Raw genomic sequence first — 57,671 nt, 5'->3', positions numbered from 1 at the left:
GTATTCTGATTTTCAATCTTTTTTAAGTTTGGTTATATTAAGACCATCAAATAGAGGAGGTCTTGATTATGAATCAAAAAATATTTACCAATGTTGTATTAGTTAGCGCAAGTCAAAAGGAAGTTAGGGGAATTTTATTAAATCCTCAATTTTTATCCAAATGGGTTCCTGAAATTACTACTGTTACCACTCAAGAAAATCAAAAATTCATTATTAATAGAGCAAGTGAGGCATTTAATCAACATGAATTAATAACAATAGTTCAAGAAGCCAATAGCATTAACTATCAAAGTACTGAAGGCAAAGTAGAATATCAAATTATTTTTACAGTGAATGAAGAAAATGAACATTGTACTATTCAAGAAGATGTATACTTATCACCAGAAACAAATGTTCATTTACCATTAAAATTACTCGCACCAATTGCTAAACATGCTTTTAATACAAATCTGAATAATCTAGCTTTGCTGATTGAACAAACTGCTAGTCTTGCTCAGTAATAAAGCAACAATTAAATAGTCTTTAGCTAATCTTAGCTATCTGAAAGCAACACAAAAGGCATGTTCTCGATACTTAATCAGAGACATGCCTTTTGTTTCGCTTTCAGTTTGATGCTTTTTGTTGATAACTATTATCGTCTATGGCAAAAATGAATTTACAGCTAAATAATGTGTAAACAGCTGTCTTTCAGTCAAAAAGGTTCTTTTTAACGAGTATACCCTCTACAAAAAGTTGTCTCAAGTTCATACTACATCCAAAAAAATATCTATTTCAGAATTGGTGTAACTATTTCTTAATTACAAGAGTCGCTAATACTCTCGGTTTGATTACCTGAATATGAATTCTATCGAAACTTTGTACAAAATGCTAATAAAATTAATATAAGAAGAATCTTCCTTTTGATTTTTAGTTACTTGGGTGGTAATTATCTACATCAAATTGAAAGTTCTTTTTCATTTTTAAAATGGAAGATTAAAGATCCAACTGCTCTTTAGTAAATCAAAAAATAATTAGATTTCTAAAATTTAAGATAAGGAATCATATTTTAAGAAAAACTAAAAAAATTAAAACCCATAATTTATTTTTTACGGTATATTTAAATTTATCATTAGTAAAAAATAATAAAATTTACTAATGTTCACCAATAAGAGGGGGGTTCTACATGTTAGAAAGGGTTAAAAGTATTTCAAAGACCATTTGGATTTCTATTGCTATAGCAATTATATTAATAATAGGTATCATCTATTATGTTAATAATAAAAAAACAAATATATTAACTGATGATAATATTAATATACAATTCAATGGATGGAATGGTGAAGGAACAGCTACATATGATTCAGAAACAGTTTCAAGACAGATGATCAAAATAATGGCTCAAAAAGCTAAATTGGGAGACTATTTAACTTCAGAGGTAACAAGCGGAGATATAAGTACCAATAGTGAACAGTTTGCATCATTGTCCGATGAAGACAAAGACAAACTAACTAAAGTTAATAGATGGATTTCTGAAACAACTATAAAAATAAATAAAGAATCTGACTTAAAAAATGGGGATAAGGTTACAATATCTCTAACAACAAATGATGATAAAACAAATCCAATAAAGGCTGATTCTAAAAGCTATACAGTTAAAGGTCTAAAGAAAGTTAAGTCCGTATCGACAAAATCAATTCTTTCCCAGTTAAAAGCAAGTTTTGTTGGATTTAACGGCACAGGACAAATAATACTGTCTAGTAAATCGAAACAACTTAATAATGAATCATTTATTGTTAAGAAAAATGGTAGTCTTTCTAATGGGGATACAGTTAAAGTTGTTGCTTCAAATAGTCTATTCCAAAAAAATGGAACTAAATATACCGGTAGCCGCAGCGTCACGTTTAAAGTAGCTGGATTGACAGATATTACAAAAATGACTAATATTGATGCAGTTCAAAAATTAACTGACTCCTTAGTTAATGACCAATATACATCTAACGATTATGAAACCTACACTAATACATTTGTAAACTTATATGCAATCCCATCTTTATCAAGTGATGATACAGATGTAGATAGTAGTTCGTACAACGGAACTTCAAGTATAAGTAAGTCTGTCGAAGTCAACGATAAAACAGCTAAACGAATTTTTAATCAAAAGTTATCAATTGTTGCATTATATAAAGTTCAAGATTCTTCTGATGATGACCCAGAATATGTTACCGTAACAATTAATAATTTAAAATATAAAGATACTACGATAGATGTCGATAATATTAACACTGATGACAACAGCTCAGTCAGCACTATTAGCAATTCTCTGTATACAGAACAACATAATTTAAAAGCGGACGGTGTTTTGTTAAAATAAATTTAATTAATATTAGTCATTATTTTATATGGAACTAAGCTAAAAATTATATTTTATATCTAACTAGTAGCACCTATTTAATTGTAAGAATAAGTCTGGGATAAAAATTCCAGACTTTTTTCCTGCTTTCATTTTATTCTAGTAAAAAAATTTATTGAAAGTATAGCGATATGAAGGATACAATAGTATAAAGCGAATCTTAGTTAAATGGTATTCTTGGCGTCTGCTATTTGAAAGACATACGAATATCTTAAAGGTGTCACATTTGACAAAATGTTATTTTATTTATTTCAGGGAGGAAACCCATGATAGCAATTTTAAAAAAGGAACTACTGTCTCAATTTAGATCAAAGCGCTCAATTGTTCTTCTTATTTTAATCATACTTTTATCACTTATCGCAGGTAAATATTCTTTATCTCTAAGTATTTCTCAAGGAAATTCCAGTTCTGGAAGTTCTCCTTTATTTACTGTTATTTTTTCAATCTATATAATATTAATGCCTCTTATATCGGCAATAATGTTTGGTGGTATTGTTGCAAGAGAAGTTAAAGATCAATCGTTGAGATACTTGATTCCAATTATAAGTCGCAGAAAAATTCTATTTTCTAAGTATCTAGCTATGAATATCTACTTTATAGTGTTATTTTTTATATCAACATCTTTTATTTTGTTATTACGGCAATCATATATTTTTCCACTTAAATTATTTGCTATTAGCATATTTATTATTCTTTATTTAAATGCTATCACTTTATGCTGTTCTATTAATCTTTCTAGTGAAAGATCCGTATTTCTATCAGGAGTTGTGCTATTTATATTTTTCCCAGGAATTACATTATGGAATCTGATTAAACCTAATATCATAAACAAGACATTGAACTTTGTACTTCCATCAACTTATTTAGATGGTAAAGCTTCTCTTCTTATAATAATAGTCTTAACTATATTCATTATATGGTTATCATTTTATAACTTTTCAAAAAGGGAGATATAATAATATGCTGATTGCAAGGAATATTAAAAAAAGTTTTGGCAAAAAAAGAGTTTTAGATGATATTGACATTACGCTCGAAAACGGCAAAATAACAACAATAATTGGCGAAAATGGTGCCGGAAAATCAACAATAATCGGTATAATTAGCGGATTTTTCTTCCAAGATACAGGTACAGTTCAGAAATCAACTGTTTCGGTAATGCCAGATGCTGATTCCTTATTTGAAGATATGACCGGGAAACAATTTCTCAAATATATTTTAGAAATTAAAAAAGTTGATTATAAAAAAGCGGTCACTATGGCTGAAACATTTGGAATAAAAAAAGCTCTGAATAAGAAGATGTGTGAATATTCATTTGGTATGAAAAAAAGATCAGCTTTATTCAAGCTTATATAGGTGACTATGATACATATATTTTCGATGAACCAACCTCTGGTGTAGATGTTCCTTCTGCTAAAAAAATGATGGATTTATTACTTGATCTTATAAAGCAAGGCAAAGCTGTACTTTTAACATCGCATAATATTGATGAACTACAAAATATAAGCGACTATGTTTATATACTAAAAAAAGGTCAAATATTTGAGGAAGGAACAATATCAGAGGTTATTAATAGAAATCAAACTACTGACAGCTATATATTAGAAACTGATTATATTGATCAGGTATCCAGTATATTAATAGAGCTGTCTATAACATATCGCATCTTAAACAAGAATAATCTAATCGAAGTGTTAGCAGATTTAAATGTAATGAACAAACTGGTGTTAATTTTACTAGAACGAAATATCTTAATAAAGGGTTTTACACGGAAGTTAAATAGTTTGCGCGACATAGCTTTTGAGGAATAATATGAAAGTATATATATTTTGAAAAGTTGAAGATTCACTTGCTTCTTTTTAATATTAACATCATCACATTAACCATATATCAAAATCAAGTATCCGATTTTAAGAATCTACATCTTCTAAAATTATAGCAATATCATTATATCTCTCTATCTATAATGATTATAAGATATTTAGGGCTAGTTTTTCTTTACTTCATCTATTATGGAATGTATAATTTACTAAGGTAATATATATATTCCAATAGTAGGTGTTATTTTTATGCTTAAAAATAAAGTTAAGTTAATTAGAACTGAATTAGGTATGTCTCAAAAAGATCTCGCTTTTTTAGTAGGAGTAACCCGTCAAACACTTAGTCTAATTGAAAAAGGAGAGTATAATCCAACAATTAGTCTTTGTTTAAGAATCTGTTATCGGCTTGATAAGACTTTAAATGAGGTCTTTTGGTTAAAAGAGGAGGAGTTTGAAAATGAAAAAAATTGAAGATGAACGGCTTAAGATAGAATTACTTAAAGATTTTAAATTCGCATTTATAATAGAGAATACTTTTATTATTATAGTTTTGACTTATTCTTTTTTTAAAAACAGTTGGGATACCTTGAGTTTTCAAAATCCCTTATTAGTCAGCTTTATGATTGGCTCCATTTCGTTGTCAATACTAGCTCAAAAAGCAACAGCTGCAATTGAAGATAAACCTAAAATTTCTAAAAGTAAATTATTATTTTATTTTATGCTAGAGATTTTGGTTTTCAGTTTTTTATTTATATTGATAATACCTAAATATACCTGGCTTTCTTTTATTTGCGGTGGAATTATTGCAGCAATCGTCTCTGGTATTCAAATTTATAACAATCACTATAGATTCTGATAAAGTACCTTTTATTGTAATCTTACTAGTAGGTTTAATGACAGTTCAAATCAAATATTATTTTTTTACATATTGAACGTAAATATCCTACATTCCTATGATGATATATTTGGATGGTTTTATTATGCATGTTCTTCCTTTTAAAGCCAAGAGAGAACCACTAATGTATCTGTACTAGCATTTTTTTCGAGAGCTTTAAAATTGAAGGTGGATATTTTACTATAGGTTTAACAAGTGACTTTATTTTTGTAGATTCTTAAACATTAACTTGCCAGGTTTGTTAATGCCATTGATGGTCAATAGAATCGGTAAATTGCCAGTCATTTTGAAACCATATTTTTGATACAGATAAATGGCTCTTTGATTATCAGCAAGTACCGCTAGATAGATTCCATCAATTTGCCATTTATCTACAGCATGATTTATGCAAGCTTCAAGTAGTTTTCTACCAATATGCTGATTCCAATATTCTTTATCCACGGAAATAGCCAATTCTGCGTGATTTTTATATCTTTTTCTTAGTTTCCTAGAAATTTGTGCTAAGCCTAGTATTTGTGTGGATTTCTCATCTATAGCTATAAATGAAACACTTGCTTCTAAATTATCAGTAAGCTGTTGGATTTTTTCTAAATTAAATTTAGATTTAATCTCTTCAGGTTCTAAACCTAGATTATTGGTCTGTACCGATACTTTGTTAATATATGCTAGTAATCTTTCAGAATACTTTTTCTCAAACAATGATATTTTTAACATTTAAATCACCTCGTTGTTTAGAATTATAATCCTAAATAGATAAAACTACACATATACTTCAAAGAAATTGATGCTAGAATCACTAAAAAAATATTAATAAATATGAAAACTAGTTTTTGATTTACTTAATTAATGTCGTTAAATACGCATTATATCAACAATGACAGGATAACTGTCTTGTTAATTTTACCAACATGTATTATCTTTTAGGAGGGATATGTATGATTGCATCAAATCTATCGAAACTATTAAAGAAAAGAAGACAAGCAAGCGGACTGACTCAAACTGAAGTTGCTAAAAAGTTACATGTTTCTCGGCAAGCTATTTCAAATTGGGAAACTGGTCGTCATCTACCAGATTTAATCTTGATAGATCAATTAGCAAATATTTACGGCATCTCTATTGATGAACTAATTAATGACAATCCCCCCAAAAATATTGAAAATCCTGTCAAACGGACATATCCATTATTGATATTAGCAATATTAATCACTAGTAGGTTAACAATTGCTTCAAGTTCAAGAAGCTTATTGATTATGGATGGGTTAATTTTATTAAGCATTGGTTTATTTAATTTGACAAAGCTTAAAAAACTTAAGTTACAAGTAGCTCTGCAGCTAATTAGTCTTATGACTTTTCTTATTTGTACATTCAAGAGTAATATTTTAAGCAGTTTTAGTTTTCAAACCACAACTTTTATAGTTTGCATCATCTTATCATGTCAGTTATGTAGTACATATCACTATTTCAAAAAAAGGAGTAATTAAAAGCTCATGAAATTAAAAATATGGTGGCTAAGTAACCTTGTTTGGGTAATCATCTTTAGCATATTAAGTGTTATACTTTTTCTTAGAAAAGTTGATGGCTCTGGAACAATTCAAACTCCAACAACTAAATTAGCGTCTTTTATTGTCTTAGCCGTTTTCTTCATTTTTATTATTTTAATGCAGGTTATCTTCTTGCTATTTATTAAGCGCAAAAAATAATAGTCAAGTTTTGCTTACTTTAATTGTTCATCATCTTTGTAAAAGATAAGCTGAATGCAACCGAAAAATTTTCGTTATATTATCATAGAAAGTTTCGAAAAATTGCATTTATCATCAAGAACAGAAAACATGAAATATATTGCTAGGAGTGATTAATATGTCCGAATGGTATGAAGATCGAATTGGTTCTGCTATTGATGGGAGTAACCCAATGGTCATGGCAGAACTGGAAGGGGGCTATGCTGTTTTTGGTGATGTTCAGTTTTTACCAGGTTATTGTGTACTATTGCCAAAAAGAAATGTTGCATCTTTAAACGATTTGAATATAACTGAAAGAACTTATTTTTTACGTGACATGAGTATTTTAGGTGATGCAGTTCTTTACGCCTGCAAAGCCAAAAGAATTAATTATGATATACTAGGTAATACTGATAATTTTCTTCACGCACATGTTTTTCCAAGATATTTAACAGAAGACCCGCAAAGATTAAAAAAGCCTGTTTGGCTATATAGTCCAGATTATTGGTCTAATTCTAAATATAGCTATGATCCTCAAAAACATGATCAATTAAGGGGAAAGATAACTAGTTATTTGAACAATAATGTATAAAATAATTAAATTACTAGTCTAGTATAAATGGAGGTTACTTATGGAACAATGCCTTTTCTGCCTAATAAATAATAATACAATACCTAGTAAGAAAATTTATGAAGATAGTTATTCATGTGTGTTTTTAGATAAAGCTGAAGATGTTAATTATCACATGCTAGCAATACCTAAAAAACATATTAGTAATATTTTAGACTGTGATGGTGAAACATTAATCCACTTAACCAACGCTGTTCAAACAGTTTCTAGACACTGCATTAAATGCGGATTTTCTGGTATTAATATCCTAAATGCTAATGGTAAAGATGCTGGTCAATCTATTGCTCATTTTCACATTCACTTAATTCCAAGAAAAAAGGGCGATAATATTAATGCATGGCCTAACTTTGACGAATGCTCAGTTTCTCTGGAAGATGCGTATGCTTTGTTAAAAATAAACTAGTTATAGCTAGAAATAATTAGTGAACTTTTCTGAAAGACTGACTTGTTTGGTTAGTGTCTCCCACAATTTTTGATCTACTTTTTAGAATGGATTATATAGAGGTGATTGTTTTTTGTGATTCTTAATCAACTTAACAACTAATATAATTACTGAACCCAAGCATAACGTGTAAAGCATTCTTAATGGTGGTTTCTAAGATTTTAACACTATAGGACCATTGTCTTAACTTTTCTATAAAACTATATTTCATATATCTTTTAATTAATTATTGCTCCAAAATCATAGAACAATTTCATATTTTGATTACGTACCTAATAATTAACTAAGATTCTCTATTGTTTCAAAATCTTTCTAATAGTATATTAATAGTAATTAATTACTATATTTATTGGAGATGGACAAATTGATCACCTACACTAATGATAAAAAGATAACAGCCCAAGAATTAGCTGTATTATTTGAAGCTTCTGGAATTCATAGACCAATTAAAAATCTACCGCGTTTGCAAAAAATGTTAGATAACTCAGATATTTTATGGACTGCTTGGGAAGACGACACATTGGTAGGTATTGCACGAGCTTTGACAGACTTTAGTTATGCATGTTACCTATCTGATTTAGCAATTACTAAAGATCATCAAAGACAAGGAATTGGTCATAAATTAATTGAAATGCTTTATTCACAGATTGGTCCAGATGTATCTTTGGTTCTTTTAGCGGCTCCGTCAGCTTTAGAATATTATCCTAAGGTAAACTTCGAAAGTATTAACAATGCTTTTTTACGCAGAAGAAGACCGTTCTAATTTGCAAATTCATGATTGATAACTAACGCTAAATCTTGCAACCTTGATCCTATAGGTTGCTTTTTTATTGCTCAAATTTGAAGAATATTATTCAATATATACTGCTAACTTTTATATTTTTGGCAAATTAATTTTAAAAAATAACTTGAAATAGTTACTAACAGTGAATGATGTCATTTCTTCGTGGACATTAACGTGTTACTCATGTCTCAAAAATAGAGAAGCTTGAATCGATAATCAACTAAACAAACGACATACAGAATAATTTGAAGCGCACTCCAACTAGAAACTATAGATTAACCATTAAAAAAGTTTTAAAATATGAATTAATGACATTAAATAATGAGGTAAAGTTAATATGAAAATCTTTGGAAGCAAAAATAAGGGTGTGAATTATCATGTTCGTATGGGTGCTTATGCGGTAATTTTTAAAAATCAATATCGAAATGAAATAGGTTTAATTAGAGCACAGGGACAGCAATATTTTCTTCCTGGAGGTGGTATTGAACAGGGGGAAACAGCTGAAGCAACTTTAATCAGAGAAATGTTAGAAGAAACTGGTTATTCTATAAAAAATTATTATCCTTTGTGTCATGCTCAAAGATACTTTATATCTACATTACCGGTTAAACGCCCAATGTTAAGTGATGGTTATTTCTTTACCTCACAACTTGATCAAAAAATTCAAAAACCAACAGAAAAGGATAATTACTTTGAATGGGTTAATATCAAGGATTGCGAGAAATTGTTATTTCATATTCATCAATATTATGCCGTTCAACAAGCTTTGAAAGAAACTACTACTACACATGAATTGAAATAATGATTTTCTTACTATTGCTAATGTTTTGAAGGAGAAAATTATATGGAAATTATTAATATAGCAAAACCACATCAGCGAAATAGAGTAATCAAACTTTTCTCTGAACTGTGGGGTAGCACTAAAATGGTAACATCATCTGGTTGCTATGATATAAAAAATCTAAATGGTTTTGTAGCTGTTCAGTCACATAAAATATTAGGCATAGTAACTTACGTATCTAGAAAAAATGAAATTGAAATTATTTCTCTTGACAGTTTGATAGAAAATCAAGGCATCGGTAGCAAACTTCTTATTCAAATAGAACAAATATGTATTCAACAATCAAAAAAACGGCTTAAAATCATTACCACTAACGACAATATACATGCTTTAAATTTCTATAAAAAAAGAGGGTATACAGTATTAAATGTATTAGAAAATGCTGTCGAAAAAGCACGTTTGATTAAACCAGAAATACCAAAAGTTGCAAAGAATGGTATACAAATTAAAGATGAAATAATTCTTCAAAAAATAATGTTAAATTCAAACACAGACAAAATAGTTAAGTCCATTATTGCGAACAATTCTGACCTGATGAATATTCTAAACATCATAAAAAATCAAAATCTTATTCAAGGCGCGCTAGCCGCAGGGAGTATTAGAAATACAGTTTGGCAAAAGTTTCATCATCAACCGTTTAAACTCGAATCAGATATTGATGTTGTTTTTTTTGATGCAAGTGTTCCTGAAAGTGCAAATCAGGAGATTCAACTTAATTTAAAAAAACTGGCGCCTCAATATAAATGGCAAGTAAAAAATGAAGCTTATATGCATAACTACGATTTTAGCAATCAAGAACCTTTCAATTCTGTTGCGGACGCAATAGCTCATTTCGTTGAAACTCCAACATGTATTGGTGCTTTTCTCGATGATAAAAATAGCTTACAACTTATTGAACCTTTTGGAACATATGACTTGGTAAATTTAATTGTTCAACCAATTCCATTTTTTAAACAAAATCCTGAGCATCTAAATATTTACAAAGAACGACTAGAAAGTAAAAACTGGCAGAAGAAATGGTCAAAACTGAATATACTTATTAACTAGATAAATACAAATCTAATATGTTGACCCATTTCTTTACGTTACGGTGCTCAGAAATCAGTTTATACTTTGCACGATAACAAGAAGCCAGCCTCATAAAAAATATGTATGCTTCTTTTTTGTAAGATTTTGGGAATAGCTAAAATAATGGTAATAAGTGTTATTAGAACCTATAGATTATGGCATAAAACACACTTTGCTTTCTCTATGCAGATAGATCCTACAATATCCACTTATAATCGGACTTCCTATATTTCATTTTGTTCTTCCAACTATTTATTCACTTCGATTGTACTTCGTAATCATTTAAAGTGAATCCTGTGGTTGTCTGTCATCTCAACTTAGCACCATCTGAGAATAAGTCGAATAGTCGATCCCATACTTCTTGACTACTTCCCATGGTGTTTTCAAGTCTATTTTATTTATTTCACAATGTTTGCTTTAAATTCATCAATGTAGTATTTTGGCATAGTCTCAACTTTTCTTTTTTACAGTGTATATCTCTTGTAAAAGGTTATCCAAATTTATATCTACTGTCCATAGTTAATAGTGAAACTTATAATCCTTTCTTTAATCTTTTTGCTTTACTAATTACATATAACAGTTTATTTAGTTTATTTTTTATTATATAATGCCAATATAAAGATTTTAATAATTTAGATTATATTTATTTATAATAATTTAATATTATAATTTAAATAGGGAGAGATTATAATGCAACATTTTGAAAAAGGTGCTGTAGCAAATAATAAGAAAGTTATTATTTTGTGTACAGTAGGGGTATTTTTAATAGGAGGAACAACTTTCGGGATTTTAAAATATCAAAATAGTCAAGTTAAAGCTTCAAAAGTAAGCGCTACAGTTAAAAAAGTTAATAAAAATTATAATGACTTAGTTTCTGAGAAAAATTACAATAAGAAACTAAAAGAGCTTACTAATTTAGAAAAAGAATATAAGCAATATTTAGCCTCTAACAATAAAGACTCAAAAATTACTACAGAATATCAAAATGATATAGCTAAAGGTAAATCATATTTTCAAGAAAAAGCAAATTCATCAATTAAAAACAATACATCTAAAAAATTAAGTGATGAAACTAATGACACCTTAACATTAAAGATTAAGAATTTAAATTCCACTCTATCTAAAATTTTTAATCAAAAAGGTGTAGTTTATACATCAAGGGAAGTTAAATCATATAAAACAAAGATTAGCAAATTAACTGATAAATATAGTAAGAAAGCTAACGAATTAGCGGAAAAGGAAAGTTCAGAATCAAGTTCAATTGCTGCATCGTCTTCATCTGCTGCTTCATCTTTGGCTGCATCTTCTAGTGCGCAAGCGGCATCAACAGCAGCTTCGTCAACGAGTTCAAGTACAACTTATGCTAAATCAACAACAACAAGTGCAAATACAGGTACACGAACATCAACGACAAATAATACAGCTAGAGCTACAACAGGAACTACAACTGGTAGTAAAACATCGACAGGAACAACTTCTAGTTATCATTCAAGTACAACAAGCTCAAAAAGCACAGGAACTAACACAAATAGTGGAACAAGTAATGGAGGACAAACTTTAAATTGGGATAATGGTGATAAATCATACGATACTGGCAATCATGTAGAAAATTATGCAAGCGATGGGTCTGATCTAGGAGGTTTTGATATTAACTGATATTAAATTTGGTAATTTAAATTGAAAGGAAAAATAATGATATGTGAGATATGCGATAATAAGTATAGAGGTTCATATAGGGATAAAATAAGAATTTGCGGTAATTGCAGAGAAAATATTCATCAGAATGAGGTTCCAAATTTAGTTTTAAATATACATGATTTATTAAATTTTAATGGTATATCAGAAAATGATAGATATGAAAATAAATTAGGTGAGACCGAATATCTTGAAATAAAATATTAAAAATTATCTTTTCATTATTTCCTCCAACTATTCGCAATTACTATTAAACTCATAAATTTCTAGATGCTTTGAAAATTTATGAGTTTTGTTTTTTTATTAAATGACATGACTAAAAATTGATGAGATATTAATTTTTAAAATCATTGCTAGCTTATTTATTCCTTATGTACTTGTCCCTTAAAATAGACTATATTTTGTACAAGTTGAAGAAATTTAATTTTGGACATCAATTCGTTAGCAAAAATCAAGTCAATATCTGAAAAAAGTTGACTAATTAAACGAAAAATACAAAGTTTAGAGTTAAAATTAATTCGAAATTAAGATAAAAGTTACAAAAGAAGAAAATTTCTTTTTAAAGTTACTTTAGCAAATTAACTATATCAAATTGGTATTTTTTCATAAAATATAAAACTCAAAAATCCGATTGTATCCTTCTTATAAGGAAAACAATCGGATTTTTTAATTTTGGTACAAACAATTGAGAAACATAGACTACCTATTTATTTTCCGTTAATTTAGTTAACATTATTCTATTCAACAATTTTAAACTATCTAAAATAGTCTCTTGTTGATCATCAGTTATATTATTCAAAGCTTGTTTTATAGTCTTGATTCTAGCTGCTTTAATTTTATTAGAAAGTATTTCACCAGTAAAACTCAATTTAATGAAATGACTTCTGCTATCTGCAGTATTTACTGTTGTATCAATAAGCTTAGCACTCTCTAAACGTTGTATTTGTCGACTGATTGTAGAATGCGGTCTGCCCGAAAACTTACTTAGTTTTTGAACTGTAGTTGGTTGCAGCTTTGAAATAGCAACAAATAAAGGAAACAACTTAAAATCCAAATTTATATTATTACTTTCAAGTAAAAATTTATCATTTTCAGGTCGGTTAAAAAAAACGACTAACTTTAGTGCTTCAACATATAATTCTTGTATTTTTTTATTTTCCATATTTTTATTATAAACAAAAAACGTGCAAAATGCACATAATATGTTATACTAATTTAAGTGCATTTTGCACATAAATGAAAGAGGTGCTTATTATGAAAGCAGCAATTGTTAAAAACAAAGGAATCTTACCTGTAGTTGAAAAAATTGATGCACCAATACACTCTACCGAAGATGAATTAATTCTAACAGTTAAAGCTAGTGCGTTAACTAAAGTTAGTAAGTCGTCTTCTTTAGGGAATCATTACTCTAGTCATGACTCATTTCCTAAGGTTGCTGGAATGGAGGGTGTTGGAGAAGATACTAACGGCAATCGATTTTACTTTATTGGCTCTCAAGGATCATATGGCGCTTTAGCAGAACAAACACTCGTTAACAAAAAACGGACAGTAAAAATTCCAGAAAAGTTAGATACGATAACAGCTGCAGCTATTGCTAATCCTGGTATGAGCTCATATACTGCTTTAGTTTATCGTGCAAAAATCACATCAAATGATGTTGTTTTAATTAATGGAGCAACAGGAACTGCTGGCATGTTAGCTGTAAAAATGGCTTATGCTTTAGGAGCAAAAAAAGTTATTGCTATTGGCAGAAATAAAGATGTCTTGAAACACTCTGGTGCGGATGAATACCTATCTTCATCTGATTACGGTGATAACGAGCAAGCTCAATATTTGGTTGATTTAGGGAAAATTATTACTGATGTCACGATTGTTTTAGACTATTTATGGGGAGATACTGCTCAACAAATTATGCAAGCAATTTATCAATTTAGTAACCACCAATTTGAAACTCGTTACATTCAGATTGGTACACTCGCTTCACAAGAAATAACCATACCTGGCGCATTACTGAGATCTACTAAATTGACTTTAATGGGATCTGGGTTGGGGTCAGTAGGTTCAAAGGAGTTGCTCTCATCAGCTGAGAGGGTATTTGAACTAGCTGTAACTAATAGCTGGCATATCCCTACTATTACTTTTAAGTTAGAAGATATCAAAAAGGCTTGGGAAGTACCTAGTCATCCACGCCCAGTTATAATTATTTAATATGATGAAGATGTTGATTATTAAGAAAAGCCAGTTTAAGCATTAGTTGTAAAGCATCTAATCCACAATGGATACTAGACAATCTCTTTCATCAGGATTTGTGGTTTCTAAGGTTTTAATACCATAGGCACCACCGCCTTAGCTACTGATTTCATCATACAGGAATTTACTAAAAATGATTTCACGACTTTATAACAGAATTGTTTCTGTTGAAACTCATGTATTTAGTACTGCTGGTTAGTATTACAGAGGATTTTTTTTACTAGCTTCTAACAAAACTCGAATATATCTTAATATTTTTTTCTTGATTTCAACTTGTTTATCAATAGGAGTATTAACCATAATTTCAATTTGTCCACCCAAAATAAATGAAAGAAAAACAGGGATATCATCAATTTGGTATCCTTCTTTTTTACCCAATGGTTCTACTATCTTTGTTAACGAAGGAACCATTTTATTAAGAATATTCTGCATAATTGTTCTATAAACTACTTCATTACCTTTTTTATGCAAGTAACCGAAAAAATCTTTATTTTTGTCAGTATTTAGCAAATCAAAAGTATTTATAATCATATCTTCTAGTGTGAAATCAGATTTTGAAAAAAGTTCTAGATACTGTGTAACCACATCATCAATAAAAATTTCTAACGCGTATTCATACAACTCTTGTTTATTTTTAAAATATTTGTAAATTAAACCGTGGGCTACTTTTGCGGCATCTGCTATATCCTGTATAGAAGTGTTTTCATATCCATTTACATAAAATTCATGCATAGCATGAGTAGCTAGTTCTTGTTTCCTTACGTCAGGTTTTTTTCGAATTCTAATTGTAGTTTCCTCCTTAATCTATATAAATTATATTATAGCCGCAATTGACTTTTAGTCAATAAAGTGTTAATTTTGCTTTTAGTGACTTGTAGTCATTAAAAAGGAGGATAATAATGGTAAAAAGAATTGCTGGCATCATCGGGTTAACTCTAGCTATGTTTATGGGGGTTTTAGATAGTACTATCGTTAATATGGCTCTACCTAAAATTCAGAATCATTTTAGCACAACACTCACAAGTGTTAGTTGGATATCAACGATTTACGTTTTAGCTTTATCAATTTTTATGATTACTTCAGCTAAATTAGCAGATCAATATGGACGTAAAAAAATAATGCTCCTAGGTCTATTAATTTTTACATCTTTTTCTATGTCTTGTATTTGGGCACCAACTTTACTTTGGCTAATTGTTTTTCGCTTTTTTCAAGGCTTAGGTGGAGCGATGATTACACCATTGGTTATGCCAATTGGAATTGAACTAGTTGGTAAAGAAAAAATGCCCCTCATAGCAAGCGTAGTAGGGGCAGTAACTGGATTAGCAGCTGCAGGTGGTCCACCATTAGGCGGTTTGATTATTCAATATTTACATTGAAAATGGATTTTTGCAATTAACCTACCAATTGGTTTAATAACAATATTCTTAATTATATTCTGTATTAATGAATCTTATGATAATACTATTTCTAAAAAGATAGATTTTATTGGTGTATTACTATTATCAGGTGGGATATTTGGGATTGTCTTTGGACTTTTAAAAGGACAAAGCTACGGTTGGCAATCGACAAAAATCATTGCATCTTTATGTACTGGTATAATACTGCTAATCCTTTTTACAATTGTTGAACTACAAGTTAAAGAACCTTTGATAGAATTAACACTATTTAAAGAGAAAACCTTTAGCGCTTCAACTTTTATCTGTTTTATTAGCGGGATGGTCCTTGTATGCCCAATTATAATTTTTAATTACTATTTACAAGAAGTATTAAATTATAAACCATTGCACGCAACGTCAATCATTGCTGTTTTGTCTCTTACGGTATTCTTTATGATGCCCTTAGGAACATATATTGCTCAAAGAACCAACTATATTTTTATAAATTTAGTAGGCTTATTGCTTGTTACCGCAAGTTTATTGGAAATGACCTTGATTACTAATAAAACTTCTGATGGCATTTTAATCACTTTTATGATTCTTAATGGAACTGGCTTTGGTTTCATGAGCCAAACGATTGTTTCCTCAATAAGATTTTTACCTGCTGAAAAAAGTGGTATCGGATCAGGTATCATCAATTCAAGTAGGCAACTAGGTACTTGTCTTGGTATCGCGTTACTAGTTGCACTTTTAAATGTGGGTGTTAATTCTGCTAAACTACAAACAAAAAATTATGGTGAAAATATTGTTAATAAAGCCCGAGTTTCTAAAGATGTAAAAGTAAAATTTAACTCACTCTTAAAAACAGCTTATTCAGCAGATAGTAATCAGAAAAAGTTAACTACACAAAAGAATGCTCTATTATCCGCTATGCAGAGAACTGATAACTTAGTAATTCCGACTAAGAAAAACTTGTATTATCGTAATTATCTTTCTTTAAATAAAATTGAACATCATTTAATTCAGACTCAAAATAATGAACTTTTACCTTTTATTGAGAAAAACAAAATTGAAATCCAATTAACCGCACAAGCATCTGTTGTTAGTACTCTTAAGGATAAAATTCATGCTAGACAAATTATTCAAGTTACTAAAGCTTTTAGATTTGTTTACCTAATGGGAGCTTTAATATCATTTTTAACATTACCTATCTCGTTTTTTACGGATCGAAAAATAAAACAGCTTTAATGACGACAACAATCTTTCAGGTGTCTAAATTTTCTAGCTATTTTTATGTATAAGCTTGCATGTTTAGATTTTAGCAACTGGATATAGCAATAACGACTATACTTTAATAGTTAAATTTTCAGATTTAAAAGTTATTCTAGTCATGACTAAGCGATGCAGACTACCTCTCTAAGATACTCGTTAATCAATGAACTATATCAACATTGCTGATAATCTAGTTAAGCAGCAATTACTTAGTAACTTTAAAAGATGCTTTTTGATAGTTTTTATGCTACCGTATATTTGTGAATGGAGCATTTTGTTGATAGTCTTACTTAATAAAAAATCACCACTGACAGTATAGAAATATAACGAGGAGGTAGAGCTATGGAAAAAGAAATTAAACTTGATGTCTCAAATGGATCATTATCAGGTACTCTTATAGTGCCAGATAATATAGAAAAACCTACAATAGTTTTAATTGTTGCAGGGTCAGGGCCAACAGATCGCGATGGTAATAACCGTCTCTCTGGGGAAACTAATAATTTGAAGCAATTAGCTGAACAATTAGCCGCTCATAATGTTGCTAGTTTACGTTTTGATAAGCGCGGAGTCGGTAAAAGTCAGTCTGCCACAATTCCAGAAAATCAACTTAGATTACAAACCTTTGTAACTGATGTTCTTTCTTGGGTAAGATATTTAAGTGAATCTGATAAATTTAGTAAAATTTTTATTCTCGGGCATAGTGAAGGGGGGCTAATTTCAATCGAAGCTTGCCAAAAGCTTAAAGCTGCTGGTTTAATCTTATTAGCTACTCCTGGTCGTAACTTAGCAAACATTTTGCAAGATCAGTTAACTCAACAACTGTCAGGTCAAGAAGAATGGTTACAAAGAAGCATACAGATATTGGATTCTCTGAAGAATGGAAATTTAGTTCCACAAGTTCCTGTTGAATTAGAAACACTGTTTCGCCCTAGTATCCAACCATACTTACAATCAATTCTAAAAATTGATCCAGTTATAGAATTGACTAAATTAAAATTACCAATTTTACTAATCCAAGGTACTGAAGATTTACAAGTTTCTGTATCTGATGCTGAATTGCTAAAGCAGGCTGTTCCAACAGCTAAACTAGCAATCATCCCCAAAATGAATCACGTTTTAAAAATTGTTCCCGAATCAGATACCAAAGCCAATTTAGCAAGTTATCAGCAACCTGATAAACCATTATCATCTGAATTGGTACAAAAGATACTAAATTTTTTAAATACTGAGGATTATTAAGAACTATAAATTTATTTGCAACTCTATTCCAAAGAGTTGTTTTTTATTACTCAGAATTTGAAAGAGGGCTACTAAATTTACCATCAAAAATAGTTAAGAATTGCTACAAGTGTCATTTACACTCGTTAGTAGTGAAATAAGCACTTAAATTGGTAACAATGAGATTAACACTATCAACATCCTTGGTACAATGATTGATTTAGTTTTATTCATAAACAACAAGGGGAATATTGGTTTTTTTGGAATATAATAGAGAAAGTATAAAATATTTATCAATATCTATCTTTAAAAGATAGTCATGGGGAGAATATTTAATATGATATATATAATTTCATACATAGCTAGCTGGATTTTAGGTTTTCTTATGTTCATGTTTTTTCCTGAAAAAGGCATAATAACTTGTCTTTTACAGGCTCATTTAATTTTTGGTGTTGGCTTTTTTGGACTGTTCAACTTTACAGGCCATTTTATTTTTAGTAAAAGAGTTGCTAAAAGTATTGGGTGGGTGTCAAATGGATTTCAAAAAGAAATTGGGCTAATATCTTTAGGAATTGGAATAAGTAGTATTTATAGTGGATTAGTTGCTAATGGAAAAAAAGCAATGCCATTAGTTATAGTTCTTGCATTTTTTTTAATTGGAGCTGGAATAAATCATATAAAGGAAATAATAACAGCTAAAAACATTAATGTTGGAAATGTTTTTATTATACTTCCCGATTTCTTAATTCCTATTACATTATTAATATTGCTATCCCTTAAATAATAATCTTGTATTGTCTATAATATGGCAATACAATTATAATATTATTAAAGCAATAAGTTCTGTATAGAAAGTTGCTACATTCATATATTCATAAAATACCCCTACTAAGAAGGTACTTTGTGTAGAATTTTCGTTATTCAATTCAACATTAGTTTTAATCGAATAGAAAGTGAAGGCAGATGAGCAAAGAAATGGAAAACGATTTAAAATTATTATGGGAAAAAGAAGCACAATTAGATATGCACGGTTGGAATTTTGATCATTTAAAAGGACGTTGGTTGAATAAAGAAATGCCTTGGGATTATAGGAAAATTGTTCTTAAATATCTAAAACAAGATGCAAGTTTACTCGATATGGCAACTGGAGGCGGTGAGCTATTGCTTTCATTTAAGCATAATACTGCACGAACCTCTGTTACTGAATCATGGCTGCCCAATATTAAAGTAATAAAAGAACGTCTTTTACCACTTGGAATAAAGATATATCCAACAAAAACAGAAGAAGAATTACCTATTAAGGATGACAGTGTAGATTTTATTACTAATAGCCATGCAGCCTTTAATGCAGCTTCAGTTTATAAAAAGTTACATACCGGCGGATTTTTCATTACTGAACAGGTAGGAGCTACTAATAATTTTTCTTTATCGCGATACCTTGATGAATCTTATACTCCGCCTTATCCTGAAAGTACTTTATTGAATTCCATAATAAACTTAAAAAGTGCTGGATTCGAAATTCTTTTAGCAAAGCAATCTTTTCCTGAGCTAATTTTTTTTGATGTAGGAGCTGTTGTTTATTATGCAACTGTTATTCCTTGGGAATTTAAAAATTTTAATGTAGATCAATGTTTTGATAAATTATTGAATCTCCAAAAATTAATTGACGCTAACCAATATATTTCAACTAATGAAGATCGATTTATAATCGTAGCAAGAAAAAGGGCATGATGCTAAATGGCATTATTTCCAGCAAACAAGACCTATTATTGATTCTTGTCATGGATAAAATAGATTTTGAACTTGATAATAATGTTACTTTTTTCAGAGAACATGTAGAAGCAAATGAATCAATTCAAAGTTCTGTAATTCGAGAAATAAAAAAAGCGCTAGAAATTGATAAAATAGAAACTAAATTGATAGGTCTAGTAAATTTAATTTAAGTAATCCAATTAAAGAGATTTATTAGCTTATTTATTATAGTAAAATCTGTACTTAAGTAATCATGACTAGTTCCATAATGCTGAAAAAATGTTGGCCTGCTAGAATAAGTTGTGCTTACGCGTTTTGTTATTTTTAATTTTTTAGCGTCTCTATAATTTTTATGTTTCATAAACTATGCAGCATACTAATACTCTTATTAAAAAAGTTAGAAAGAAAAATAATCAAAATTAAATATGGCTAGAAAGGCATTGATAATAGTGTCAACTGATAACTTAAATGAAATTTGGGATATATACGATCGAGAATTAAATAAAATTACTGAGAAAAGACGTTTCGAAAAATTAAATAAAGGTGAGTTTCATTTAGTAGTAAGTGCATTTATTTACAATTCTCAAAATCAAATACTTTTGCAAAAAAGGGCTATGAACAAATTAAACTATCCTGGTTACTGGGAAGAATCAGTCGGTGGCTCTGCTTTAAAGGGTGAAAATCACATTGCGGCTATCCAAAGAGAAATTAAAGAGGAGCTTGATTTAGATTTATTAGTTCATGAAGAAAACTTTTACATGCGTTGCATTGAAGAGAATTGGATTGAAGACTGGTTTGTTTTTAAAACTGATTTTCAAATAAGCAATTTGCAATTGCAGGCAGAAGAAGTAGAATCAGTTAAACTTTTTAGTTTTGAGCAAGCAATTCTGCAGTTAAAGGATTTCGGAATTCAAACTTATAAAAGATAGCTAGAACAAGCTAATAATATTATTCATAATTCAGAAGTTAATTATGGATAGAAAACAATTCATGCTACGTCTCTGAGAGACTTGCTGGTTTTTGACCTATACATGGATGCAAAATAAGATAATTCCAGAAATTGAAGAGTAATGTTAACTAAAAAGCTAATTTAAGCATTTTATTAATACTTTAAACTAGCCAAGTTATTTTGAATCGTGCTATAATATTCATAGAAAATAAAAGAAGCCTTGCTGGAACAAGACTTCCTTTGCAGAGCCGCTAGGCGGTGGACGCAGTGTTGTTACTTAGTAACCGCTACTGGCCAAAGTAGGGCGGTTATTTTTTTCGCTGATTTTTAATCAACTCAACAACTAATGCAATTAAAGTAACGGTAAACGTACCGAAACCAAGCATTAGTTGTAAAGCGTCCGCAATGGACACTAGGCAACTCCTTTCATTAGGATTTGTGGTTTCTAAGGTTTTAACACCATAGGCACCACCTCCAATCAAGAGCGCCACCGTCTTAACTTCTCTACATGCTTTCATTATACAGAAATTTTAACAAGTTACCAATAAAAAATAATGTAGTGGTTCTAGCTGTTGCTTAAGTTTATTAAACAAACTGGTTTCTTTACTGTTTAAGGGACTACATTAATGTAATTAATAGTCCTTTAATTGGAGGTTCTGTTTTGAAATTAATTGCATACAATAACGAATTCAAAGAACAGTTAAAAACTTATCAAATAAAAGATCTAACCTTTACTGGATTGCCACAAAATACTATCAAAATTTCTCAAAAAAATAAAGATTATCATCTAATACTGCTAGTTAATGAGTCAAACGAAATTTGCACTTTTTTCGTATTAGATTATGGAGATGATAAGTTCAAACACACGAAAAGTATGAAAAGTTTATTATTAAGAAGCTTTTCAACTAATGAACGCTTTTTTTGCTTTAAACTTATTATCTAAGTATGTTCAAATAAATTATCCTTTGGCTATGAAAAAATTTATGGCGTTCTAAAATATTGATAAACACTGATTTAAAGCGAGTTTCACCAGAATTAATTCACAAAATTGTAGCAAATTATACATGTAAAAGTTAAAAAATATTGAATAAATCACTAAAAATATGGTTTTTACATGAAAAATAAAAATAATCGTCAAGCTTTGGCTGGCAAATTAAATTATTTTTGCTGGTTATAAGGTTTGACGATTATTTTTTACAAACTTTTGTACCCTTTTTTAATATTTCATTTTCTTTTTAAAATTTATTTTTGCTGTTTAAAACGTTGATTTAACAACCTTTTAAACTCAAAATAAACATAAGAGGGTGTTTGTGGATTTGACAACACTTGACATGCATATGTCAGAATAGCAATGTACGGAAGAGGTTTAAACATGTATTACAGCAACAATTAGGTAATCTGATTGTTTAGTTACGTTTTGCCCACTTTCATGAAATGATAAGGATTTTATGAAAAGAACAATTTTTTAGGCTTATGAATTTTCTATTCATTTTCATGTATAAATTTCCGTATTTGCACTTTGACAATTGGATACGGAAGTAACAATTATACTTCAATGGTTAAATTACCAGATTCAAAAGTTAGTCATGGATTAAAAACAATGCGTGCTACGTCTCTGAGAGGCTCGTTGGTCAGTGACCTACACATGCCAGCATAAACTGGGTGCGAAGCGCGATGATCCAAGAGATTGGGGAGCGGTGTTAAAGATATTTTTTTAGCATTCATTAGAAATGCTTTTTTTATTACTCATAATTTAAAATTGTAGGAAAAATAAACTCCGAAACAATGAAGTCGGACTTAAGTGATCCATTACTTAATTGACATGCTTAATTTTTCAAATATAAAAATAGCAAATATGAAAGAGAGGTAAAAAAATAACAGCAATAATTAGATTACTAACCAGTATAGCTTGGCTCAAAGCGTGACAATTCAAAGTGTTAGGGAGTGATGTTAAATAAGAAAAGCTAGTTTATGTACTTTATTAATACTTAGAACTAGCCATATAATTTTGAATAATATTTTAATATTTGTAGAAATAGAATAAGACGCTGGATGATAGCAAAGTTAGTAGCTTGAACAACCGCCAACTGGCAAAGTTGAGTGTGAGGTGTACCTCTTACTTATTTTATTGATTTTTAATATTAAAATTATCTGAAAAAATATGGGAGATTTCACTTAAATATAATTTTTATATGCTATCATAAACTTAGTTAATATATAAAAATTAAAGTGGTGATTTACATGTCTTCTTATTTCCTTGTTTCACAAAATCAAAGTCATAAATATGAATTTGAACATAAGCTTCTATGGTCTCCTAAGTTGAATCAAAAACATGGTAAAAATCGCGGTTATGAAAACATGTCTCAAGTTAAAAAAGGCGATATTATTTTCCATGTCTACAATCAGATTATCCATGCAGTGAGTGTCGCAAAGTATGATGTTTATAGTTCTCCCAAACCACCTGAATATGATGGAAATATTTGGGATGATGATGGTTGGAGAGTTGATTGCGATATGCATATACTTGAAATTCCATTATCGAATCATAGAGAATGGTTGAACGCACATAAAGGGGAAATTTTTGATAAAAATGGAAAATTAAAACAACAATATCTATTTAAATTAGATTCTATTTGAGTCACTTGCTTTCTAAAGAACTAATGGAATTACTTTTAATCGGTGATACCACATCAGCTATGCAAATACCAAGTTTAGAGGAAATTAAAAGAAATTCGACAAAACAAACAAAAACAAATGTTAATCATACATGGGTTCATAGTGCACAGGGTGATCAAATAAAAGATGATATTGGTAAAATTGGAGAACAAGCTGTTTTTAAATATTTAACCAAGAAATACACTGCGAGCAACTATGAAATTATTCCAATTTCCTCAAATCTTGCGGGTAAAAAGGGAAATGATGCTGCAGATTATGATATTCTGCTAAAAAATGACAAAATGATAACCTATATTGATGTTAAAACAACTACTGGCTCAAACCAATCATTTTATATGTCAGCTAAAGAAAAGAAGGTTTTGGATTCTTTAGCTAGTGATAAGAATAAAACATATAACATATATCATGTATATGGGGTATCGAAAACAGACAATGCAATTTCTAAATTTGAAATTTTTGATGAATATTCTTTAAGTAGAGCAAATTACCAACCAGTCAATTTTTTAATATCATTCGAGAAGTAGAGTATTAAAATAAAGAAACCAAAACATTAAAATTAATGTTCTGGTTTTTTAATTTACACTGTATTTATCTTATATTTGGGCAAAATATTTAAGCGTTCTAACTAATTGAGAAGTATACGACATTTCGTTATCGTACCATGCTACGGTTTTTACTAATTGTTTACCATTTACTTCCATAATTTTAGTTTGTGTCTCATCAAATAATGAACCATAAGTCATTCCAATAATATCCGTAGAAACTATTGGATCTGTATTATACCCAAAAGACTCATTAGTTGCCAATTTCATAGCATGATTAACTTCTTCTACAGATGTGTTCTTTTTAAGAACTGTATATAGTTCTGTAAGTGAACCTGCTTTAACGGGCACCCTTTGAGATACTCCGTCTAATTTTCCACTTAATTCTGGAATAACTTGACCAATTGCCTTTGCTGCTCCTGTTGAAGTTGGAACAATATTTTCAGCTGCTGCACGAGCTCGACGATAATCACCTTTACGGTGAGGACCGTCGAGAGTCATTTGATCTCCCGTATAAGCATGAATGGTCGTCATAAGTCCTTCAATAATACCAAAATTATTATTTAAAACTTGGGCCATAGGTGCCAGAGAATTCGTTGTACAAGAAGCACCAGAGATAATATTTTCGTTACCATTTAGTATGTCATGGTTAGTATTGAAGACAATAGTTGGAACGTCATTTCCAGCAAATGCAGAAATCAGAACCTTTTTAGCTCCTGCTTCAATATGAGATTTTGCTTTTTCTTTAGAAGTGAAAAAGCCTGTACATTCAAGAACAATATCAATGCCTAATTTTCCCCATGGTAATTTTGAAGGATCAGGATTTGAAAAGATATCAACTTTTTGATCATTAACAACTAATTTATTTTCTTTTCCATAAACACTACCTTTAAATTTTCCTTGGGTTGTGTCGAATTTTAATAAATTTGCTAACATTTTGACATCGGTTAAATCATTTATTGCAGTAACTTCAATTCCTTCAACTTCTTGTATTCTCCGAAAAGCCAATCTACCAATTCGTCCAAAACCATTTATTGCTACTTTAACAGTCATATTAACTACCTCCAAATATGTTTAAATATTAATTGACTACATCAAAAGTATAGCTCATAGTTTTGTGTGATATAATCTATTATATGAAGATATCAACTATACTATTTGTAGGAGAGTGGATCAGTGCCTCAAAAAGATCGTTTTAAAGACAGGATTGTTAATATTGATTTTATCGCTAATAGTTTCTTGGAGAACCTTCCGTATAAGAATGTTTACACACTTACATTGCTTACCTCTGGGATCTTTTACGGAATATTGAATGGAATTCCTCTAAAAGTTAAGGCACCTTGTCTACTATGCCTTACAAGTCATGATCAACTAATTGTAAACAAGCAACAAAATGTTATTGCTCCAACTATAAAGTTTGATGCTGATTTTTTATGTACACTAAGGGTTTCTGAAAAAAAATATCTATCTTCAAAAAGTCCACGTATTAAAGCTGGTATGAAACTTTTTGAAAGAAGTAAGTATTCAACAAGAATAGGTCTTTATCAACTTAATGACCACATTTATCCAAAGATTATCGAAAAATTTTTTGTTGCTGGAAGTGAAATTACAGTTCAAAGTGATGAGTTTTGGGTTTGTCGTATAAAAAAGTATTTAATTGAATTGTTATCAATGGTAGATGAACTAGAAAAAACAAACAAAAAAACGCCATTAAATGCAGCGCTAAACTATATTCATTCGAATTACCAAAAAAAGATAACTTTAAATGATTTGATAACTCATTCTTTTTTAAATAGAGAATCCTTAAATAAGGAATTCAAAAAAAAATATGGTTGTACTGCAATGAAGTATTTACTATTGTACAGAATAAAAATATCTAAGGAACTATTGACTCATACTGGACTTAGCTTGAATGAAATAGCTTATTCTACAGGCTTTTCTTATGACACTTATTTTATAAAGCAGTTTAAAAAGATCGTTCAAAAGAATCCAAGTGAGTATAGAAACTCTACTAGAAAAATTGCTTTATATCAATAAATCTCTTTATCTTTAGGTCAATCTGTTAATCAGATGATCTTTTTTATAATTGAAAGGAAGGTATTAAAAATGCCATTAAAATATGTTATTCCAACTGCCGAAACTTTCGGCAAATTAACTTTTGAAGGAAAAGATCGTGAAGTTACTAGCGGTCGTTCTCGTATTGCGACAGGAGTAGTTTATAATCTTTTATCAGAGAAACAAGCTGAATTAATTGAAGTTCAAATTCCAACAAGAGCTGGTTCAAAAACTTTTGAAACTGATACTGAAGTTGAATTACTTAATCCTAAGCTTGAACCAACTGGTCGTTCGACTGGTTATGAAGCTATTGCTTCATGGAAATTGACTGCTGAAAATATTAAGAAAAAGGGGGACAAATAGTATGGCTAAAATTTTAAAATTACGCAATGGTATTGTTATTGATGAAGAAAAATCATTAGGCAAATTGAAATTTCTAGATAAAAAAGCACCTTCATTAGTTCTTGGTGAAGATGGTGAACCAACAGGTGAGATTAAAGACAGACGTTATGATATTTTATCAAAGTTGCAACATGATTCTTTTACAGTTATTTTACCTGCTGAAACAGAGGAAAAGAATTTTCCATTCAATTCAACGGTTAAGTTAATCAATCCAGTAGTTGAAAATTATGCTATTCCAAATGGTCGTTATGTTGACTCTGGAATTCGAGTTACTGCTGATGATATTGTTTTAGTTGATAAAGGAGAGGTTACCAAAATAGAGCCAAGCAAACCGACAACTAATTCATTAAAAAAGTAAGGTGATCTAAATGTTCAAATATAAAGGAATTCGTATTAGGCGGTTTCATCGAGATATTGTTTTTATCTATTTATCTTTGATGTCATTGCCTTTTACTTTACTCTCAATTTCGTTTCTCTATCTTATTTACGTTAGAAGTCCAGATAAAGTTATTTGGGGTGCATTAGTATCTGCGGTTTTTGCTTTTGGTGGCGCAATTATTAGTTTTGCAATATACAAGAAAAGTGATAATCACAATGGCTTTTTTACTCGGGTAAAACATAGACAACTATTAGCTAGAATGATTATTGATAATAAATTGTATCTTGCAAAAAATCGAAACCTTAACAATTCTCGACAAAAAATTATCTATTTTCCTAAAGTTTACTATCACTATAAAAAGTTGATTATTACTGTTAGGTTCCCAATGGATTTACAAAAAAATCAAGATAAGTTTAATCGGATTGGTGAACAGCTTGAACAAGCCTTGTTCGCTGATCTTTTTGATATTGTCGACGAAAAAGGTTTTAAAGCTTACAAGCTAATTAATGACCCAATTCAAAATAGAATTAATATTACTGATATTAAACCTGACTCTAAAAAAATAGAATTAATGCATGGTTTTTCATGGGATTACAATAAGTTTCCGCACGCTTTGATTAGTGGGATTACTGGAGGTGGTAAAACTTATTTTATTCAAGCTCTTTTAAAATCATTTATTGATTTAGGCGCAGACTGTTATGTCTGCGATCCTAAAATGTCTGATTTGTCACAATTGGATCAAGTACCAATTCTAAATGGAAAAATTTTTTCTAGTACAGGTCAAATTAATAAGTGTGTGCGTGAATTTTACGAACAAATGGTTGAAAGACAAAATGAATACAAAGAATTATTAAGAAAAGCAGGTGAAATTGGCAAAGATTATCGCAGTTTCAATATGAAACCGAAGGTTTTATTCTTTGATGAATATGTGGCTCATATGAGTAATTTAGATTTTAAAGAACAGGAAAAAATTTTAGGATATATGAAACAGATTATTTTGTTAGGCAGACAATTAGGTTTTTTCCTAGTTGCTGGTATGCAACGACCTGACGCTAAATACTTTGAAGATGGTATGCGAGATCAATTTGGTTTAAGAGTTTCTTTAGGTCAAATGTCACGTTCAGGCTATATTATGATGTTTGGTGAATCCGACAAAAACTTTAAAGTTCAAAGTGATGAAGTACGTGGCTGGGGCTATGCTTCCATTGGTGGGGCTTATGTTCGAGCCTTTTTTGCCCCCTTTGTGCCACCAGAGTTTTCATTTTACAATTATTTACTCAACAAAGACGAGCCCTCGTAGCGAAGCGGTCAGAGCCGACAGGCGATAGCGGAGCGGGGGCGTGGAACGCCCAGCGAAGCTACGCGGGCGAAGTCTGGCGGGAGGAGCTGAAAGCTCCGAGCGCCAAGTGTTTACCCCCGGTTGCTAACAGGGGGGTAGTAATGTTGAAATCAAGTCAACCTAGGTAACGTTAAACATTAATTTGTCGGGTGTAACAACAGTTTTAGAACTTGCACACTAAAACAAAAAAGTTGCAAGTTTTTGAGGAAGTGAAATATTGAAAAACAAGGTAACTAGAAAAAATTATGAATGGTCAAGTGAATATGTTAGAAGCCTAAGGCTTCATAATGGTTTAACACAACAACAGGTTGCTAATTCAATTGGTATTAGTAAACGAACTTATATATCTTTCGAGTTAGGGACTCGACCATTGAAAAAAGAAACAGAACAAAAAATAAAAGCTTATTTTCAAAAAAAGTTATCTCATGAAACCAAAATGGAAGTGATTATTGATTATCTGAGAGTTAGAATTCCGATTCACAATCTAGATTTAGTATTTAATGATATTTTGAAAATAATCCGCAAAGCTTTTGTTAATGATGATGTTAAGCGTTACGGCTATATTAGCCGTTACAGCATAGATTTGATTCAAGTTTATGACTCTTTACCAAATGATAATCGAGGTATTTTAATTGAAATGTCTGGACAAGGCTGTCGTCAATTTGAAGTTTTTCTTCGTCAACAAAAGCGAAGCTGGTTAGACTTTTTAAAAGATTGTTTTGCTTATCAAGCGAATGTTACTCGAATTGATATTGCTGTCAATGATTATAAAGAGGCTTTACCTTTAAAACGAATGTTGCATAAAATGGAGCGCAAAGAGTATAAATCTAAATTTAAAACGTGCAGTTATCATTGGGGTACTCAAAAAAATGAAATTACCGATAAACTGCAAGTTGCTGGACTCAGTATTTATTTTGGTTCAATGCAAAGTGAATTCTATATGTGTTTTTATCAGAAAAATTATGAGATTGCTAAGAAAAAGCACCTCAAGGTGCAAGACGTTCCAGTTAAAAATCGTTATGAATTAAGGTTTAGCGGAAATAAAGCTAATCAAGTTACTCACCAACTTACAGATCCAATAAAGCCAATTGACATTTGCGATTTAGTTTTTGGTTATATAAAAGAGTACGTTACCTTTTTGTTACCTTCAAAAACAAGGTATAAGCGAAATTGGTTAATTTATCCAGCTTGGTCATTATTTTTAGGTGGTGTTAGCCAATTAACTTTTGTAACCGATCCAAAAGAAATAACTTTTGAGCGGACCAAAATGTGGTTACAAAATCAAGTTATGCCAACCTTAAAAGCCTTTAAAATTATTGATGATACCTTAGAAACAGAAGAAATTGAAGCGATGATAGCACAAGCAAATTTAGGTGAGCGACATAGAAAAATGATTCAGAGTGTGATTGATCCAAATTATTCTATTACTGAATAATCAAGAAACTTAAAACTCTCTAAAATATTTTGTACCTATATTTTCTTTTAAATACATTAACTTTGTATTAAGATAAATGTATAAAATCAAAGAGGGTAATTTTATGTCCGAGTATCAAGATGTGAATATTGAAAATGTTTATTTTAATAAAAAAAGTGCTAATTTCAACGATGATCCAGAAAAATTTTCCATGCACATAGATTCTGTTGGATCCTATATTACTGCTATTATGCAATCAGGTATAGAAATAGAAAATAATGAACTTTTTAACCGTAGTCAAGAACAGCGCATAGGTCATATAGGATTTCAGCCCAATCCATTAAAAAAAAATCCTTACAGTATTTTTGCACCTACAGGTGTTCACGAGAAAATGAGAAGAAAAATAGGCTCATATTTGTTTTACAGAGGAGAATCTCAAAAATACGACTATACTAGGCCTTCAATTTTCAAAGAAAAAGATGGAGCTTTTTTAATGAAAAAAGAAAAAGAAATTTTTCAGAAAATGATCAGTGTTTCCCCAGAATTACAGAATGAAAAATATAGTACTTTTGATAAATTAGCTATTATGCAGCATCACGGTGTTCCTACCAGACTTTTAGATATATCATCAAATCCACTTGATGCTTTATACTTTGCAGTTTGTCAAGACGAAGGAGATGGTTCTGTACAAATATTTAAGCCATATCCTAACTCAGATAGCAATAAGAATAGAATCAATTACCCAGATGGTGATAAAGTTGCTATTTTATCTGCACTATCTCAGCTTTCTTTTAATGAACAAGTTCAAGTTTCTAAAGATTGTCAAGAGTTAGTTTCTAAAAATAAAGAAATACTAAAACCAGAAGATCTTAATAACGGTTTATCTAAGGGATCTATTAATCTCTATCATGCTATTTCTAAAAATAGCGGTAATTTTGAAAAAAGAATAGAAGTAAAAGATTTAATGAATCCTTTAATTGTAGTACCTAATAAAATTGATTCAAGAATTTCAGCACAAAACGCTGCATTTTTACTAATGGGGCTAGTAGAGATTGATTATAACAGTCCTCAAAAAAATATTTTAGACTTAATAAATGCTAAACTAAAAGAATATAGAGTAGGCTATCTTACTTCGACTAAAAATTCTTCAACTAAAAATTCTTTAATAAAGATTTCTATTAAACAGGAATATAAAAAGTATATAAGAACAGAGCTTGAATTATTAGGAATCAATATAGGTACTATCTATACAGATATGAACAATAAAATTTCTGCTATTGAGGATCAATTTTACTCTAAGTAATTAAGGGGGTATTTAAAATTAAAATCGGAAATTTTGAATTTAAAAAACGTAATTCTCGTCAAGTTGATAAGATCCCACGTAAAAAGAAAAAAGTAAATATGAAGTCGGCTAGGGTCATTGTTTGGATAACAATGATCTTTCTTTTTTCTAGTGGCATTGTGGCTTTTATTAAAGCCTGTAATGTTTCACAAACTAATCACAAACTGCAAGAAGAAATTCGAACCTATCAAACGAAGCTCGACCGAGCTTCAACTAATATCAACGGTTACAGTTTTTTGTTAAATAACTACATGCAAGATTTTTTAAACCTTTATCTCAATTATCCCAATAATGCTAATGATATGGATAACAGAAACAAAGCTTTATCTGTTTACTATGCGACTAATTTAACTGCCACTGATCAAGCTGGTAATGATAGTCAGTCTTTCAACAATGCTTCAATTCAAAGTATTTATACTCGACATGGAGCTAAAATTGCGCAGTATTATGTCAATTACTCTATCAATGGTAACCAAACTAGCGGTTATTTAAATATTCCGTTCAAAGTTAAAAACAACAAATTTACTGTTGTTAGTTATCCTTACTTTTCTAACAAAATCAATCCGATTGGTCATATCGGCAAATTACAAAGTAAATATTCTAAAGATAACCAGACTACTTCGATTAGTTTATACAATCAAGTCACTGATTTTACTAAGTCATTTTTGAAAAAATATGCGTCTGCTAAAACTAGTGATATGAAATTTATTATGGCTAATCCTCAAGGATTAGCTGGTAACTATCAAGTCGCTAATATCCAAAATCTACATGTTTATGGTACAAAAAACAATCCAGTTGTTCAATGTTTATTAACCTTAAAACGTAGTGATTCGGATATTGAACACTCAGAAAACGTCACTTTAAAACTTTCAAAACAACAAACAACTTATTTTGTTGATGAGTTTAATCATAATATTGGAGGAGATTAATATGCAATCTATTTTTTTAGCTTCTGAATTACCGTCTTTAGGTAATGTTTCTGATTGGGTCGTTACTCAAGGTAAATATGCAATCACGATTATTATTGTTATCTTACTGGTTAAATTTATTTTTCGTCAAGAATTAGGCAGAGTGATTGGGATTGCTTTATTGACTGGTTTAACTTGGTTTGTCATTTCTAACTCGCAAACTGTTTTTACTGCAATTGGCAATATCTTTAAAACCATTTTTGGGAGTTGATGGTATTGGAAAAACGCAACTATAACTATCGTAATGTTTTTAATGAGCCAATTAAGATTAAACAATTAACGCAAAACTTCTCTTTGCCTTATTTTATCAAGTTAAGAGATGTCTTAATCTACTTGCTAACACTGTTTATTATCTTTATTGTTTTTCATTCTTTAGTAAGTTTTATCAGTTCTTATATTCCACTGTTTACCATGTTATTTTATGTTGGTGTACCGTACCTAACGGTACGTTTAGTTGAAAAGGTTCAACCTGATGGTAAAAATATTTTCTGGTACTTACTAGATTACATTACTTTTTACTTCGAGTATCTGCAAAGCAAAAAGAAAATTTGTCATGATACTAAAGTCAACTACACTGATAATCCAGTTGTTTTTGATGAATTTAATTACAGAAAGAAGGCTAATCATGGAAAAGGAAATTAGTATTTTCGTTGAAAATCTTGCTCGACGAAATGCTGGCAATACTAAAGGTGCGTGGTTCACCTTACCAGTACCATTTAATACAATTGCTCGCAAAATTGGATTGAATGAAACCGAAGAAGAATGGATTATTACGGATTATGAAGCTCCATTTGATATTGGCGAGTATGCCAATATTAATAGGCTTAATCGAATTGCAGCCGAACTTGATAATGTACCTGATTATTTATGGGAGAATGCTCGTGACTTACTCAGCAGTGGCATTTATGAAAATATTGAAGCTTTAGTTAGTAATCCCGAACGTGTTATCTATCTACCCAATATTTTAGAAGATAACGATTTGGGCAACTACTTAATTGAACATAACACTTGGTATGATGTTCCAGATAACTTAGTTAGTTACATCAATACTAAAAAATTTGGTCAAGATTACCGTTTTAGCACTAATGGTTTTTTCGCTAAAACTGGTTTCTTTATTTCCGCATGAAGTTTTTAACACAAGATGAAGTAGTTAGAACTTATCTAATTTGGGTAGATAAGGAACTCGATAAAGAAAAAAACGTTAAGAATATGCCTTTAGATAAAGTTGGTGAGTTTCGTGACCATGAGGTCATCGAATTTGAAAATGCTTTTATGTCAATGGTTGATGAATTGCGTGTTCACAAAAAGTACAAAGACTTGCACTATGATAAAATTCCACAAATTTATGCTACGAGAGTTCTTAGTGATCGTAAAAAAAATTTTCGTGAACGTTTATTGAATGAGCTATTAATGCTTTTTTGAGAGAGGGGGATTAAATGGAATTACAAACACCTTTTAAATTAATGAAAGACAATCTACTTTTGACTAAATCAGGCGATATTTGGGCTTACTACAAAATTAAACCCGAAAGTATAGCTACTAACGATCTAGACAAAAAAGAGTTGAATAAACGCATGATGGCTTTTGTCTACGGTACACTTTCTAAATACAGCGAACTACATTTACAAATGTTACCAAAAGATATGAACTTGACTGAACGTTTTAAACAATTAGGTAAAGATTTTGCAGATGAAGCTTTGCCGATTGCTAAATATTATGCTAATGAAACCGTAAAGCAACTTGAATATGAACTTGGAACTATTACCAACGAAGAATTTATTCTTGGAATTAAATTGAAGTCATTTCAATATGCTGAGTCAATCAAAACTGCTATTTCAACTGGCTATAATCAATTCCTACAAAAAACTTTTTCAGCGTTGGGGTATGAAACTACAATTGACGAAACTTATTTCGAACAGTTTTCTAATGAACTAACTGAACTAACTTCAACTATTACTACGATTAAAGGAACTCCATTAGAAGAAAATGAATTGGCATATTTGATTCGCTATAACTTTATTAGGAATATTCAGCACGACGTGCTGAAAGAAAGCAAAGAACATGATTTCTATAAACTAACTGATACAATTCTTGATCCAAGCGAGAAAGGGTTCTTAAAACTGGAAAATGATCAAGGCACTTCATATGTAGCTTTTATTCCAGTGGGGGCTTTACCTGATAATATCAGCTTTTCTCATTTATTTGAAATAGCGCAAAACATGAAATTTCCAGTAGAACTGCAAATAAAAGCTCAATATCAAGAAGTTGACGGTTTAAATGGTCTAAACTCTAAACTTTCTAGACTTCGTAGAAGATTCAAGAGTACCACTCAAGAAGCACACCAAACTGGCGAGCGTGATAGTCAACGCAATTTAACTAATCAAATTCTTTTAGATGAACTCCAAAATGATATTGAAGCAGGTAAATCCATTTTGAAATGGTTAGCTTGCTTTGTTATTTCAGGAAATACAAAAGAAGAAGTTAAAGCTCGTGCTGATCGTTTAATCAATCGTCTTGGTTTAAGAGATATTGACGCTTATCGTCCTAATGCTGACCAGCTACCGCTGTTTTATCGTTTGCTTCAGGGTAATTCACTAGAGGGCAATAAAAACTGGTTACAGGTTACCAATAGTGAGGGCTTTGCAGAAAATTTATTTGCAGTAAGTAACCGTTTAGGTAATAATGTTGGCTGGTATATTGGACGTGTTGATGATTTAGCTGAAAGTCAATCACTTGAACAATCTATTTATGCGAGTCGTAAAATTGTTTTGTTCAATCCAACGATCGCTAATAAAGGTATTAAAGGTGCGAAAACTGACAGCCCGCATATTGCGGTCACTGGTGAAACTGGCAAAGGAAAATCATTTCTAGTCAAATTGCTGTTTATCTATATGTCGTTTATGAAAGCGAAGCTTTTGTATATTGATCCTAAAAAGGAAATTCGTAACTGGTTTAGCAAAGTGATTGAAAATAAAGAAATGCAACAGAAATATCCGCTATTCGTTAATCATTTAAAAAGCTTTCATTACGTGACTTTAGACGCTACCGATTCAAACAATTGGGGTGTGCTTGATCCAATTGTTTTTTTTAAAGGTTCAGACGCTAAAGATACTGCCGAAGCTATGATTGATCAAATTTATTCAACTAAAGATAAAGATATGGCAAAGACAGCAATTTTAAGAGCAATCAAGACCGTAATTGGAAAACGAGAGTTAGGTGAAAAAGTTGGTATGTTAAATGTAATTGAAATTCTGAAAGATTCTGATGATTCAGAAATTAAAGGTGCTGGCAATCTACTTTATGAAATGGTCACTGATTCAGTTCTTCAATTAGGCTTTTCTGACGGCTCAAATGATGGTGTTAATTTAGCGGATCGGATTAATATTTTAGAAGTTTCAGGACTTGAATTACCAAAGGAAGGCGATAATCCAGATAATTATTCTGACTTAGAAAAGAAATCAGTTGCTTTAATGATTCCACTTGGTAAATTCTGTGAAAAATTTGGTTCAAATGACAATAATTCTTACACTGCTGAAATATTTGATGAAGCTTGGATTTTCAACGTAGCTAAAAGTGGTAAGAAAATTCTCAAATCTATGAAACGTGTCGGACGTTCACAAAATAACATGTTGTTGTACGCCACCCAATCGGTGGCGGATATTTCCGACCAAGAAGATCATGGTCAATTTGGTGTACTCTTTGCGTTTGATGAACCTAGCGAACGTGAAGCGATTCTAAACCATGTTCAGTTACCAGTGAATGAAGAAAATCTTCACTGGTTATCAAATATGATTAAAGGGCAATGTTTATTTCGTGATATTTACGGTCGAGTTGGAAAAATTGCAGTTCATTCACTTTTTGATGAAATGACAAGTTCCTTTAAGACAATCAATAAATCAGCTTCATCTAAGAGTGAAGAAATGTATCGCTAATAAAACATTCAAAAAGTTCAGGAGGTGATTGCTTGAAAAATAAATTTAAAGCATTTGGACTAGTTGGCGCTACTGCGTTAGTTAGTCTTTTAATTTATAAAATAACAGTATTAGCTGATTCTAGTTCGTCAGTTAAAGACATTTTAGCTGGATATGATATGGATCAAATTCTTTCTACGCTAGACTCTTTTAATCCTTATATGGAACCAGCTAGCTTTACTGATGTTGGTTTAAAGGCTATTACAGCTTTAACTGGTTTTTTCTGGGAAATCAATCGGTTTATGTTCAAAATCTTCGATTTTTCTTTGCAGATGATGTTTGGTGCGACCTCAGTCAACAACAGTATTAATACTTTAATTGACAAAATTTCTAGTCTTTCCGGTCAACTATGGGATAGTTTGTTTGGTAAGTTTGGAATTGTGTTGTTTGTAATCTCAATACTAAGTGCCTTTTACATCTTTTCTTTTAAAAATGAACGTGATGGCTTAAAAAGAATGTTCTTAACAATTGTAATTGTTGGTTTCTCTGCTGTTTGGTTTAAAAATTCTAGTTACATGTTACAGACGTTTAATTCAATTTCGACAACTGCACAAAGTTCATTAATGAGTTTAGACAATTCGCAAGCTGTCAAAAATGCTGATTCTACTAGCATTGTTCGTAAAAGTTTCTTTGAAAAATCTATTGAACGACCTTATTATTTAATGAATTATGGTAAGACAAGTATCGCTGATGTTCAAAAGGCGAATGAAAATCCGTATGAGTTTCTTTCAGCTGATTATGATAAGGATACGGATTCAATTAGCGAAAAAGTTAGCGCTAGTAACAACAAGTACCTTAAAGAAAGTTACATGTACTATAAAATTTTAATTGCATTAATGTCACCGTTGGTGTCAATCAGCTATGGGATTCCATTATTTGCGATTGGTTTTTTAAATTTATGTGTGCAGATTTTCGCCTTAGTCCTATCGTTAATATTACCTGTTATGGCTTTATTAAGTCTAATTCCAAAATATTCTGGTAGTTTATTTAAAGGTTTAATGGACGTTATTATGTTATTTTTCTCGAAAGCTTGTTTAGTGCTTGGAATTCTCGCAATCAATATCTGTCAAGAAATTGTCGATATTATCATTCCACCAAGTTCTTATGCTGGATATTTTGTTAATGCTTTAGTGCTGTGGCTAATTATGTTTTTCGGTTGGAAAAACCGCAGTTATCTAATTAAATGTTTTTCTGGTGGGCGAATTAGTTCATCTAAAGAGGTCATGCGAACAGTCAATAATCAAAAAGAGAAGCTTGTTGAAAGTGTTCATCAAGCTAATGATCGACTGGAGAGTGCTAATCATTTTGTTAGAAATTCTGGAAATACAGTTACAAATTTCTTTAATCGTGGTACTTCTAGCAGTGAAACATCTGCCGATGTTTCCGAAGCAAAAGAAAAGATTGATCAAACTAAACGGACACCACAAGAAAATGTGCAACCAACTACTTTTATTAAGAAACTGGCTCAAAGAAGAAAACAAAAATCAACTGTTTCAGAACAACCTAATCCTAATGTTGAACAGATTACTAAGCCAAAAGAAACTAAGCCAAATATCAAAAAGGAAGTTCACCAAAAACGAATTGTTCAAATTGATGATCGTTTTGAAAAAGGTAAGGACGGTAAATTCCCTGAACCAACTAAATCAAAAGATATTAAACAGGAACGTAAGTTAATGATTAATGCTAGAACTAAACAACAGCTTACAGGTTTAAATGAAGCACAATATCAAGCAAAGAAAAAGCTTGAAGAAACTAAAATTAAGCCAGATGAAATACGAGAAAAAATTGAGTCAATGAGAGAATAGATGAATTTTACGTCATAAAAAATGAGGTGAGTAAATGAAGTTAAGGTTAGTCGGGATCTTAGTGATCCCGATTTTTTTGCTAGTTATTCTAATTATTACTGTTTTTATGATTTTGGGTGGTAATGAAAAAAATAATGTCATGGATTTAGACTGTGCAAACAACTTAGGTATTTCGGGTAATCAAGTATCTAAAGATACTGAACAGAATGCTCAAATTATATGGAACTATCTAATTAATCAAGGGTGGTCTAAACCTGCGGTAGCTGGTGTTTTAGGTAACTTACAACAAGAATCAAATATCAATCCCACTTCGACTAATTCAAGTTCTGGCGCACATGGAATCGCTCAATGGCTAGGTAATCGTTTAACTAACGAAAAAAGTTTTGCGACTGAACATAGTAAAGAACCTGATAGTATTCAAGCTCAGGTTATGTTTCTTTATGAAGAAACCAATGGAGCTGAAAAATCTAGTTTAGGTGATTACGCTAAAAACTCAACTGATCCGTCAATCGCTGCCATTGAATGGGAACTACGTTTTGAACGAGCTGGTAAAAATGAAGCGAATAATGCTGTTAGAGCGAATAATGCGCAGTATTGGTACAACAAATTTAAAGACTCAACTGGAGATAATTCTAATTCAAATACCGTCACAATAACTGAAACAAATCAAACCTGTGACAAAAATGCTGGTGAAACACTTAGTGTTTCAGGACCAACTGATAAATGGTGGACTGACTTATCAGCTTGGGCTAATAAATGGGCGAACAAAGCTCCTGATAACTATTTGCTGGGTGGTAATCCTTCGAACCTTGATAATTCAGCAACCGCTAAAGCAGTGCATGGCGCAACTGACTGTTCAGGTTTCACTTACTGGGCGTTTAATAAAATCGGAATTACACTGACTCGGACGTCACAAACGCAATGGTCACAAGATGTTGATGAAGTAAAGAAAGAAGATGCTAAAGCTGGCGATCTAGTTTTCTTTTACAGTTCAGTCAATGACGGTGCTGGTTCAGGGTATAGTCATGTTGGGATCTATATCGGAAATGGTCAGATGATTGATGAGGAAAATTCGGGAATTAAAAAAACAAACGTTTGGCAGGCAAATACTCCAGCATATGGTAACTGGAGTAAAGTTTCATATGGTCAAATTAGAGCAAGCTTATTGCCAGATAAGTATAAATGAGGTGAATAGGGTGAATAGAAATAAAATAATTTTGATCATAATCGGAATACTCGCATTAAGTGCTTTTTATAAACTTAATACTACTAATCAAAAACTAAGTAGCAAAGACTTAAAGCAAACAGCACAGATAGCGAAATTAAAAGCTGAAAATAAGAGACTAACAACTCAACAAGTTACTTTTGAAAACAGTTCTTCTTCAACAACTACTAGTAAAAATAATCCTGATAAAAAAGCAGAACAAGTAGCAGTGAAGTTGTTTAGAACCCTAAATAATTGGAATGCAGATAGCTGGTTAGAGAAACAACAAATTGCTGCAAAATATGCCACTGATGATGTTTTAACATATCTCGGTGGTGGTCAATCAGTTGATAATCAAACAACTGCTGTCAAACAATTAAAGCAGTTAAATGCAACATCACAGCTAACAGAATCTAATATTTATTTCGAACAAGAATCAACAGCTAACGAAATTAAAGGTATTTTTATTGGAACAGTCAAAACAACTAGTTCTGGTAATCAAACAACAAATAACATTAAATATCTGTTTACTTATGATACAAAACAAGAAAAGATTACTGAAATATCAACATTTTAGGAGGCCAAAAATGAAAATATTGCAGAACAAAAAAATAACAATAATGGCGCTATTGGCAATCATACTTTTAGGAATTCTAGGTTTTGCATATTACAAACACGAAACCAAATATGATTATGAAATTAATCAAGTACTTAACTACGAAAATAAAGTTGCTGTTCCTGGTCAAAAGAAGTTGACCAAGCAAAATACTAAAATTGTTATTTATGATGATCTAGCAGAAAACGAGCACCTAATTAGTATTAGTTTCAAATATCCTAATGGTAATCAAGCTAATGATTGGTTTACCTACTACTTGCTAAATAATAAGAGCAAGTTCTTACAAACATTTCCGGATAAAGTCAACACCTTAAAAATTATATACAAGAAAAGAAACTGGTGATAAAATTAAAGAAAGTTTCAAAGAATCAATAATTATTAAATCAGTTGAACATGATAAAGTAAGTATGTATTAGTTCTACAACTAGGGTATAGCTTAAAAAGCGGGAAAAATATGGGTGAGAACTACGATGCAATAGAGTTGAATTTATAATTATGTCAAAAGAAAGGGTGCATCAAAATGCAACTAGGGGTAATAAACTCCAAAATAACAATTTTAATATTGCAAAAGCTTAGATACGCCAATGATTATGTGGTAAATTTCTTTTCAATTGATATACTTGCATCAATAATTGGACTTTTGTTAGCCCTACTATTACCTCTTGTTATTATGCTTTTGGAAGGTGGCAGCAATCATTGGGATCGTGCTGTTATTCTTAATAAAGTAATCCATTTCAAATCATTGGTTGTATCTATTTTTATCATCTCTATAATTTTACTTTTATGGAGAATACACACCTTAGAGTTTATTTTCATTATTTTTTATTTTTTAAGCTTTTATTTGATTTGTAGAACATTATATCTTTCTGTTAAATGGTTATCGGATTGGGCCGAAAGCTTTGAAGGTGTAAGATTTAAGTGGCGCAAAAATATTTTAACTAATAAAAAATTAAAACCGCAAGAAAAGATAAAAATTTGGGAAAACGTATTCGAACAACTAAATGATGATTTTGGCAGTAGTCGGGGACAAAATACAATTTTTTCTTTTAACGAATACGAAGAAAATTACGATAGCTTGAATTCTGAAGACATTTCAATTCAAGCAAGATTTGCTAGCATATTATTAGAAAATTTAGATGTATTTTTGTCAACTTATCGTGAAAGTAATCAATTTTGGGAATGTGCTATTAATAATTTTTTGGAAAATAGTCAAAATAATCAAAAGTATAAATTAACTAGACTCTGGAAAAATATTGTAATTGAAGCTATGAAAATAACTGCACAAGATGAATATGGAGTTTATATTTTATTAGAGGAACTTAAAAAAATTAAGTCCCGACTTAAAGATGGAAAGCTAAAGACGTTTATGAATTTTATTCCGGATCAAATAATTGAGCTTTTTTACTTAAGAAATAATGAGCTTGAAGACTATGATCTTTTTAATAATACAGAATGGATAATTGTCAGTGATGATTTACGAAGCCAAGAAAAGGAAAAACCTCAAGCATATTTGCTCAAAGCTTTTTTTAAGAAAGTTAATAATATAGCAGCAAACTCTGAAAATTCAATTAAATTACAACGGTTGGTAAATGTTATTTTTAAAAAAGCTGATCCAATATGCTTAGGGCGATCGTATAACTTATTACATAATTACTACATACCTAAAGTTGAAGATGAAGAGTTGGCATATTCAATTTTGGCTAAGCCTTTAAAATTCGGAAATGTATCTAGGTTAACAGGTACAGATGATAATGGAGATATTGGGCAATATATGGATGAGTATCAAAAAGAATTTGAGGAAAGTATAAAGATTACAGTATTTTACTTTAGGTCTTTTTTAAAATCGGAATTTGGGAAAGAATATTTAAAGAAAATGAAATTAGGGTTACAGTCTACTAAACTTGAAAAGTTACTAGAAGAGCAGAATAGAAAAGATCTGGAAGTACTTGCAGTTGTATATTTAGATTTAATAGAAAAAATAGAGGCTGAACTGATAAAATAAATTTATAAATGTAGATACAAAAAATAATTATTTTGTGAATATTATAAGTCTGTAAGTGAAATACAGTTTGAGCAGATTGTTTGAGAGATCTTAGGGCCATTAGGGTATACTCTAATGGCCCTTTCGTGTCTCGTGATCTACTTATAGAGATGCTCATTAGAACTGTCCAAATTAGACCTTATAACAGAGAATAATATAGTAGCACAGGCTAAAATGTATGGTGTGTTTGAGGAAAAGCTTTCAAATAAGCTTTGTCCTTATATTAGGGACTATAATGATTAAATAGACCTTATAAATTCTTTTATTGCCAGTGTTTATATACCTTAGGTTTTATCATTAGCGTTTTTATTTTAATATATTTGATTAATCGCCCCTAAAAAGGAGCGATTTTTTGTGTTTATACTTAATTTTAATAAAGGAGTTAAAGTTATGAAACAAATTGTATTACCAATCAAAGATTCAAATGTCCTGCAACAAGTTCAAAAATGCTTATTGGAAGATTTTAAGGCTGGTAAGCGCAACTATACAATTTTTCAGATTGGCAAAGCTACGCTTTTACGTGTAAGTGATGTTATGCGTTTAAAATATCAAGATGTTTATAATCTTGATGGTTCGATTAAACATAATGCTTATATTCGTGATAAAAAGACTAATAAACAAAATACTTTATATTTAAAGCCAGTTGAACATGATTTGTTAGAATATCGTCAATGGTTACTTGATAGTAGGCTACAATCGGAGTGGCTTTTTCCCTCAACTAAAAGATCCAATCGTCATATTACTGAAAAGCAGTTTTATAAGGTTATGGCACGTGTTGGTGATTTATTAGGTATTAATTACTTAGGTACTCATACAATGCGTAAAACAGGGGCTTATCGGGTTTATATGCAATCCAATTATAATATTGGTTTAGTCATGCATTTATTAAATCATTCTAGTGAAGCTATGACTTTAAAGTATCTTGGATTAGATCAAGTAAGTAGAGAACATATGCTGGATAAAATTGATTTTGGCTAGAATTTAATTACACCTCAAGCAAAGAATTGTTTGTCTACGTTTTTAAGACAAGCAATTTTTTACTTGTGGTTTAGTTGAACGTTTTTTTGTTCAACTGGTTTTTGTCTTTTCCCTAATAACATTACAATTTTACGAAAGTGTTTCATAATTATTTTGTTTTAATGATAAAAATAAAGGAATTAATTTAAATGAAAATTAAATATATCAGATAAGTTATATAATTTAGTTAGTGAGAGGGATAATAATGGAAAGAAGGGGTAATATGCAAAGAAAACAGTCTTACCATTTAACACCATTCGAACGTGGTCAAATTGATTATTTATGGAATATGGAGAGGATTCATAATCAAGCTGAGATTGCTCGAAAATTACATCGTTCGGTTATGACGATTAATAATGAGCTCCGTCGGAGTCAGCGCTTTTCAGATTATAAGTTAATGCCCCGTAAATGGCGTGCTTATCATTATAATGCTGAGGAAGCTCAACAGTATGCCAGTTTGAGAAAAAATCGAATTGGAACTAAGAAGAAATATTCAAAGAAAAAAGCACGAATTATCGCAAAACTAATTTTAGATGATAAATGGTCGCCACAAATGATTGCTGAGACCCATAAAGAATTAAAGTTGAGTCGTAATACAATTTATAATTGGATTTATCGTGGTATGATTCCTAATGTTTCTGGTGATGACTTGCGCTATCGACATAAGTATCGTCGTGGAAGGTCGCAACGTATGACTGAAATAAATGTTAAAAAAAAGAGGGCGGCTAGATTAAAAGCTGAGCAAGAAAGAGTAAACCAAACAGAAAAACAGATAGTTCGCCCACTTAAGCATTCAATTGAAGAACGCCCGATTGGTGTTGATAAACGAAAAATTTTTGGTCACTGGGAAGTTGATTGTGTTTTACCAAGAAAAGGTTATAAGCAAGTTTTTGTAACATTTTGTGAGCGTAAAACACGTTATTATATAATTTTGAAGGCTGAATCGCAATCTGGAAAAGCTGTATGTAAAGTTTTAGATCAATTTATGGGTTTATTTGGTAAACGTGCAAAGCATATTGTTCAATCATTTACATTTGACAATGGTTTTGAGTTTGCTAACCATTTTGTGATTAATAAGGTTCAAGAAGAATATGGAATAATGGCTTATTTTGCGCATCCATATAGTCCTGAGGAACGTGGTTCTAATGAGAATGCTAATCGTATGTTGCGTGAATATTTTCCTAAAAGAACACATTTTGAATATGTTACTAATGGTGATATTCGACGTGTTTTACATAAGATTAATAATCGACCAAAGGCTGTTTTGAATTATAAAACACCAAGAGCTATATTTAGAAAGAAAATGCATGAAATTGATTGTGTCTTTGGCTATAAAAAGAAATTAAGACGTTCTAAAAACGTTAATAAAGACTGATTTAAAGCAAATCTTACTAGAATTGATTTATAAATTTATAACAACTTTTACATGAAAAAAATAATAATCGTCAAAGTTTAATGAGCAAATTGAATTATTTTTGCTGATTATAGTTTTTAGCGATTATTTTTTTTTAAAATTTTTGTACCCTTTTTTATTTTTATTTTTCTTTTTTCAAATTCATTTTTACTTTTTTCAGTCTATAAAACGCTGTTTTATAAAGCTTTTAAGATATGTATAAAAATAAGAGGGTGTTTAGATTAAAATTTGCTCTTGACATTTTGCTGTTTAGTTCTAGTTTACATAATATACATTATATAAAGTTGGATATAAAATAAAATTTGCCTATTTCAATTATTACCGACAAATTTTATTCGTTTCATTACATAAATCAATTTTTCTTACGTAAAATTAATGCACAAATTAATCCTATTACCGCTAAGATTAATAAAATTACAAAACCCAAATGACCACCGAGTTTAATTGCTTCATATGAGGAAGTACTTTCATTTCCCACAATCGTTATAACTGATGCCATGACTGCTGTCCCAATTGAACCTGCATATTGTTGACTCATACTAAAAAGTGAATTCTGATCTGCTTTTTGATTCCTTAAGACTACTTTTCCTGCATCAGTCATTACATTACCAAAAGTCATATTAAACCCTAGATTAACTAGTACATAAAAAACGATTATCAATGGTACAGTTAGTTTATCTGTAAGAATTACAAAAACTGCAATTCCAAGTGTCATCAATGTATTTCCTACTAATATCGGATAATTTGGTCCAACATCATCGTACCATTTACCAGCAAATGGTGCTACACATGCACCTAATAGTGATGCTGGCAAAAGAACTAAACCGGCAACTAGTGAATTTACATGTAAAAAGGTTTCTGCAAATATTGGAATAATAAATGATGATGCTATGTTAACAAACTGTAATATAACATAATTACCTAATCGTAAGCTTAAATACTTATTTTTTAAAATTCTTAAATCGAGTAATGGTTGTTTTTTTCTCAATGATCTCTTAATAAAAACAATTAAGAACACTATACCTAGCAATGCTAAAAATAATGCTATCAACAGATTATAGCCTAACTGTTGAATACTAAATTCAAAAGCAATTAAAAAAATAATCAATAAAACAAAACTAAATGTATCAAATTTTTCATTTTTAGAAATACTATTATCTTCAAAATTAATGATACCTATCATTAACGCTATGAGTAATATCATGAAAACAAACGCAAAAATCATTCTCCATGAAAAATAGTGATTCATTATCCCACCATACGATGGGCCTATTGCTGGCGCAATAGAAATTAACATCGCAGCAATTCCTGAATATGTTCCCCACCTTTTTTCTGGTACCTTGTTAAAAATAACAGAAAACATTAATGGTGTTGCAATTCCAGTTGAAGTAGCTTGTAACAATCTTCCCAACATCAAAATCCAGAAGTTAGTTGCAATAAAACACAATGCTAATCCCAATAAGGCTAAACTAATTGCTGTCATGAATAGTTTCTTAGCTTTAAATCTTTTTAATAAAAAAGCGGTTGATCCCATAACCAAAGAAACCATCAATAAATAGCCCGTTGTTAACAATTGAACCGTACTAAGTGATTTACCAAAGATTCTCATTAAAGTTGGAAAAGTTACATTAAGTGATGTTTCAATTAGAATACCTGTAAATGTTAACATTGCAACTGCGATAATTGACAACTTTGTTCTTACTGATACTGACTCATTCATATATACAAAACTCCCCACACAATAAAACAAGCTCTTGAGAGTTATTTTCCTCAAAAGCTTATATCCGATTGTTTATTATTAGTAAAGTATATCACAGATGTTAGCTTAACTAAACTTTTTTCTCTGGTTAGCATTATATCTAATAACATCATTTAGATAACCTCTATCTAAATTTAATTGATGTAAAAGTTTTTGATCGTGTGTATGCGCCTCTCCTGTCTCAAGTTGAGCGCTGTATAATTCTAGATACGGTAAATCTAAGGCCTTAGCATATGCTGCTTCTTTTTTATAATCATAAGAAACCTTTTGAAACTCTACGTTTGCTATTCCATGACTGTCTATCTCTAAAATTATATATTGAGCTCGCAAATCAGTTTGCAACTTCTTCCAATTACTAAATGGTTGCCCGATTGAACCTGGATTTATCACTAATTGTTCTTCAGAACTATAACGCAGCAAAGGATGATGCGTATGCGCATATATTACGATATCAAGTTGTCTTCCTTCTTTGAACTCGTTAAACAGTTCATCAAAATTTTTTTGTTCAACTGTTGGATACAATCGCTGTCCATAATTCATTTCTGGAAGATTATGGACAATTCCAATATTAAGACCATTTCGCTTAACTATTTTTTGCAACGGCCAATTTTTAATTATTTTAGTAACGTCTTCGCAATTATTGAGATGTTTGCAAACTGATTGCATCAATTTCGAAATATAAACTAGCGTTGGATCATCCGTAGGTACTATTCCGGCGGCACATGCAACAAATAGATCATCCCAATTACCACGAATACACACACTTGGATTATGTTGTATCAACAAATCCCATAATTTTTGCGCACCCGGTCCTGGTGAAAATATGTCGCCTAAAAACCAATATTCAGTAACATTTTTGTTTTTAGCATCTTTAAGTACCTCTTCAAATGCTGTTAAATTGCCATGAACATCACTTAAAATTGCAATTTTATTCTTCAACTATCGTTCCCCTTATAAATTAACTTTGCATCCACTAAAACATAAGCAGCCGTATCTATTTTCTCTAGATAACTATTTATTACATCTTATCTATTAAAGTTACACATCTCAAGATTACAATCCTTTTTTCATCCTCTGATTATATCCTAAAACATCTTCTTCATAGCCTCGCTTTTTATTTATCTGTGCTAATAATGCTTGATCATGACTATGCACATGTCCGGTTTTAAGCTGTTCTTGATACAAATCAAGATAGGGCAAATTAACGCTTCTTGCTCGCATATATTCAAGCTCATGATCATATGCGACTTTTCGAAAATCAATATCCGGAAGTCCTGTATCATCGAAATTTAAAATAGCATAGCGTGCTCTTAAATCAGCTTGATAAACCGAACGTTGACTAAATGGTTGACCTACTGATCCTGGATTAATAATAATTTGTTCATTAGATCCATAACGCATAATAGGATGATGTACATGTGCATATAAAGCAATATCAATTTCTTTATCTTCAACAAACAAGCCATCAAAATTTTCTTGTGGTTTGGTTGGATACAGATCTTGACCATGATTCAAATTGGGTAAATTATGTGAACAACCAATTGTAAAAACACCAATTTTTCTTTTGAAATGTAAAGGCCAACTCGCAATCGTTGTAATTACGCTATCAGGTAATCTTTTTATTAATGTTTGATTGAGTTTTGCAAAATATATCTTACTTGCTTTATTAGTTGATAATACACCATTTGCTGAATTAATTAATAAATCTTCCCAATTACCTCGAATACAAATACTTGGATTCATTTCAAGAAAAAGTTGCCATAAATCATCCGCGCCTGGTCCCGGTGAAAATAAGTCCCCTAAAAACCAAAAGTCCGTGACACCATGGTGTAATGCATCTTGATATACTGCTTCAAGTGCCGTTAAATTCCCATGAACATCACTAAAAATTGCTATTTTTTGATCCATTATCTTACTCCCTTACTAATTTAAAATATCTCTATAAAGGCTAACCCAATTATAAACTAAAAGATCTATTTTAACTATAGCGTTTACATAGTTTGTTTACCGTGCTATACTTGTATTCATAATCATGTTAAAAGCTCACTGAAGAGTTTAAGGAGATTAATTTAAATATTAGTCTCCTTTTTTGTTGTCTGCACAATAGTTAAACCCTTTAGATAGTGTAATAATACTTAATATCAGCATGGGTATATACATTAGATCAAGTGCAACACACTGTAGAATTCCAGAAATTAATGCTGAAACACTTATTGGTAACTCCAACATGATACTTACAAAAATACTTATTACCTGTGTAACTAAAAATGTGTACGCCAATTTAAACATATCTTCATCATAGAGTAATTTAATAATGATAAAATTAGCCAAGTATAGTGCTCCACAGCCTATCACCGATCCAGTTGAGTGTATTAAACTATGCCAATTCGAAAAAGCACTTCCCGAATAAACAAAAAGTGCTGTCATAATACAATCTCCTATTCCATACATGATAACTAGGCACGTTAAAAAAATTCCTATTTTAGCCGAATACTTTTTTCCCCACTCATAAATAAATTGTGCCGCAAGTATAAAAAGTATACCGTCAATAATTTCCCACACATCAAATGAGTGACTTATAGCAAGTCTTGGTTGGCCTAAATCACTTAACAGGTAAACCTGTGTCCGATCACTAAAAAAGCCCATATAATATGGCAATGCTATTTCTCTAAAAATAACAATTACCATAATAATTGAACTATATTTTCTAATAACTTGCATACTACCTCAGTCCTACTCAATAGATTTATTTGAATCTTTCACTTTAAATTATTGTAGCACTTGGTGTAACTTGACTATCTTAAGATAGCATTAAATATTGAAATCAACATTTCTGATAGACTTAATTTATTAAATTAAATGACGCAGTCTTATATATAAGATTCCTCCAACAAGACCACCTACAAGGCCTTGGATAATATTAGGAACAATGCCTATTAATCCTGTTTGTACTGAATACAAAATACTATCTGTAGCAAGATATCCTATCACCATTATAATAATACCAGTAATAATAGCGAACACTTTACCTAATACTTGGCTGTTTTTAGTACTTAATCTACCAATTATATATCCCTCTATTCCGTGCACAATTAGTGAAAAAAACATATACTGCGGATAACCTGAAATTAAATCCAACAAAAAACCACTTAGAGCACCTACTACTCCACCCTTATTAGCCCCAAATAAAAATGCTGCTAATATTATTCCTGCATCACACAAATTTATATAACCATGCGTCATTGGAATAGGTATAATTAAAAAACGTGCAATAACAACATTTGCTGCCGTTAGCATTGCTAAAATAGATATTTGCTTAGTGTTTAATTTCAACTCATTCATAAAACTCCTCTTCCTTTCTCTCACTTAATAAACTTAAAATATTTGTTAATATCACTCCATATTTACGTGGCCGTTCCTTATGACGCTCTGTTTGTTGTAACGCTTGATAGGTTAATTTTGTTGCACATTTTACTGCATTGCCAAAAGAATATTTCTTCCATAAATATCCAGTTAATAAAGCGGAAAATGTGTCACCACTGCCATAAAAATGACCTGTTAATTCTGGATACATACAATAAGTAAGGTGTCCATTTTCTAACCATACGCAACCACGCTGATTATTCTGGCTAATTCCAGTTATAACAATTTGACCTCCAGATTTTGTTAATCGATTTAACTTTGTTAAAAGCTCAAAATGAAAGTCTGCACTATTTTCACGTAATTTCATTCCTGTTAAAAAACATGCTTCAGTTAAATTTGGAGTAATAACGTTAGCATATTGCAACAATTCTTTAGTATGTATAATTTGCTCATCAGTTATATTAGGATATAAGGCTCCTTGATCTGCAAAAACTGGATCAATTATACAGAAAGCCAACGCTTTTTTTTGTAGAAATTGCAATATTTTATGCTGAACCTCGACACTGCCTAAATAACCTATAAGTGCACCTGCAAAATTAATTTCTGCTGCATTCCAATGATTAAAACTTTCTTCCATCCAGGTACTTGTTTCTAATGTTACAGCTTGACCAAATCCTTCAGTTTGTGTCGACAAGACACTAGTTGGTAACAACGCAAGTGGTACTCCTTGAGCTTGTAGAATAGGAATAGCAACTGTTAGCGATAAATTTCCTATTCCTGATAAATCTTCCGCCACTAATACTTGGCCATTATCCTTTATATATGTCATCATTACCCCACTTTAAAACTCATTATTTTTTAATTGTATCTCATTATAAACCAATTAAAGTCAAGTTTGAACCCTTTAGCTAATTTAAATGATAATAACTACTTGATAAATATAAAAATTTATTAACGATGGCTCTCTATCATAAATTAATTTTTAGCTTCTTCACATTGTATCCATAATAAAAGGACTAGAATTCATCGATTGTTAAAAATTAATTCAAACCTAGTCGGTAATATTATATTTCATAAAACATAAAAAAGGTCGGTGAGATTAATGCTTATAAATTCTACGTTATATTTACCAATTCTAACAATTTATCCACTTATGGTTGGTATTTTTGTGCTTATTATCCTCCTAGGTTATTGGTCTCAAACGCATTATCCTACATTCAATAAGCGCAATGTCCTAAAATTATTATTTGCATTTTATATAACGTGCGTTGCACAACTTACAAACAGTATAAACATATATACACCTTGGACCTATTTACGTATGGTTCGTGCGGCACACGGTTTTGGATATTTTGATGATATCGAATGGCACCCCTTGGCTATGTACAAATCAATCTATACTGCTGCATCACAATATACAATTATTGGAAACATTATTATGCTAGTTCCCTTAACCTTTTTTGTCTGCATACTTTGGAAAAATGCAGCATCTTTAAAGAAGATGTTTATCCTTGCCTTTTTCACCTCATTAACAATAGAAACTTCACAGTTGATTTTATCGTATTTCTATCTTGAACATCGTTTATTTGACCTAAACGATTTACTGCAAAATACATTAGGTGGATTGCTTGGATATGCACTATTTATATTAGTTCAAAGAACTCTTCCTAAATTTGTACATCATGCTCAACAAATTGTATAAGACTAAAATATTTACTCTACCCTAAGATAGATAGTGCAATATTTTTCATCTTTCTAAAGAATAATGCTAGAATAACAATGATTAGAAAATAACAATCAATAAAGTGGAGTGTGACAACATGCAACGTCTAGATTATTCGAAACAAAATCAATGGGAAAAACTTGATTCAAATCAATCACCAATTAATCTTGAACAAACTATAGCTAAAAAATATTCTTGGAGCAAACAACCATTAAAAATAAATTTTGGAGATTCCCTACTCGAAAAAGAATTGAAAGATACAGGTGATCAATTTTTTCTAGATGGAACATTACAGCTTGGAAAAAAACACTATCTATTCGAACGCATGCATTTCCATGATGGGAGTGAACATTTTTTAGAAACAAAACAATTTGACTGTGAATTGCATTTTGTCGCAAAAGCTAAAAATGACTCACTCTTAGTTTTAGCAATTCTAGGCAATGTTGTCTCTCAAAATAATATTTCAAATAATCTCGAGAGAGTCTTAGATACGCAGATTTCTGCTAAAATCTTTAATCAAATATTACCCAAAAAGCTAAGTTATTTTGAGTATAAAGGTAGTTTGACAACACCACCCCTTTTATCTAATGTTACTTGGATTGTTTTAACACAACCAATTGCTATTTCCCAAAACTTTTTAGATATGCTCCATAGTGATTTTCCAAATAACCATCGCGAATTACAACCAGTAAATAATCGCGAAATTAACTACTATTCTTAATCCTAACTATGCTAAAAGATTCAAAAGAATTGTCAGTGAGACAAAACTAATAATTGTTGAAACAAATGTACAGCTAGAAACATATCCTGGATTAGCATCATACTGAATTGCATATATCGTTGTATTGGCTGCACTTGGCATTGCTGTCATAATGATCATTATATTGCGCAACATTGTACTGATTGGGAAAAACAAGCAAATAACATAGGCAACTATTGGTGCAATAATAAGTTTTATAAAGCTGGAAAAACCAACACTTTTCCAGTCTATTTTTGTAATAGCCACATTAGCAAGTTGCATTCCTAGCGTCAGCATAATAATTGGAATAGCTGTTTTACTAATCATATTAATCCACTTCATCAGGTTTACTGGAACAGCAATATTTAGTTGATTCAGTAAAATGCCGGGAATAATCACATAGTTCATTGGTTGATGTAAAACACTGCTTAGTGCATAACTGATAGTTGAACTTTTTGCAGATCCACTTGCCGCAATATAAATACCAATTATTCCCATAAATATCGTATGAATTATCATTATTGGCATTGCATATTTCATAGATTGTGTTCCAAAAGCAAATAAAGCAATTGGAACACCAAAATTACCACTATTAGAAAAAATGGTTGTTAATAAAAATGCACTTAATTTCTTTGTATCATAACTTAAAAACTTTCCCATTATAATTCCTAAAATAAGTAAAACAGTCATTATTAAAAAAGCAATAATGAAAATATATAAAAAATTAATATCTATTTTTTGTTGATAGAATATCTTAAACACTAAAAATGGTAATAATAGATACATTGCTAAAGTTGAGATTGGTTTAATATCTAATTTCAATGCATTTTGCAATAAAAAACCACTTGCAAATATTAATAAAACTGGCAACATCACTTGCAAAAAAATAGCCATTTGAAATTCCCCCTAAAAAAATGCCGAATAAATTATTATCACTAATAAAGATGGTAACATGTTAGCCACCTTTATTTTAGCATCTAATAGCAAATTTAATCCGATACACAAAATAAGCATTGATCCAACCAGACTCAAGCCATTAGTCATAGTAGTCGTTAAAAAAGGTTTGATTGCAAATGAAAACAACGTGATTCCTCCTTGTAAAATACCAATTGGTATACAAGCAAAAAGTGGTCCAATTCCAAATGCAGCTGCATATAGCATTATTATTGTTCCATCTAAAATTGCTTTAGTAAATAACATTGATGGATCATGATTAATTCCATCCTGTAGAGCTCCTACAATAGCCATTGCACCGATACAAGTAGTTAATGTTGCTATGATAAATCCATCTACAAAACGTGTATCACCTTCACGTTTAGCAATTTTACGCAACCATGTCCCAAACTGCATAATCTGTCCATCAAGATCAAATATCTCGCCTATAAATGCTCCTAATGCTAAACAAATAGCTGCCGTTAGTGTTTGAGTAACTGTTAATGCATTATTTTTAATCACAAAAATATGTTGTAACGCTCCCGCAATACCAATAAATGATGTTGCTAAACCTAAAGATTGCATAATTGTTTTTTGCATACTTTTCTTTATAAGGCGTGAAAAAAGCAATCCAACTGTTCCGCCACCAAGTACAGCAAAAACATTTACAATCGTTCCTATTCCTGGCATAAGAAACCTCCTTATTAATTAAACTTACATTTAGTAATTCTAACATATGTATTCCTATAAAAAAGAAAAATAAAAGGTTTTTTTCTAATCTAACTTAAACAATAATGGGAATCCTCCCTATAAAGAATAAGTTACTAAGAAAATAACCTTCTACATTTCATCTGAGCTTACATTAAAAATTTACTGCACGCTTCTCCATCTTTGTATTCAACTTATTTATTTTAGTTTTTGCTTGACGATTATGCTCTGCTAAATGAACTAAATGTGCTAAAAATTCATGCGTTTTAGCTTCATAGCCATGCTTTTTTCCTAGAGAAACTAGATAGCCATTGATATAGTCAACTTCTGTCGGCCGATTTTTACTCATATCCTGATACATCGAAGGATAGTGTAACGGGTTAGCCACTTTGCTAACGTAATTAATTGAATCTAATTCTTCTTGCCGTGTATTTAACATCTTGATACCATCTAATTCACATACATCATATGCCTCATTAATAAGTTGCATTGACATTTCATCTGCTCCTGCATAAGAAGCATATTCAACCATTTTAATTTCAAATAATGTACATAATGTATTAACCACTGAATTAAAGACGACTTTAGCCATTAAAGTACCTTTAAAATTAGTTGTTAAGTTTGGATTGAAGTTTGCTTTTTTTAATTCCTCTACTAATTTATAAGTAACATCATCCGGCTTTTCTGTATAATTTGCCATGTTCATTGAGCCAGCACCTGGTTTGCCAACAAAATCAACTTTACCCGGCCCATCTAAAATAGTTGCAACTAATGCTGTACCTGCAATTATTTTTTCCGGTTTGAAATACTGTAATAGTTTTTCAACATGCCCCATGCCATTCATGCATGTTAAAACATATTGCTTATCATTAAAGAAATGCTTACATCTTTTCAACATATCTTCTAGTTGCATTTGCTTTAAGAAAAAGACTAAAACATCTTGATCTTGGTTTGTATATTCTTCTGGATAATAGACGTTAACAGGAACTAAATGCTCATTTTCATGATCACGTGTAACATACACACCACCTTGTTCTTTCATTTTATCCACATGCGGTTGCCAAGCATCTACAAAGTCAACTTCATTTCCTGCTTCTTGTAATAACACGCCATAACGCAATCCCATTGCTCCTGCACCAACTACTGTAAATTTCATCTTAACTTCTTCTTTCTATATCTAAGATTTAGTCTCAGCAAAAAGCACAAAAAAAGCCTTTGATTACACTAAATGTAATCAAAGGACGTCTTGCGTGTTACCACCTTTTTTTCGCCATAGTTTCACAACTACAGCCTCTTCATGTACGGCAAGTTAAAAAACAAGCGATACACTAACGCGATAATGGGCGTACCCACCAAAGATTACTTAATTTCATCCTGGCACTCAAAGACGATTTTCACCCTTGCTTTTGTGGCTTTCTCTCACCAAACAAAGCTCGCTAACACTCCCGCAACAGCTACTTTTTCTTTTTCAATGTGTTTATTTTCATCAACTATTTATTGATTATTAATATAATACTCTAAATTCTAATTGTCAATACTTTACATCAATATTTATTTTTATGCCAGTGATTTTCCAAATTCATCTGCTTTACGAATTGCTGCAGCAAAGTCGGCTGCTTCGAACGGCAAGTTCTTATATTCATTTGTTGTCATTGCAATTTCAACAATCTTTGGAATATCTTTTTCACTTAAGTTCAATTCCGCCAATGTAGTTGGTAATCCTATTGATTTATTAAACTTGCTAGTTCTAGCTAACTCTTCTTGTTCCCCATAAAAAGCATACAAAACTAAGACACCAAAAGAAACAACCTGTCCATGTAGGAATTTTCCTTCACGTTTTATTGCTGTTGTCGCATTATAAAAAGCATGTGCATGACAAGAATTATAATAAAAATCTGGTTGATTCACTAAATTAGAAGCATAACCTGTAGATATCACAATATCTAACGCAACTTCTTCAACAGCACTACTTGCAATATTGTTTTCGACATCTTGAATACCCTGCGGACCATATTTATAAAATGCTTCCGCTGAAGATTCAGCTATTGCTGCTCCTAGAGTAGCTGTATGCGGTAACGTGATACCACGTTTTTTTGCAGCTGCAACTGCATGTGCTACTTCTGGCGCTTTGCTTATACCATCACCCACTCCAGCCCAAAAATACTCTTTCGGTGCTTTAGCAATCACGTCATTATTAATGAAGATATGTAATGGGGTCGTTGGAAAACCATATTTTTCAAAGTCACCATTATCCGCGTAAATAACAGCAATAGCAGTTCCAGCAGAACAATTAGAACAGATAGTTGGAAATGTAAAAATTGGTTTTTTTAATTGAGTGGCTACCATTTTAGCTGTATCTAATGCTTTACCACCGCCAAACCCAAAAATTACATCAGCTTTTTTAACTTCATCTTTTTCTGTAAGCTGATCAATATTTCTCTGAGTCGATTCAGTTCCATATACAAAACTTCCTGTAACTTCGATATCAGAAGATGTAAGTACACTTCTTACTGCTTCTTCTGAACTTGCAAGTGCTCGTTTGCCACCTATAAAAGCAACCGTTTTAAAACCATACGGCTTAATCACCTCTGGTATTTCTTTAAAACATTCTTTGCCATAACTATAATTGCTCATAAAATTTGTTGTCATATAAACGCCTCCTAAAAGTAATTTCATCACATTACATTTGACTAATGGTAATATAACACTATTTTTAAAAAAATTCAATCATATTTTAATTTGTAAAATAAGCTACTTATTCTGGATGGTTATAATAAAAGCACTGGATAGTTACTTATTTCCAGTGCTCTCATTAATGTTATTTTTTGATTTTATCAATTTCATTATAGAACGACGCTTTTTTAACATCTGTTTTTCCATTTCTTGTTCACTCCACTCAGGAATAGGTGTGAACTCATACGTAACATACATTTTATTATTCGAAAATCTAACCCCTAAAATCGTATTGATTGTTACCCAAATACCTGTTTCTTCATCAAATATTAAATCACCAACCTCTGATACTTGGCGAAATTCATTGGAATCATAACATAGTTCTGTTTGCATCACCGTATACTCTTGCGATAAATCAGGAGTATTATACTGTTGTGCTAAACAATCATACACGGCAATGGATTGCTTAGTTTCATAGTCTACTACTTGAATATCTAAGATATTAATAATAACAAATGTTGCAGTTCTATATTTTATTACATTGCCAACTTCTATTTTCTGATCGAGTGACTTACGCAAACGTATCTTTTCTAGCAATTTAAGTCCCCCCTACTTCAAATTGTAATATTACAGACTTATTATAGCATAAAACACTAATAAGAGTGACTATAAAAAAGTTATTGTATTATATAATAATCACTTCATAATTACTATTATAGAACTTTAAATGTTTTCAATTAATATCCAATGTAACGCTATTAGCATGCTTACTACTGGCATAATTTAAAAACTGTCCTTTTCTCAAATATTGACATTAAGTCAATTCAATATCGTATGCTAGTCTTTTTGGATCTGGATCTCTAGCTATATAAATAATTCCGCAGTATATAAATCCCACGTTTATTATTACCTTTTGCATCCGTTTATTCAACTCATGTGTATCAATACGCACAGTATTAATACCTAAACCTTTTATTACAGTAAATAAATTTGAGAAAAAATAGCTCGTTAAGTGTTTCCCTCGAAATTTATTTGAAATGGCTACTCGATGCAAAGCAACATATCTTTTATGCGAGTGCCACTTTCCAGCGGTGATTTGTTGATAATTGGGATCACCTTCTTGCTTTAGCGTTGCCATTCCTGCTATCTGACCAGACACTATTAAAACATAGCATTCTTGATTTTCAATATCTTGTTTGAACGTACTTTGATTCGGTTGCCCATTTTGCCATTGAGTACTACCATCTGTAGCTAATAAAATACGGGCTTCTTCAAATATCTGCATTATTGTTTCTAGATCCGTTAAAACTGCTTTTCTAACATAAATCAATTTTTCACACCCTATTATAATAAAAAGATAGCCTAATTATACGCTAAAAAGAGGAAAAATCTACTGGTTTTTCCTCTTTTTATGATTTTGTCTTTAGACCTAGTTGAGCTCGCTTGCGTGCGAAACAAAAAACCACCTGCTTTGCGGGTGGAAAAGCAAAC

At 30.9% G+C, this 57,671-nt stretch carries 64 protein-coding genes and 1 other annotated feature; of the genes, 47 read left to right on the top strand and 17 right to left on the bottom strand.

Annotated elements, in window-relative coordinates:
* Positions 1-68 precede the first annotated feature (68 nt).
* The 7 genes from LB941_RS08525 (at position 69) to LB941_RS08495 (ending at position 5,062) form a co-directional block, all read left to right on the top strand.
* A complete protein-coding gene (locus tag LB941_RS08525) occupies positions 69-500 on the top strand; it encodes an SRPBCC family protein (RefSeq protein ID WP_253361172.1) in 432 nt (143 codons plus the stop codon).
* A gap of 662 nt (positions 501-1,162) precedes the next feature.
* Positions 1,163-2,350, top strand: a complete 1,188-nt coding sequence (locus LB941_RS08520) for a hypothetical protein (RefSeq protein WP_253361170.1) — start codon at positions 1,163-1,165, stop codon at positions 2,348-2,350.
* A 305-nt stretch (positions 2,351-2,655) separates the two neighbouring features.
* Positions 2,656-3,345 (top strand): ABC transporter permease subunit, encoded by a 690-nt coding sequence (locus tag LB941_RS08515; RefSeq protein ID WP_253361168.1) that lies wholly within the window; start codon positions 2,656-2,658, stop codon positions 3,343-3,345.
* Between the two features lie 4 nt (positions 3,346-3,349).
* Positions 3,350-3,742: an ATP-binding cassette domain-containing protein gene (locus LB941_RS08510; RefSeq protein ID WP_253361166.1), complete on the top strand. Its 393-nt coding sequence runs from the start codon at positions 3,350-3,352 to the stop codon at positions 3,740-3,742.
* 65 nt (positions 3,743-3,807) lie between these two features.
* Positions 3,808-4,197: an ATP-binding cassette domain-containing protein gene (locus tag LB941_RS08505; RefSeq protein ID WP_253361164.1), complete on the top strand. Its 390-nt coding sequence runs from the start codon at positions 3,808-3,810 to the stop codon at positions 4,195-4,197.
* A gap of 258 nt (positions 4,198-4,455) precedes the next feature.
* Positions 4,456-4,677, top strand: coding sequence for a helix-turn-helix transcriptional regulator (locus LB941_RS08500; protein ID WP_253361162.1), 222 nt, complete (start codon positions 4,456-4,458; stop codon positions 4,675-4,677).
* Positions 4,664-5,062 carry a hypothetical protein gene (locus tag LB941_RS08495; protein WP_253361160.1) on the top strand — a complete coding sequence of 133 codons (399 nt, stop codon included), beginning with the start codon at positions 4,664-4,666 and terminating at the stop codon, positions 5,060-5,062. The genes LB941_RS08500 and LB941_RS08495 overlap by 14 nt, the downstream gene beginning before the upstream one ends.
* Positions 5,063-5,302: 240 nt before the next feature.
* Here the strand turns inward: LB941_RS08495 and LB941_RS08490 are convergent, their stop codons facing one another.
* Positions 5,303-5,815 carry a GNAT family N-acetyltransferase gene (locus LB941_RS08490; RefSeq protein ID WP_253361158.1) on the bottom strand — a complete coding sequence of 171 codons (513 nt, stop codon included), beginning with the start codon at positions 5,813-5,815 and terminating at the stop codon, positions 5,303-5,305.
* 221 nt (positions 5,816-6,036) lie between these two features.
* On the opposite strand from LB941_RS08490, the gene LB941_RS08485 reads away from it, so the two are divergent.
* The 8 genes from LB941_RS08485 to LB941_RS08450 all read left to right on the top strand — a co-directional run bounded on the left by LB941_RS08485 (position 6,037) and on the right by LB941_RS08450 (position 12,241).
* Positions 6,037-6,582 carry a helix-turn-helix transcriptional regulator gene (locus LB941_RS08485; protein WP_253361156.1) on the top strand — a complete coding sequence of 182 codons (546 nt, stop codon included), beginning with the start codon at positions 6,037-6,039 and terminating at the stop codon, positions 6,580-6,582.
* 6 nt (positions 6,583-6,588) lie between these two features.
* The gene (locus LB941_RS08480; RefSeq protein ID WP_253361154.1) at positions 6,589-6,801 is read left to right on the top strand and encodes a DUF3923 family protein; all 213 of its coding nucleotides are present in this window, start codon (positions 6,589-6,591) and stop codon (positions 6,799-6,801) included.
* Between the two features lie 157 nt (positions 6,802-6,958).
* Positions 6,959-7,411 carry an HIT family protein gene (locus tag LB941_RS08475; RefSeq protein ID WP_253361152.1) on the top strand — a complete coding sequence of 151 codons (453 nt, stop codon included), beginning with the start codon at positions 6,959-6,961 and terminating at the stop codon, positions 7,409-7,411.
* A gap of 40 nt (positions 7,412-7,451) precedes the next feature.
* The gene (locus tag LB941_RS08470; RefSeq protein ID WP_253361150.1) at positions 7,452-7,853 is read left to right on the top strand and encodes an HIT family protein; all 402 of its coding nucleotides are present in this window, start codon (positions 7,452-7,454) and stop codon (positions 7,851-7,853) included.
* A gap of 403 nt (positions 7,854-8,256) precedes the next feature.
* Positions 8,257-8,655 (top strand): GNAT family N-acetyltransferase, encoded by a 399-nt coding sequence (locus LB941_RS08465; protein ID WP_253361148.1) that lies wholly within the window; start codon positions 8,257-8,259, stop codon positions 8,653-8,655.
* Between the two features lie 358 nt (positions 8,656-9,013).
* The gene (locus LB941_RS08460; protein ID WP_253361146.1) at positions 9,014-9,478 is read left to right on the top strand and encodes an NUDIX domain-containing protein; all 465 of its coding nucleotides are present in this window, start codon (positions 9,014-9,016) and stop codon (positions 9,476-9,478) included.
* A 42-nt stretch (positions 9,479-9,520) separates the two neighbouring features.
* On the top strand, positions 9,521-10,564 hold the full coding sequence (locus LB941_RS08455) for a nucleotidyltransferase family protein (protein WP_253361144.1): 1,044 nt from the start codon (positions 9,521-9,523) through the stop codon (positions 10,562-10,564).
* Between the two features lie 711 nt (positions 10,565-11,275).
* Positions 11,276-12,241 carry a hypothetical protein gene (locus LB941_RS08450; RefSeq protein ID WP_253361142.1) on the top strand — a complete coding sequence of 322 codons (966 nt, stop codon included), beginning with the start codon at positions 11,276-11,278 and terminating at the stop codon, positions 12,239-12,241.
* A 742-nt stretch (positions 12,242-12,983) separates the two neighbouring features.
* On the opposite strand, the gene LB941_RS08445 is transcribed toward LB941_RS08450, so the two are convergent.
* A complete protein-coding gene (locus LB941_RS08445; protein WP_253361141.1) occupies positions 12,984-13,442 on the bottom strand; it encodes a MarR family winged helix-turn-helix transcriptional regulator in 459 nt (152 codons plus the stop codon).
* Between the two features lie 92 nt (positions 13,443-13,534).
* On the opposite strand from LB941_RS08445, the gene LB941_RS08440 reads away from it, so the two are divergent.
* Positions 13,535-14,488 (top strand): quinone oxidoreductase family protein, encoded by a 954-nt coding sequence (locus LB941_RS08440; RefSeq protein ID WP_253361140.1) that lies wholly within the window; start codon positions 13,535-13,537, stop codon positions 14,486-14,488.
* Positions 14,489-14,731: 243 nt separating this feature from the next.
* Here LB941_RS08440 and LB941_RS08435 read toward each other — a convergent pair whose 3' ends face one another.
* A complete protein-coding gene (locus LB941_RS08435) occupies positions 14,732-15,262 on the bottom strand; it encodes a TetR/AcrR family transcriptional regulator (protein WP_097037823.1) in 531 nt (176 codons plus the stop codon).
* 167 nt (positions 15,263-15,429) lie between these two features.
* On the opposite strand from LB941_RS08435, the gene LB941_RS08430 reads away from it, so the two are divergent.
* From LB941_RS08430 to LB941_RS08400, 7 genes are all read left to right on the top strand, one after another.
* A complete protein-coding gene (locus LB941_RS08430; RefSeq protein ID WP_253361139.1) occupies positions 15,430-15,906 on the top strand; it encodes an MFS transporter in 477 nt (158 codons plus the stop codon).
* Between the two features lie 6 nt (positions 15,907-15,912).
* Positions 15,913-17,154, top strand: a complete 1,242-nt coding sequence (locus tag LB941_RS08425; protein ID WP_341869233.1) for an MFS transporter — start codon at positions 15,913-15,915, stop codon at positions 17,152-17,154.
* 366 nt (positions 17,155-17,520) lie between these two features.
* Positions 17,521-18,417 carry an alpha/beta hydrolase gene (locus LB941_RS08420; RefSeq protein WP_253361138.1) on the top strand — a complete coding sequence of 299 codons (897 nt, stop codon included), beginning with the start codon at positions 17,521-17,523 and terminating at the stop codon, positions 18,415-18,417.
* A 316-nt stretch (positions 18,418-18,733) separates the two neighbouring features.
* Complete coding sequence (locus tag LB941_RS08415) at positions 18,734-19,180, top strand: DUF6790 family protein (RefSeq protein ID WP_253361137.1); 447 nt, start codon at positions 18,734-18,736, stop codon at positions 19,178-19,180.
* A gap of 179 nt (positions 19,181-19,359) precedes the next feature.
* Positions 19,360-20,127 (top strand): class I SAM-dependent methyltransferase, encoded by a 768-nt coding sequence (locus LB941_RS08410; protein ID WP_253361136.1) that lies wholly within the window; start codon positions 19,360-19,362, stop codon positions 20,125-20,127.
* Entirely contained in the window at positions 20,124-20,339 is a 216-nt protein-coding gene (locus LB941_RS08405; RefSeq protein WP_253361135.1) for an NUDIX hydrolase, read from the top strand. The genes LB941_RS08410 and LB941_RS08405 overlap by 4 nt, the downstream gene beginning before the upstream one ends.
* A 258-nt stretch (positions 20,340-20,597) precedes the next feature.
* Positions 20,598-21,077, top strand: coding sequence for an NUDIX hydrolase (locus LB941_RS08400; protein ID WP_253361134.1), 480 nt, complete (start codon positions 20,598-20,600; stop codon positions 21,075-21,077).
* Positions 21,078-21,405: 328 nt separating this feature from the next.
* Here LB941_RS08400 and LB941_RS08395 read toward each other — a convergent pair whose 3' ends face one another.
* A complete protein-coding gene (locus LB941_RS08395) occupies positions 21,406-21,588 on the bottom strand; it encodes a putative holin-like toxin (protein WP_253361132.1) in 183 nt (60 codons plus the stop codon).
* 170 nt (positions 21,589-21,758) lie between these two features.
* Between LB941_RS08395 and LB941_RS08390 the strand changes: the two genes are divergently transcribed.
* From LB941_RS08390 to LB941_RS08380, 3 genes are all read left to right on the top strand, one after another.
* Positions 21,759-22,040, top strand: a complete 282-nt coding sequence (locus LB941_RS08390) for a hypothetical protein (protein ID WP_253361130.1) — start codon at positions 21,759-21,761, stop codon at positions 22,038-22,040.
* A gap of 1,298 nt (positions 22,041-23,338) precedes the next feature.
* Entirely contained in the window at positions 23,339-23,734 is a 396-nt protein-coding gene (locus tag LB941_RS08385; protein WP_253361128.1) for a hypothetical protein, read from the top strand.
* Positions 23,735-23,757: 23 nt separating this feature from the next.
* Positions 23,758-24,297 (top strand): protein NO VEIN domain-containing protein, encoded by a 540-nt coding sequence (locus LB941_RS08380; protein ID WP_253361126.1) that lies wholly within the window; start codon positions 23,758-23,760, stop codon positions 24,295-24,297.
* Between the two features lie 69 nt (positions 24,298-24,366).
* Here LB941_RS08380 and gap read toward each other — a convergent pair whose 3' ends face one another.
* Positions 24,367-25,368 (bottom strand): type I glyceraldehyde-3-phosphate dehydrogenase, encoded by a 1,002-nt coding sequence (gene gap, locus LB941_RS08375; protein ID WP_253361124.1) that lies wholly within the window; start codon positions 25,366-25,368, stop codon positions 24,367-24,369.
* Positions 25,369-25,491: 123 nt separating this feature from the next.
* On the opposite strand from gap, the gene LB941_RS08370 reads away from it, so the two are divergent.
* From LB941_RS08370 to LB941_RS08280, 19 genes are all read left to right on the top strand, one after another.
* Complete coding sequence (locus tag LB941_RS08370; RefSeq protein ID WP_253361122.1) at positions 25,492-26,352, top strand: helix-turn-helix domain-containing protein; 861 nt, start codon at positions 25,492-25,494, stop codon at positions 26,350-26,352.
* A 69-nt stretch (positions 26,353-26,421) separates the two neighbouring features.
* Positions 26,422-26,733 (top strand): DUF961 family protein, encoded by a 312-nt coding sequence (locus LB941_RS08365; RefSeq protein ID WP_253361120.1) that lies wholly within the window; start codon positions 26,422-26,424, stop codon positions 26,731-26,733.
* Between the two features lies 1 nt (position 26,734).
* Positions 26,735-27,130: a DUF961 family protein gene (locus LB941_RS08360; RefSeq protein ID WP_253361117.1), complete on the top strand. Its 396-nt coding sequence runs from the start codon at positions 26,735-26,737 to the stop codon at positions 27,128-27,130.
* Positions 27,131-27,140: 10 nt separating this feature from the next.
* Complete coding sequence (locus LB941_RS08355; RefSeq protein ID WP_253361115.1) at positions 27,141-28,451, top strand: FtsK/SpoIIIE domain-containing protein; 1,311 nt, start codon at positions 27,141-27,143, stop codon at positions 28,449-28,451.
* 256 nt (positions 28,452-28,707) lie between these two features.
* Positions 28,708-29,925 (top strand): XRE family transcriptional regulator, encoded by a 1,218-nt coding sequence (locus LB941_RS08350; RefSeq protein ID WP_253361114.1) that lies wholly within the window; start codon positions 28,708-28,710, stop codon positions 29,923-29,925.
* Positions 29,926-30,028: 103 nt separating this feature from the next.
* On the top strand, positions 30,029-31,207 hold the full coding sequence (locus tag LB941_RS08345; protein WP_253361113.1) for an FRG domain-containing protein: 1,179 nt from the start codon (positions 30,029-30,031) through the stop codon (positions 31,205-31,207).
* 158 nt (positions 31,208-31,365) lie between these two features.
* Positions 31,366-32,175, top strand: a complete 810-nt coding sequence (locus LB941_RS08340) for a conjugal transfer protein (RefSeq protein WP_253361112.1) — start codon at positions 31,366-31,368, stop codon at positions 32,173-32,175.
* Between the two features lies 1 nt (position 32,176).
* Positions 32,177-32,425 (top strand): TcpD family membrane protein, encoded by a 249-nt coding sequence (locus tag LB941_RS08335; RefSeq protein WP_253361111.1) that lies wholly within the window; start codon positions 32,177-32,179, stop codon positions 32,423-32,425.
* Between the two features lie 5 nt (positions 32,426-32,430).
* On the top strand, positions 32,431-32,856 hold the full coding sequence (locus LB941_RS08330; protein WP_253361110.1) for a TcpE family conjugal transfer membrane protein: 426 nt from the start codon (positions 32,431-32,433) through the stop codon (positions 32,854-32,856).
* Positions 32,840-33,340, top strand: a complete 501-nt coding sequence (locus LB941_RS08325; protein ID WP_253361109.1) for an antirestriction protein ArdA — start codon at positions 32,840-32,842, stop codon at positions 33,338-33,340. The genes LB941_RS08330 and LB941_RS08325 overlap by 17 nt, the downstream gene beginning before the upstream one ends.
* The gene (locus tag LB941_RS08320) at positions 33,337-33,636 is read left to right on the top strand and encodes a hypothetical protein (RefSeq protein ID WP_253361107.1); all 300 of its coding nucleotides are present in this window, start codon (positions 33,337-33,339) and stop codon (positions 33,634-33,636) included. Before LB941_RS08325 ends, LB941_RS08320 begins: the two co-directional genes overlap by 4 nt.
* A 14-nt stretch (positions 33,637-33,650) precedes the next feature.
* Positions 33,651-36,146, top strand: coding sequence for an ATP-binding protein (locus LB941_RS08315; RefSeq protein ID WP_253361106.1), 2,496 nt, complete (start codon positions 33,651-33,653; stop codon positions 36,144-36,146).
* 32 nt (positions 36,147-36,178) lie between these two features.
* Positions 36,179-37,990, top strand: a complete 1,812-nt coding sequence (locus LB941_RS08310) for a CD3337/EF1877 family mobilome membrane protein (RefSeq protein WP_253361105.1) — start codon at positions 36,179-36,181, stop codon at positions 37,988-37,990.
* Positions 37,991-38,024: 34 nt separating this feature from the next.
* Positions 38,025-39,176: a phage tail tip lysozyme gene (locus LB941_RS08305; RefSeq protein ID WP_253361104.1), complete on the top strand. Its 1,152-nt coding sequence runs from the start codon at positions 38,025-38,027 to the stop codon at positions 39,174-39,176.
* A 10-nt stretch (positions 39,177-39,186) separates the two neighbouring features.
* Positions 39,187-39,771 (top strand): hypothetical protein, encoded by a 585-nt coding sequence (locus tag LB941_RS08300; protein WP_253361103.1) that lies wholly within the window; start codon positions 39,187-39,189, stop codon positions 39,769-39,771.
* A gap of 10 nt (positions 39,772-39,781) precedes the next feature.
* The gene (locus LB941_RS08295) at positions 39,782-40,153 is read left to right on the top strand and encodes a hypothetical protein (RefSeq protein ID WP_253361102.1); all 372 of its coding nucleotides are present in this window, start codon (positions 39,782-39,784) and stop codon (positions 40,151-40,153) included.
* 177 nt (positions 40,154-40,330) lie between these two features.
* Positions 40,331-41,812, top strand: coding sequence for a hypothetical protein (locus LB941_RS08290; protein ID WP_253361101.1), 1,482 nt, complete (start codon positions 40,331-40,333; stop codon positions 41,810-41,812).
* A gap of 429 nt (positions 41,813-42,241) precedes the next feature.
* Positions 42,242-42,829, top strand: a complete 588-nt coding sequence (locus tag LB941_RS08285) for a site-specific integrase (RefSeq protein ID WP_253361099.1) — start codon at positions 42,242-42,244, stop codon at positions 42,827-42,829.
* Positions 42,830-43,091: 262 nt separating this feature from the next.
* Positions 43,092-44,243, top strand: a complete 1,152-nt coding sequence (locus tag LB941_RS08280) for an IS30 family transposase (protein WP_425270530.1) — start codon at positions 43,092-43,094, stop codon at positions 44,241-44,243.
* Positions 44,244-44,634: 391 nt separating this feature from the next.
* Here the strand turns inward: LB941_RS08280 and LB941_RS08275 are convergent, their stop codons facing one another.
* The 6 genes from LB941_RS08275 to LB941_RS08250 all read right to left on the bottom strand — a co-directional run bounded on the left by LB941_RS08275 (position 44,635) and on the right by LB941_RS08250 (position 50,233).
* Positions 44,635-46,002, bottom strand: a complete 1,368-nt coding sequence (locus tag LB941_RS08275; RefSeq protein WP_253361097.1) for an MFS transporter — start codon at positions 46,000-46,002, stop codon at positions 44,635-44,637.
* Positions 46,003-46,107: 105 nt separating this feature from the next.
* Positions 46,108-46,980 (bottom strand): metallophosphoesterase family protein, encoded by an 873-nt coding sequence (locus LB941_RS08270; RefSeq protein ID WP_253361096.1) that lies wholly within the window; start codon positions 46,978-46,980, stop codon positions 46,108-46,110.
* Positions 46,981-47,094: 114 nt separating this feature from the next.
* A complete protein-coding gene (locus tag LB941_RS08265) occupies positions 47,095-47,949 on the bottom strand; it encodes a metallophosphoesterase family protein (RefSeq protein WP_253361095.1) in 855 nt (284 codons plus the stop codon).
* 168 nt (positions 47,950-48,117) lie between these two features.
* Entirely contained in the window at positions 48,118-48,762 is a 645-nt protein-coding gene (locus LB941_RS08260; protein WP_253361094.1) for a DUF998 domain-containing protein, read from the bottom strand.
* 129 nt (positions 48,763-48,891) lie between these two features.
* Entirely contained in the window at positions 48,892-49,383 is a 492-nt protein-coding gene (locus tag LB941_RS08255) for an ECF transporter S component (protein ID WP_253361093.1), read from the bottom strand.
* Positions 49,376-50,233: a PfkB family carbohydrate kinase gene (locus LB941_RS08250; protein ID WP_253361092.1), complete on the bottom strand. Its 858-nt coding sequence runs from the start codon at positions 50,231-50,233 to the stop codon at positions 49,376-49,378. The genes LB941_RS08255 and LB941_RS08250 overlap by 8 nt, the downstream gene beginning before the upstream one ends.
* 273 nt (positions 50,234-50,506) lie before the next feature.
* Between LB941_RS08250 and LB941_RS08245 the strand changes: the two genes are divergently transcribed.
* Together LB941_RS08245 and LB941_RS08240 are read left to right on the top strand one after the other, a co-directional pair.
* On the top strand, positions 50,507-51,106 hold the full coding sequence (locus tag LB941_RS08245; RefSeq protein ID WP_253361090.1) for a VanZ family protein: 600 nt from the start codon (positions 50,507-50,509) through the stop codon (positions 51,104-51,106).
* Positions 51,107-51,224: 118 nt separating this feature from the next.
* On the top strand, positions 51,225-51,848 hold the full coding sequence (locus tag LB941_RS08240; protein ID WP_253361088.1) for a carbonic anhydrase family protein: 624 nt from the start codon (positions 51,225-51,227) through the stop codon (positions 51,846-51,848).
* Positions 51,849-51,854: 6 nt separating this feature from the next.
* On the opposite strand, the gene LB941_RS08235 is transcribed toward LB941_RS08240, so the two are convergent.
* The 6 genes from LB941_RS08235 to LB941_RS08210 form a co-directional block, all read right to left on the bottom strand.
* Positions 51,855-52,760, bottom strand: a complete 906-nt coding sequence (locus LB941_RS08235) for an AEC family transporter (protein ID WP_253361086.1) — start codon at positions 52,758-52,760, stop codon at positions 51,855-51,857.
* Positions 52,761-52,772: 12 nt separating this feature from the next.
* Positions 52,773-53,489 carry a DUF554 domain-containing protein gene (locus tag LB941_RS08230; RefSeq protein ID WP_253361085.1) on the bottom strand — a complete coding sequence of 239 codons (717 nt, stop codon included), beginning with the start codon at positions 53,487-53,489 and terminating at the stop codon, positions 52,773-52,775.
* A 172-nt stretch (positions 53,490-53,661) separates the two neighbouring features.
* Positions 53,662-54,663: a ketopantoate reductase family protein gene (locus LB941_RS08225; RefSeq protein ID WP_253361084.1), complete on the bottom strand. Its 1,002-nt coding sequence runs from the start codon at positions 54,661-54,663 to the stop codon at positions 53,662-53,664.
* Positions 54,664-54,741: 78 nt separating this feature from the next.
* Positions 54,742-54,988, bottom strand: a binding site (T-box leader).
* A 76-nt stretch (positions 54,989-55,064) separates the two neighbouring features.
* Positions 55,065-56,156: an iron-containing alcohol dehydrogenase family protein gene (locus LB941_RS08220; RefSeq protein WP_253361083.1), complete on the bottom strand. Its 1,092-nt coding sequence runs from the start codon at positions 56,154-56,156 to the stop codon at positions 55,065-55,067.
* A 141-nt stretch (positions 56,157-56,297) separates the two neighbouring features.
* Entirely contained in the window at positions 56,298-56,777 is a 480-nt protein-coding gene (locus LB941_RS08215) for a hypothetical protein (RefSeq protein ID WP_253361082.1), read from the bottom strand.
* A gap of 217 nt (positions 56,778-56,994) precedes the next feature.
* Complete coding sequence (locus tag LB941_RS08210; RefSeq protein WP_253361081.1) at positions 56,995-57,510, bottom strand: GNAT family N-acetyltransferase; 516 nt, start codon at positions 57,508-57,510, stop codon at positions 56,995-56,997.
* Positions 57,511-57,671 lie beyond the last annotated feature (161 nt).

Source organism: Ligilactobacillus ubinensis (genome assembly GCF_024160875.1).
Lineage (GTDB): Bacteria > Bacillota > Bacilli > Lactobacillales > Lactobacillaceae > Ligilactobacillus > Ligilactobacillus ubinensis.
Note: the sequence above shows the minus strand (reverse complement) of the source record. Positions and strands in the feature narration are given on the sequence as shown.

Coding starts and splice junctions, on each gene's coding strand:
- LB941_RS08225 (WP_253361084.1), bottom strand. CDS start 54,663: ATGAAATTTACAGTAGTTGGTGCAGGAGCAATGGGATTGCGTTATGGC.
- LB941_RS08275 (WP_253361097.1), bottom strand. CDS start 46,002: ATGAATGAGTCAGTATCAGTAAGAACAAAGTTGTCAATTATCGCAGTT.
- LB941_RS08245 (WP_253361090.1), top strand. CDS start 50,507: ATGCTTATAAATTCTACGTTATATTTACCAATTCTAACAATTTATCCA.
- LB941_RS08360 (WP_253361117.1), top strand. CDS start 26,735: ATGGCTAAAATTTTAAAATTACGCAATGGTATTGTTATTGATGAAGAA.
- LB941_RS08485 (WP_253361156.1), top strand. CDS start 6,037: ATGATTGCATCAAATCTATCGAAACTATTAAAGAAAAGAAGACAAGCA.
- LB941_RS08255 (WP_253361093.1), bottom strand. CDS start 49,383: ATGAATGAGTTGAAATTAAACACTAAGCAAATATCTATTTTAGCAATG.
- LB941_RS08515 (WP_253361168.1), top strand. CDS start 2,656: ATGATAGCAATTTTAAAAAAGGAACTACTGTCTCAATTTAGATCAAAG.
- LB941_RS08380 (WP_253361126.1), top strand. CDS start 23,758: ATGGAATTACTTTTAATCGGTGATACCACATCAGCTATGCAAATACCA.
- LB941_RS08260 (WP_253361094.1), bottom strand. CDS start 48,762: ATGCAAGTTATTAGAAAATATAGTTCAATTATTATGGTAATTGTTATT.
- LB941_RS08355 (WP_253361115.1), top strand. CDS start 27,141: ATGTTCAAATATAAAGGAATTCGTATTAGGCGGTTTCATCGAGATATT.
- LB941_RS08505 (WP_253361164.1), top strand. CDS start 3,808: ATGATGGATTTATTACTTGATCTTATAAAGCAAGGCAAAGCTGTACTT.
- LB941_RS08280 (WP_425270530.1), top strand. CDS start 43,092: ATGCAAAGAAAACAGTCTTACCATTTAACACCATTCGAACGTGGTCAA.
- LB941_RS08290 (WP_253361101.1), top strand. CDS start 40,331: ATGCAACTAGGGGTAATAAACTCCAAAATAACAATTTTAATATTGCAA.
- LB941_RS08500 (WP_253361162.1), top strand. CDS start 4,456: ATGCTTAAAAATAAAGTTAAGTTAATTAGAACTGAATTAGGTATGTCT.
- LB941_RS08325 (WP_253361109.1), top strand. CDS start 32,840: ATGGAAAAGGAAATTAGTATTTTCGTTGAAAATCTTGCTCGACGAAAT.
- LB941_RS08320 (WP_253361107.1), top strand. CDS start 33,337: ATGAAGTTTTTAACACAAGATGAAGTAGTTAGAACTTATCTAATTTGG.
- LB941_RS08405 (WP_253361135.1), top strand. CDS start 20,124: ATGATGCTAAATGGCATTATTTCCAGCAAACAAGACCTATTATTGATT.
- LB941_RS08250 (WP_253361092.1), bottom strand. CDS start 50,233: ATGACATATATAAAGGATAATGGCCAAGTATTAGTGGCGGAAGATTTA.
- LB941_RS08410 (WP_253361136.1), top strand. CDS start 19,360: ATGAGCAAAGAAATGGAAAACGATTTAAAATTATTATGGGAAAAAGAA.
- LB941_RS08475 (WP_253361152.1), top strand. CDS start 6,959: ATGTCCGAATGGTATGAAGATCGAATTGGTTCTGCTATTGATGGGAGT.
- LB941_RS08230 (WP_253361085.1), bottom strand. CDS start 53,489: ATGCCAGGAATAGGAACGATTGTAAATGTTTTTGCTGTACTTGGTGGC.
- LB941_RS08335 (WP_253361111.1), top strand. CDS start 32,177: ATGCAATCTATTTTTTTAGCTTCTGAATTACCGTCTTTAGGTAATGTT.
- LB941_RS08365 (WP_253361120.1), top strand. CDS start 26,422: ATGCCATTAAAATATGTTATTCCAACTGCCGAAACTTTCGGCAAATTA.
- LB941_RS08435 (WP_097037823.1), bottom strand. CDS start 15,262: ATGCATGAATTTTATGTAAATGGATATGAAAACACTTCTATACAGGAT.
- LB941_RS08520 (WP_253361170.1), top strand. CDS start 1,163: ATGTTAGAAAGGGTTAAAAGTATTTCAAAGACCATTTGGATTTCTATT.
- LB941_RS08345 (WP_253361113.1), top strand. CDS start 30,029: ATGTCCGAGTATCAAGATGTGAATATTGAAAATGTTTATTTTAATAAA.
- LB941_RS08420 (WP_253361138.1), top strand. CDS start 17,521: ATGGAAAAAGAAATTAAACTTGATGTCTCAAATGGATCATTATCAGGT.
- LB941_RS08445 (WP_253361141.1), bottom strand. CDS start 13,442: ATGGAAAATAAAAAAATACAAGAATTATATGTTGAAGCACTAAAGTTA.
- LB941_RS08430 (WP_253361139.1), top strand. CDS start 15,430: ATGGTAAAAAGAATTGCTGGCATCATCGGGTTAACTCTAGCTATGTTT.
- LB941_RS08495 (WP_253361160.1), top strand. CDS start 4,664: ATGAAAAAAATTGAAGATGAACGGCTTAAGATAGAATTACTTAAAGAT.
- LB941_RS08385 (WP_253361128.1), top strand. CDS start 23,339: ATGTCTTCTTATTTCCTTGTTTCACAAAATCAAAGTCATAAATATGAA.
- LB941_RS08235 (WP_253361086.1), bottom strand. CDS start 52,760: ATGGCTATTTTTTTGCAAGTGATGTTGCCAGTTTTATTAATATTTGCA.
- LB941_RS08460 (WP_253361146.1), top strand. CDS start 9,014: ATGAAAATCTTTGGAAGCAAAAATAAGGGTGTGAATTATCATGTTCGT.
- LB941_RS08510 (WP_253361166.1), top strand. CDS start 3,350: ATGCTGATTGCAAGGAATATTAAAAAAAGTTTTGGCAAAAAAAGAGTT.
- LB941_RS08285 (WP_253361099.1), top strand. CDS start 42,242: ATGAAACAAATTGTATTACCAATCAAAGATTCAAATGTCCTGCAACAA.
- LB941_RS08305 (WP_253361104.1), top strand. CDS start 38,025: ATGAAGTTAAGGTTAGTCGGGATCTTAGTGATCCCGATTTTTTTGCTA.
- LB941_RS08470 (WP_253361150.1), top strand. CDS start 7,452: ATGGAACAATGCCTTTTCTGCCTAATAAATAATAATACAATACCTAGT.
- LB941_RS08415 (WP_253361137.1), top strand. CDS start 18,734: ATGATATATATAATTTCATACATAGCTAGCTGGATTTTAGGTTTTCTT.
- gap (WP_253361124.1), bottom strand. CDS start 25,368: ATGACTGTTAAAGTAGCAATAAATGGTTTTGGACGAATTGGTAGATTG.
- LB941_RS08265 (WP_253361095.1), bottom strand. CDS start 47,949: ATGGATCAAAAAATAGCAATTTTTAGTGATGTTCATGGGAATTTAACG.
- LB941_RS08450 (WP_253361142.1), top strand. CDS start 11,276: ATGCAACATTTTGAAAAAGGTGCTGTAGCAAATAATAAGAAAGTTATT.
- LB941_RS08480 (WP_253361154.1), top strand. CDS start 6,589: ATGAAATTAAAAATATGGTGGCTAAGTAACCTTGTTTGGGTAATCATC.
- LB941_RS08440 (WP_253361140.1), top strand. CDS start 13,535: ATGAAAGCAGCAATTGTTAAAAACAAAGGAATCTTACCTGTAGTTGAA.
- LB941_RS08315 (WP_253361106.1), top strand. CDS start 33,651: ATGGAATTACAAACACCTTTTAAATTAATGAAAGACAATCTACTTTTG.
- LB941_RS08240 (WP_253361088.1), top strand. CDS start 51,225: ATGCAACGTCTAGATTATTCGAAACAAAATCAATGGGAAAAACTTGAT.
- LB941_RS08525 (WP_253361172.1), top strand. CDS start 69: ATGAATCAAAAAATATTTACCAATGTTGTATTAGTTAGCGCAAGTCAA.
- LB941_RS08295 (WP_253361102.1), top strand. CDS start 39,782: ATGAAAATATTGCAGAACAAAAAAATAACAATAATGGCGCTATTGGCA.
- LB941_RS08490 (WP_253361158.1), bottom strand. CDS start 5,815: ATGTTAAAAATATCATTGTTTGAGAAAAAGTATTCTGAAAGATTACTA.
- LB941_RS08455 (WP_253361144.1), top strand. CDS start 9,521: ATGGAAATTATTAATATAGCAAAACCACATCAGCGAAATAGAGTAATC.
- LB941_RS08220 (WP_253361083.1), bottom strand. CDS start 56,156: ATGACAACAAATTTTATGAGCAATTATAGTTATGGCAAAGAATGTTTT.